The organism is Haloechinothrix aidingensis (assembly GCF_013450155.1).
Lineage (GTDB): Bacteria > Actinomycetota > Actinomycetes > Mycobacteriales > Pseudonocardiaceae > Haloechinothrix > Haloechinothrix aidingensis.
In genome coordinates this window covers 685,431-741,761 of record NZ_JACCKD010000002.1, presented here as the reverse complement: position 1 = coordinate 741,761, position 56,331 = coordinate 685,431, and the positions used below count along the sequence as shown (strand labels likewise).

Here is a 56,331-nt window from a genome sequence, read left to right as displayed (position 1 = left end):
GAGCGAGACATCCAGCCTGTTCCTGGAGGAGCCGGAGGAGATCGCCGCCTACCGGCGCGTCCTCCGCGCGCTCGCGGACACCGCGCTGGGTGAGGAACAATCGAGGGAGGTGATTGCCACACTGGCAACCGAACTCTATCCGGATGGGGAGAGCCATCATGACGGTCCACGAGCCAGGCAGGCGCGGCTGGCGCACGAGCAGCTACAGCGCGGGTAACGGCGGTTGCGTGGAGGTCGCCGGGCAGGCCACGGATGTGCTGGTTCGCGACTCCAAGAACCCGCGCGGCGGCACCCTGTCGATGCGCACAGCGGCCTGGCGGGCGTTCCTCCGCACACTGCGATGAGATCACCATTCGGGCATAGTCCGTGACGTAGCGCACAGCTGTGCCGTATGAATGGTGATGTGCTGAGGAAACCGCTCGAGACACTCATTGCCCTGCTCGCGGCCGCTGGCGTGGTCGGTGTCGTCGCGCTCGGGGTGTGGTTGGTCCGGGACGGTGTGCAACAGCAGGCGGCCGAGCGGGAGGCGCCTCCGGCGACCGCCGAGCATCCGCCGCCACCGGAACCGGAACCGGAGCCCGAGCCGGAACGCGCTCCCGCGCCGGAGCTGTTCCCGCCCGCGCTGGTGACGAAGATCGACGCGGGCAGCAGCGCTGTCCGGTACCGGGGCCTGGCCTCGGCCGGCGCGATGTACGTCGAGCCGGTCGAGGGCGGGCTGACGCGCATGCTCGCGGTGCACTGGGGGCAGCGCCCCGACGCCCTCGGCCCGGTGCGCAGTGCCCGGGAGACCGACATCGAGCTGCTCGGCCAGTTCGAGGAGCCGGTGCTGGCGTACTCGGGCTCGGCGTCGCAGCTGCGCCCGTCGCTGTACGGGGCCGGGTTCCGCTTGGCGACGCCGGGCAACGCGCCAGGGGGCTTCTACCGGGACAGCTCCCGGCCGAGCCCGCACAACCTGTACGCCCGGCCCAACCGGTTGCCCGGCACCCCTGCCGTCGACGAGCCGTTCGCGACCGGCCCCGCCCCGGACGGTGGCGAGCCGACAGGGAGCTACCGGGTGAGCTACCGGAGCGCGTCGTACGAGTTCGCCTGGTCCGGCGACCGGCAACGGTGGCTCGTCGCGCGCGGCGGGAACCCGATCACCACAGCCGAGTCCGGGCGGCTCGACGCGGGCACCGTCGTGGTGCTGCGCGTGCCGATCGCGGAGGGCCTGGGAATCACCGACTCGACGGGCGCGCTGTCGCCGGTCGCGCGAACGGTCGGCTCGGGCGAGGCCCTGGTGCTGCGCGACGGCCGCAGGTTCGATGCCGAGTGGTCCCGCGCGGCGAGGGACGAGGGTATGGAGCTGACCACAGCGGGCGGCGAGGAGATCCCGTACGCGGAGGACGGCAAACTCTGGGTCCTGCTCGTCCCCCGCTAACCCCGTGTCGGGCCGGTGGGCACCCCGTGTCGGGCCGGTGGGCACCCCGTGTCGGGCCCTGACGCGCGCGGCCCGCCGGCCGGGCGGCGCCGTCGCTATGAGAAGCTACCGCTGTGGGCTGGATCATTCGTCGCTTCGCACCGATCATCGTGCTCGTCTCGTCCGTGCTGCTGCTCGCCGGATGCGGCAACGGCCCGACCAAGGCCTCGTCGGCAGCGATCGTCGGGGACGAGACGATCTCCCTCGAACAGGTGCAGCAGGACGTGAACTGGCTGCTGCACAACATGCCGGAGGCACGCCAGGCCGAGGAACAGGACGGCCTCGGGCAGTTCTCCCGCCACGTGCTGCGGGCCCATATCCATCACGAGCTGCTCGACGTGGCCGCCGAACGTGAAGGGCTCTCCGCCGAGCGGGAAGACGTCGACGAGATCCTCGAATCCTGGGGCGGGGTCGACGAGGCTCCCGCTGCGGTCGGGATCCCTCCGGAGTACATCGAGCGGTTCGCCACCGACATCGTGCTGCTGCAGGAGCTCGGCGAGCGCTATATCGACCGCGTGTCGGTCGATATCGTCGGTGCCGAGGTCACCGGGGATACCCCCGAGGAACCCATGCGCGAGCAGGCGATGGCACTCGGCCGGGAGATCGCGGACGACCCGGGACGGGCGAACGAGATCATCGAGGCGGAAGGGCAACCCGTCATCGACGAGACCTTCAGTCCCGGTGACCTGATCGAGCAAGGGGCGATGGAGCTCGCCACGAGCGCCCTGTTCAGTGCGGAGTCCGGCACGGTCGCCGTGATCCAGCCGAACAGCCAGCAGCCGGTGTGGCTGGTCGCCCTGGTCACCGGGCGCGACGTCGGCGGAGGCGAGGGCGATGCGGACGGCGCCCAGACCCCGCAGGCCGATCCGCAGATGCTCTACAGCCTCGGGCTGCGCATGCTCTCGCCGATCGCCGAGGAACTCGGTGTCGAGGTCAACCCGCGCTACGGGGTCTGGGACCCCGCTGGCGTGGACATCGCCGAGAGTGAGGACCACACGGTCGGTGAGCTGATCCCGGCACGTGACGTCGAGCCATGAACCGTCGAGCAGGCGCCGGTGTCTCCACGGTGAGCGGCCCCGGGGTCGCTCCCGGAACGGCGGTGGTGCTGTGTGCCCCCGCGCTCGGCGAGTCGTTGCCCGCGGGTGCCGTACCGGCGTTGCGCGCCGCGGCTGCCGTGTACGCCGCCCCGGACCTTCCGGAGGGCATCGCGCGCGCCGCGGACGCGCGGCCCGCGCCGGTGGCGGCGCGGCTGTGCGACCGGGCGCGGGCCGAGCCCGTGGTCCTGTTGACGACCGACGCCGCCGACCCGGCCGCGCGGGCGCTCGCCGACGAGGCGGCCGACGTGATCGGCACGGATGTGCCGCCGCTGCTCGAGGCCGTGCACGTGATGGACCGCCTTCGCTCGCCGGGCGGGTGCCCGTGGGACGGCGTCCAGACGCACGAGTCGCTGCGGCAGTACCTCGTTGAGGAGACCTACGAGCTGCTGGAGGCCATCGAGACGGGTGATCGGGAGTCGCTGCGCGAGGAGCTCGGCGATGTCCTGCTGCAGGTGTTGTTCCACGCGCGGCTGGCTGCCGAGCACGAGGTGGATCCGTTCGACATCGATGCTGTCGCCGCCGGGCTGGTGACCAAGCTCGTCGGCAGGCACCCGCATGTGTTCGCCGAGGGCGCCGGGGCCGATTCCGGGCACACGGCGGAGCGGCAGCAGGTGCGCTGGGAGGAGCTCAAGCGGACCGAGAAGGGCAGGGGCTCCGCTGTCGACGGGGTGGCGGTCGGCCAGCCCGCGGTCGCGCTGGCGGCCAAGCTGGCGCAGCGCAGCGCACGGGCCGGTGTTCCGGAGGAGCTGCTGCCGGTGCGGGAGGGTGCCGGTGCCGCGCTGTTCCGTATCGCCGCGCAGGCCAAGCGTGCCGGTGAGGACCCCGAGGATGCGCTGCGCGCGGTGGCCAAACAGTACCTCGCCGATCTGCGCGCCGCGGAGTCGTCCGCGCGGGAGGCGGGCATCGATCCGGCGACGCTGGACGAGGCGGGCTGGCGTCGCTTCTGGCCCACCGTGCCGGGTTGAGCGCGCCGGTAGGTGCGGTGGTCAGTCCCGCAGTACGGCCAGCCGGGCGCTGACCTCACCCAGCGTTTCCTGGTAGTGCGGGAGCGGGTTCATGGCCGATGCCAGCTTCAGGTGCCCGAGCGCCTCGGCGAGCTTGCCGAGCCGCTGCATCGTCTTGCCCAGCGCGAAACGCGCGTAGTCGTCCGAAGGGTCGTGCTCGACGAGGCGGGCGAATGCCTGCTCGGCCTTGTGCAGCTGGGCGGACCGGAAGTAGGCGAGGCCCGCCACCAGCTGCACGCTCGGTTTGTCCGGTTCCGCGGCGAGTACCGGGGCGAGCTCGGCGAGAGCTTCCTGGGGTCGGCGCTGCTCGAGCAAGCTCTCCGCGCGGCGGAACGCGGCGGCGTGGGACTGCCCGTCACCGGTCACGCACGCCTCCGGCGGTTGCTTCCCGTGCGCATCGCCCGGCCCGTCGTGCTGAACCATAGCGCCCTCGACGGTACCCGCGTGTACCGCTTCACACGACGGGTTTGCATCATGGTTGACTCTGGCGGTGTTGGTCCCGGACGGATCACCCGTTGTTCGGGGGTGTATGTCCCGGACGGATCACCCGTCGTCCGGAGGTGCTGGTCCGCGTCGGGTCACCAGGGACGAGGCGGTAGTGTCCCGGTCGGATCACGCGAACTCGGGTTCGCCCGACGTTCCTGCCGTCGGACCACGGCGAACGCGGGCACTGTGCCTGCCTCCGGCGAGGTGCGGCGCAGTGACCGGAACAACCGGCAACGAATCACCGGCGAGATGTGTGGACTGAAGCTATGAGCGAAGCGAGTAACGACGAAGCCGGCTGGAAGGCACCCGGGGATGTGTCCTTCCGCGGGCTGGCGCCGTACCTGTACTACGCCGACGCCGGGGAGGCGCTGGAGTGGCTGACCCGCGTGTTCGGCTTCTCCGAGCGGGTACGCTACGTCGACTCCGCGGGGTTCGTGTTCCAGGCGACGATCGCGGCGGGCGACGTGGAGATCGAGCTGGCCGGGGTCGGAGCCGACTACTGGGAGGCCAAGGGTGTCAGCGGGCCGGTCGGCCAGCTCAACATCGTCTACGTCGACGATGTCGACGCCCAGCACGAGCGGGTGCAGCAGGCGCTGGGAGACATCGAGGTCTCGCGGCCGCAGGATCAGCCGTACGGGGCACGCATCTTCACCATTCAGGACATCGGTGGCAACAGCTGGACCTTCTGGCAGCACACCTCGGATACCGTGGAGCTACCGTCGGGGTGGCAGGAGATCAGGTCGGACTGAACCGGCGCCGGTGCTCCTGCGGTGGCCGCGTGCCTCGCACGGGTGACGTCATACACCCGATAGGCTAAAGGGGCCGAGGGCGCGCGGCCCTGCGGGCGCGAGTACGAACGACATGGTTCCGGACGGTATTGAGGAGTTTGGCGTGGCGGTCATCGAGCAGGTAGGCGCACGGGAGATCCTGGACTCGCGTGGGAACCCCACCGTGGAGGTGGAGGTCGCGCTGGACGACGGATCCCTGTCCCGGGCAGCGGTGCCGTCCGGTGCTTCCACCGGGGAGTACGAGGCGGTCGAACTGCGCGACGGGGACGCCGCACGCTACGGCGGCAAGGGCGTCGAGCGTGCCGTGGCCGGGGTGATCGGTGAGATCAACGATGAGCTGGCCGGCGTCGAGGCCGTGGACCAGCGCGTCGTCGACCAGAAGCTCGTCGACCTGGACGGGACGCCGGACAAGTCGCGGCTCGGAGCCAACGCCATCCTTGGTGCCTCGCTTGCTGTGGCGCGAGCGGCGGCATCCTCCGCCGAGCTGGAGCTGTTCCGCTACCTCGGCGGGCCCAACGCGCACGTGCTGCCGGTGCCGATGATGAACATCCTCAACGGCGGTGCGCACGCCGACACCGGCGTGGACATCCAGGAGTTCATGATCGCCCCGATCGGGGCCGACTCCTTCCGTGACGCGCTGCGCTGGGGTGCCGAGGTGTACCAGGCGCTGAAGTCGGTTCTCAAGGGTCGCGGCCTGAGCACGGGTCTCGGCGACGAGGGCGGGTTCGCCCCGAGCCTGTCGAGCAACCGCGAGGCTCTCGACCTGATCATGCAGGCCATCGAGAAGGCGGGCTACGCGCCGGGCCGGGACGTGGCGCTGGCGCTGGACGTCGCGGCCACCGAGTTCTTCTCCGACGGCCGGTACACGTTCGAGGGCACCGCCCGCTCCGCGGCAGAGCTCACCACGTACTACGCCGAGCTGCTCGAGGCCTACCCGCTGGTGTCGATCGAGGACCCGCTGTCCGAGGACGACTGGGACGGCTGGACCGAGCTGACGGGCAAGCTCGGTGGCAGGGTCCAGCTCGTGGGCGACGACCTGTTCGTCACCAACCCGGAGCGGCTCGAGGAAGGCATCAACCGTGGGGCAGGCAACGCGCTGCTGGTGAAGGTCAACCAGATCGGGACACTGTCGGAGACCATGGACGCGGTCACGCTGGCGGGCTCGTACGGGTACAAGAGCATGATCAGCCACCGCTCCGGGGAGACGGAGGACACCACGATCGCCGATCTCTCGGTGGCCACGGGTGCCGGGCAGATCAAGACGGGCGCGCCCGCGCGCAGCGAGCGGGTCGCCAAGTACAACCAGCTGCTGCGCATCGAGGAGAACCTCGGCGACGCCGCCCGGTACGCGGGTGACATCGCCTTCCCCCGGTTCGGCCACGAGGGGTGACCGGCGGTGCCCGGCGAGAGTAGGCCGCGCCGGACCGGCAGGACGCGCCGCCCGGTGCGCGTCCGCCGGGGCGGGGCCGCCCGGGTCGCCGGGGCGATGCGCTCTATCGGGCTGTCCACCACGCGGCGCGCCGCTGTGGTGGCGATCGTGCTGTGCACCCTGGCGTTCACGCTCGCCGTGCCGCTGCGCACCTACCTCGCCCAGCAGGCGGAGGTCTCCCAGGAGGAGGAGCGTCAGCGCCGGCTGGAGGCCGAGATCGAGCGGCTGGAGGAGCGCAAGGCCGAGCTGGAGGATCCCGTTCAGGTGGAGGCCGAGGCGCGGGCGCGGCTGCGGTACGTGATGCCGGGCGAGACCCCGTACATCGTCCAGCTGCCCGAGGACTCCGCCGACGTCGGCGACGGGGACGGTGGCGAGGACGGTGCCTCGGGCGGGGCCTGGTACGAGCGCGTGTGGGCAGGCGTCACGGAGTGAGGTACGACCGTCACGCGGGTGGTCGACCGGTCGCGCCCCGCAGCGGGCCGATAGGCTGATCGCTGTGCATGGACGGGACAGCGCCGGACTCGAGCCGGTGACCGAGGACGACCGGGCGGTGGTCGCCGAGCAGCTGGGCAGGCCGCCGCGCGCGTTGCGGGCCGTCGCGGCGCGCTGCCCGAGCGGCCATCCGGCCGTGGTGCAGACCAACCCGAGGCTGGAGAACGGCACGCCGTTTCCCACGCTGTACTACCTGACGTGCCCCCGGCTGGGCTCCCTGGTCGGCTCGCTCGAGGCATCGGGGGTGATGCGCGAGATGACCGAGCGCCTCGCGCACGACACCGACCTGGCCGAGCGGTACCGGCGTGCGCACGAGTCGTACCTCGCCGCGCGCGACGCGATCGAGCCCCTCGGCCACGAGGTGACGGCGGGCGGCATGCCGGACAGGGTGAAGTGCCTGCACGTCCATCTGGCGCATACGTTGGCGGTCGGGTCCGGGGTCAACCCGATCGGGGACGAGACGCTCGACCTGCTCGGCGGAAGCTGGCCGCAGGGGGAGTGCGCGGGGTAGCGCCACGCGGGCGGATACGCTGAACGGCATGACGAGGGTTGCCGCGATCGACTGTGGGACGAACTCCATCCGCTTCCTGGCCGCCGAGCTGATGCCCAACCACGACAACACGGTGACGCTGCGGGACCTGCATCGTGAGATGCGGGTCGTGCGGCTGGGGCAGGACGTGGACGCCACCGGAAGGCTCGCGCCGGACGCGCTGGAGCGCACGCGGGCGGCGCTGGCGGACTACACCCACGCCGCCCGGCGCAAGGGCGCCGAGCGCGTGCGGATGGTGGCGACCTCGGCGACGAGGGACGCCAGCAACACCGCCGAGTTCTTCGACATGACCGAGCGGATCCTCGGGGTGCGGGCCGAGGTCATCACCGGCGAGGCCGAGGCTCAGCTGTCCTTCGCGGGAGCGGTGGCCGAACTCGACCCGGACGACGGGCCGTTCCTGGTCGTCGACGTCGGGGGTGGCTCCACCGAGCTGGTGCTCGGGGACTGGGACGGCAGGACGGCGCACGTGCGGGCGTCGTGCTCGGTGGACATCGGGTGCGTGCGCATCACCGAGCGGGCGCTGCCGTCGGACCCGCCGACCGCCGAGGAGGTCGCCGAGGCGCGGAAGCTGACCGCGGAGGTGCTCGCGGAGGCCTTCGACGCGGTCGACGTGTCCGCCGCGCGTACCTGGATCGGCGTCGCGGGGACCGTGACCACGATGTCCGCGATCGCGCAGGAGCTGCCCGAGTACGACTCCGAACGCACGCACCTCTCGGTGCTCGGTCCCGCGGAGATCGAGCGCACGACGAGCTGGCTGCTGTCCGCCGACCACGAGGAGCGCGCAGCCAACCCGGTGATCCATCCGGGCCGGGTGGACGTCATGGGCGGCGGTGCACTGATCGTGCAGGTACTCGCCGAGCAGCTCGCCGCCCGCGGTGGGCCGGACACCCTCGTCGTCAGCGAGCACGACATCCTCGACGGCATCGCCCTGTCCCTCGCCGACTAACCCAGCAGGGGTGGAGCCCAATGTCACGTTCGGCTCCTTCTATGGAACCGAGGTCACCTTGGGCTCCTTCCGGCGCGTGCCGGGGATCGGCTCAATACGGTCATGCGGTGACAGTCGGGACCAATCGGGACTGCTCGGTCAGCGGATGAAGCTTCGCTGGAAGAAGTCGTCGTCGTCCTCGTCGTCCTGCTCCGCATCGCGCGACCGGTCGCCGGCGTCGGCAGCGCCGGCATCCGCCTGCTCGGTGAGGTCCCCGTCGGTGTTCAGCAGTGCCTCTCGCTCGGCAGGATCCATGTTCTCCAGCGTGGACAGACACTCGTGGAAGAACTCGGAGTAAGCGGTACTGTGCAGGAACTCGCTCGGTCGCCTGCGGCCGTCGACGACTTCCTCGGCGATCTCCCGGACCTCCGGCCTTCCGGAGCGGGTCAGCTCGCCGAACGCGTCGTTGACGCGCTGACGTAGTGCATCGATCTTCATCGCGTCGAACCCACCGTTACTGCCTCTCGTACTTCTCGAGGACCATGGGAAGGCCGTCCTCGGTCAGGATCTCGAGATTGTCCGCCCGGTCCTCGCCCGTGGGGCCGCTGAGCCGATCCAGCGGCACGAACTCGATCTCGATGAATTTTGTGTTCTGCGCCGCGGCGAGGGCTTCCGTCTCCGTCGTCACCCCGATGACTTCGTCGATGGCCTCGCCCAGGTCGTCGACGAGCTTCTTCACACCCTTGGTGATGGCACTGAACATGCCGATGCCGGTGGCGGCATCGGCGACGATGCCCATGGAGGGTTCCAGCGCGTGGTACGCGTCGATCGCGATCTGCGCGGCTTCCTCGTAGTGGCCCGCGAGCTCGCGCAACGGCTCAGCGGTACCTTGCTGCAGCTGGTTGGCGATGTCGTAGATCGCGACGTTGCATGCGGCGTACGCGTTGCCTGTCCATGATTCCTCGAGCTGGTCGACGTGCCGCCGCAGGTTGGTCGCGACACCGTCGATGCAGTCGGCGAGGTTCTCCAGCGCCATGCTGTACTCGGTGAACTTGTCCCAGTCGCCCGCGAGCTTGACACCGAGCCAGTCGAACGGGTCGGAGAACCCGCACATCGTGATGATCGAGCGGATCACGTAGGTGACGCTGAAGTACTCCAGCACGCTGCCGGGCTCGGGGCGGGAGTACACGCTGTCGCTGCCGGCTTCCACGTCCTTCAGGCTCTCCGCGGGCTCGGTCTCGCGGACATAGCCCGTCGCGGTCGTTCCCGTGTCCGGACTGTAGTCGTTGGCTTCCCGGCGATCGTCCATCATGCTGGACTCGGCACCGAACTCGTCCTCAAGCGCACGGAGTCGAGAACGGACGGATTCCTCCTCGCTCCGGTACACGAAGAAGACCTCGCCCATGAACCCGGACAGCGTGGAGGTCAGGTACTCGCGGATGTGGTCGAGCTGGCTCTCGACCGCGCCCGAAGCCGCGCTGTGGCCGGACCGGAACGAGTTGATGATGCCGGTACCCGCGATCCCGAAGTCCGCGTGCTGCGCGATGTAGCTCTTCCCCTCGGCCACGTCCTCGCCGAGCTCGTCCAGCGTGGTGCGGAATCCGATCGCCGAGTCGATGTCGAACTCGAACGACAACGCCCGTACCTCCTTGCCCGGTCAGCGCTGCTCGCACACCGCGCGTGGCGCGGCATGCCGTGGTGATCCACGCCAACGGTAGCCAGCACCGGCCGCCGCCCGCAGGCGTTCGCGCAGAAACCTCGTATCGAGTTCCTACTCGATGCCTTCCGGGGTGGCGCCCCCGACCGGCACACCGGGTGCGGTGATCCGCTCGATCTCGGCGAGGTCCGCGTCGCTGAGCCGCACATCCACCCCGGCGATACTGGCCTCGATCGTGCCTGGCCTGCGCGCGCCCACGATGGCCACGTGCACGCCAGGCTGGGCGAGGGTCCACGCGATCGCCAGCTGGCTGACCGAGGCGTTCTTCGACGCGGCGAAGGAAGCCAGCTCGTCGACCACCTCCAGATTGCGGCGCAGGCTCTCGCCCCGGAACGCGCTCGCGTGCGAACGCCAGTCCCCAGGGGCGAACGTGCTCTGCCTGCTGAGCGTCCCGGTGAGCAGCCCGCTGCCGAGCACGCTGTAGGCGAGCACCCCGATGTCGTGCTCGCGCGCGTACGCGAGCGAGTCCTGCTCGACCGAGCGCCGCAGCAGGTGGTACGGCGGCTGCAAGGTCTCGACGGGACGTACCGCGTCGAACTCGGCGAGCTGGGCCGCGGTGTAGTTCGACACGCCGACGTGGCGGATCTTGCCCTCGTCGACCAGCTCCTGCAGGGCGTTCGCGGTCTCCTCGGCCGGGGTGGCCGAGTCGGGCCAGTGGACCTGGTACAGGTCGATGTAGTCGACGTCCAGATGGCGCAGGCTCTCCTCGACACCGTGCCGCAGCCACGACCTGCTGGCGTCGCGTGGCCGGTCGGTACCGGGATTGATGCCGCCCTTCGTCGCGATCACGATGCTGTCCCGGTCCCGTTTGAGCTCGCTGCCGAGGGCCCGGGACAGCAGCTGCTCGGCCGTGCCGAACCCGTAGGCCTGCGCGGTGTCGAAGAAGTTGACGCCGAGATCGTGAGCGCGGCGGATCGCGGCGATCGCCGACTCCGAGTCGAAGTCTCCCCAGTCCCCGCCGACCTGCCAGGTGCCGAAGGCGATACGGGACACGTCCAGACCACTTCTGCCCAACCTCGTCATCTGCATACCCCCAGCACAGCACTCCTGTGTGGCGCACGCACCCCGGAGGGGGATCGAGTTCGTCACAGCGGCGGTATGTGCGCCGCCTACCTGTTCGAGCTGCCCCGCACGAACTCCTTCAAGTCCTCGGACTGCCGCAGCCGGGACGGCTCGTGCACGTACATCATGTGGCCCGCCGGGTAGTAGGCACGCGAGATGTTGTCCAGCAGCTCGTCCGGCACAGCGAGGTGGGCCAGCGCGTGCTCGGCCGCGTAGTACGGCGTGGCCCCGTCGTAGTAGCCGAACGCCACGTGCAGCTTCAGGTGTGGATTCGCACGCATCGCCGCCGACAGCTTGTCCGACACGGTGACATGGGAGTTCTCGAACTCGGAGTAGGACCAGGAGGAGTTCACCCCGAAGCTCAGGATCTCGTACGGCAGGTCGTTCTCGTAGTTCAGCTCGGCGCGTACGTAGTGGTTCAGCGCAGCGGCGTAGGGGCCGTAGATCGCCGAGAACGACGGGTCGCTGGACATCCGCTCCAGCCCGTAGTCCGCCTCGGAGCCGGTGAACCGCGAGTCCAGCCTGCCGACGACGAGCCTGCGATGGCGCAACAGCTCGGTGAAGAAGCGGAGGTGCTCGACACGCAGGTTCACGCGCTCGGTGTAGTCCGCGGACAGCCCGGTCAGCCGGGCGAGCCGGGCCGCGATGTCGGCGCGCTGGTCGGTGGTCAGTCGCGAGCCCCGCGCCAGCGCCCACAGGTAGTCGCCGGAGGCGAACTCCTCGGCCTCGGCGAGCAGCTCGGTGAGCTCGCGATCCGGGTGGAGGCCGTGGTAGTGGGCGATCGCGGCGTAGGTGGGCACGTAGAGCGCGTAGGCGAGGTCGTTGCCCTCGGTGAAGAACTGGGTGCCGAAGTCGACGACCGAGGACAGCAGCATCAACCCGTTGAGATACATGCCGTACTTGGTCTGCAGGTGCTCGGCCAACCCGGCGGCGCGCACGGTCCCGTACGACTCGCCTGCGAGGAACTTCGGGGACAGCCAGCGCCCGTTGCGGGTCACCCAGAGGCGGATGATCTCGCCGACGGAGGTGATGTCGGCGGTGAAGCCGTGGTACTCCTTCGGCTTCTTGCCCTGCGCGGCGCGCGAGTACCCGGTGGATACCGGGTCGATGAACACGAGATCACTGTGCTCGAGAAGCGACTCGGCGTTGTCGGTCAGCCCGTAGGGCGGCGGTTCCGGCGCGCCGACGTCGCCGGAGACCGCACGGCGCGGCCCGAGAACGCCCAGGTGCAGCCAGACGCTGGACGAGCCGGGGCCGCCGTTGAAGGCGAACGTGACCGGACGGTGCTCCGGATCGGCGCCGTCCAGTGTGTAGGCGGTGAGGAACACCTCGGCCTTGGGGATGTGCCCGTCGAAGGTCTCGTCGGTGACCTGTTCCTCGCGGAGCACCATGCGCCCGGTCTGCGCGGTGTAGTGCAGGGTGCTTTCCCGAGTCGTCAAGGTGTGCTGCGTGGTGACCAGGTCGTCGGTGGGAGCCGGAGGGGTGCCGTTGCGGTCGTCCCGTGCCGCGCCGTCGCCGGGGGTCTTCCCGGCTTCGTCCGAGGATGTCGATGTCATGCGGCCGACCATAGCGGTTGGGGGACGAGCCGAAGGACTCCTCGGGTACCACATATGCACCGAAGAGGTCCCTCGGCTCGCCCCAGCCGTGGTGTCGGCGGTGCGCCACAATGGCAGGCGTGTCCCACCGTCGCGCGCAGGAGCCCGCCGAGGCGACCACCGTCGCCGGGCTCGACGAGGCCGTCACCGGCTGCCGTGCGTGTGACCGGCTGGTGGCCTGGCGGGAGCAGGTAGCGCGGGACAAGCGTGCCGCCTTCGTCGACCAGGAGTACTGGGGCCGACCGGTGCCCGGGTTCGGTCCCGCCGACGCGGCGCTGGTCATCGTCGGGTTGGCGCCCGCGGCCCACGGGGCCAACCGGACGGGCCGGATGTTCACCGGCGATCGTTCGGGCGACGTGCTCTACGCGGCGCTGCACGAGGTGGGCCTCGCCTCGCAGGCACTGTCGACGCATCCGGGCGACGGGCTCGTGCTGTACGGCACCCGGATCACCGCCCCGGTGCACTGCGCCCCGCCGGACAACAAGCCGACCCCCGCCGAGCGGGACACCTGCCAGCCGTGGCTGGAACGCGAGCTGGCGTTGCTCGCGCCGAACCTGCGTGCGGTCGTGGCCCTGGGCGGCTTCGGGTGGCAGTCGGTGATGCGGGTACTCGCCGCTACCGGTTGGCAGGTGCCGAAACCGCGACCGCGCTTCGGACACGGTGCGCACGCGGTCGTCACGCCCCGTGATGGCCATGCTCACCCCCGTGCGGGTGAGGTGCGGGTGTTCGGCAGCTTCCACGTGTCGCAACAGAACACCTTCACCGGCAGGCTCACCCCCGCGATGTTGCGTGATGTGCTCAGCGATGCGGCACGTGCCGCGAGCTTGCGGTGAGGTGGCGTTCTAGCTCACAGAGGGGTGGGCTGGGGTCGTGTCACAGTGCGCGAAGTGTAACGATGAATTCATGAGCGCACGAAAGTCGGAGCCGACCCGCATCCTGATCCTTGGCGGCGGGTACGTCGGCCTGTACACCGCTTTGGGTCTACAGCGCAAGCTTCGCGCCAATGAGGCTTCCGTCACCATCGTCGACCCCCAGCCGCACATGACGTACCAACCGTTCCTGCCGGAGGCGGCTGCTGGTGCGATCGAGCCTCGGCACGTGGTCGTTCCACTGCGGCGCTCGTTGAAGCGTTGCCATGTGCTCACGGCCCGTGTCAACTCCATCGAGCACGAGAACAAGTCGGTGACCGTGGAAGGCGCGGACGGGCATGTCCAGGAACTGTCCTACGACGTGCTCGTGATCGCGCTCGGCTCCGTGGCCCGGCTGCTTCCGGTTCCGGGGCTGGCCGAGCAGGGCATCGCGTTCAAGACCATCGGTGAGGCGATCTACCTGCGCAACCATGTGCTCTCCCGGATGGACCAGGCCTCCAGCACGCTGGATCCCCAGCTGCGCAAGCGGTTGCTGACCTTCACCGTGATCGGTGGCGGGTTCGCCGGGATCGAGGCGCTTGCCGAGCTGGAGGACATGTCCAAGTTCGCCTGCCGCTACTACTCCAACATCAGCCCGGACGACATCCGCTGGGTTCTCGTCGAGGGCGCCGGGCGGATCCTGCCGGAGGTGCGGGAGAGCCTCGGTGTCTACACGGTCGAGCAGCTGGAGAAGCGCGGGATCGAGGTGTACCTGTCGACGCTGGTGAAGTCCATGGAAGAGGGCCACGTCGTGCTGGACGACGGCACCGAGTTCGACAGTGACACGATCATCTGGACCGCCGGTGTCAAGGCCAACCCCGTGATCGCCTCCTCCGACCTGCCGCTGCACAAGTCCGGTCGTGTGCAGGCCACCGCGGCGCTGCAGGTCGCGGGCACGCCGGGGGTCTGGGCGGCAGGTGACTGCGCCGCGGTGCCTGACCTGTCCAAGACGGAGGAGGACCCCACCGCCATCTGCCCGCCGAACGCCCAGCACGCCGTGCGCCAGGCGCACCAGCTGACCAAGAACGTCCTTCGTACGCTCCGGGGCAACCAGCCGAAGGATTACTCGCACTCCAACGCGGGCTCGGTCGCCAGCCTCGGGCTGCACAAGGGTGTCGCCGACGTCTACAACATCAAGGCCAAGGGCTTCAAGGCGTGGAGCATGCACCGCATCTATCACGTGAGCCGGATGCCGACGTTCAACAAGAAGGCCCGCATCACCGTGGACTGGCTGCTCGGTGGCCTGTTCCGCCGCGAGGTGGTCTCGATGGGCCAGATCAACGACCCGAAGGCCGACTTCGCGCGGGTGTCCCAGCAGAGCTGAGGCCCCCGTTCCCGCCGGCGGGACACTGATCCCGCCGGCGCGGGCCCCGGCGTATCGCTCCTGCCGGAGGCGAATAAGCTCGTGAGTGCCCCCGTGGCCCAATTGGCAGAGGCGGTCGACTTAAAATCGATTCAGTGCCGGTTCGAGTCCGGTCGGGGGCACCGCACGTAGCGTGATATCACTCACAGCGGGGGTCTCCTGGCGCCACCCGTCGCCAGTCGAGGTCACCTCACCTGGTGCCCGTGGCCGTGACGGCGCGGACCCGCCGCCGCGTGACCGCTGGTGAACTCGGTGCCCGCCGCGTAGGCTTGGGCGCTCCGAGCACGGTAGACGCAATCCTCGGTAGCATCCGGCGAACTCGAACGGGTTACCGTTTCGCCGGTCTGGTGGGTGTCGGCAGCCGTGGGTTGCGCTGCGATCCTCGACAAGTTGGGGCTGGTGATGAGGTGTCCGCGCCTGGCTCGGCCGTGCAGCGATCGCCTGGTGGCTCCCTGCCCGCGGAGGTGAACGCGTACGTCGGCAGGGACGTCGAGCTACGCGAGCTCACGACCTTGATGGCGAGCTCTTCCCTGGTGACACTGACCGGTCCGGGCGGGGTCGGCAAGTCCCGCCTGGCGCTGCGGGCGGCGGCAACGGTGCGGACGACCTTTCCCGATGGTGTGTTTTTCGTCGGGCTCGCCGAGCTCCGGGAGCCGGACCTGCTCGTCAACACGGTCGCCGACCGGCTCGGTCTCGGAGACCGTTCGACGTTGCCCGCGCTCGACCTCGTGGTGGACGCTCTCCGCACCAAGCGCCTGCTGCTGGTGCTGGACAACTGCGAGCACCTGGTGGACGCGTGCGCGCACCTGGTCGGCAACGTGATCGGAGCGTGCCCAGGCGTGGTCGTGCTGGCGACCAGCCGCCAGTCCCTCGGTGCTCCCGGCGAGCGAGTCCTCCCGGTTCCACCGTTGCATGTCCCCGAACCGGACGAGCCGGTGGCGCGGCTGGAACGGTCCGAAGCGGTGACGCTGTTCGTGGACCGGGCGCGCGCCGTGGTGCCGTCGTTCGCGCTCACCGAGGACAACGCGGAGGACGTGGCGAGGTTGTGTCGCCGCCTCGACGGGCTCCCGCTGGCGATCGAGCTCGCCGCCGTACGGGTGCGGGCGCTGTCGGTACGCAGGCTCGCGGACAGGCTGAACGAGCAGCTCATGTCGTTGACCAGCGGGAACCGCAGCGGACCTGGTCGCCATGAGACATTGCGCGCGCTGATGGACTGGAGCTACGAACTCTGCACCGAGTCGGAACGGCTGGTGTGGGCGCGCGCGTCGGTGTTCTCCGCCAGCTTCGACCTGGATGCGGCGGAAGTCGTGTGCGCGGGTGAGGGCGTCGACACCGGTTCGGTCGTGAATGTGATCGACGGCCTGCTGGACAAATCCGTGCTGCTCCGCGAGGAGCAGCACGGCGAGGTCCGGTACCGCATGCTCGAGACGATGCGGCAGTACGGGGAGGATCGGCTCCGTGCCGCGGGCGAGCTGGAGACCGTGCGGCGCCGCCACCGTGCCTTCTACGTCGAGCTGACCTCGGCGTTCGAACGCGAATGGATCGGCCCGGACCAGGCGGCGTGGCTCGGGCGGCTCCGGCGCGAGCACGCCGACCTCCGTGTCGCCCTGGACTTCTGCGCGAGCGATCCTGACGAGGCCGCCGTCGGGATGCGCATGATCTTCGCCTGCAAGGAGTACTGGCTGGGCAGGGGGCTCAACACGGAAGGCAGAGTCCAGCTCAGCAGGCTGCTCGACGTCGCACCCGCCGACAGTCCCGGCCGGGCAAGGGCGCTGTCGTACTACGGGTTCCTCGCCCTGGTGCAGGGTGATGTCCAGGCGTTCGAGAGTGCGGCGCGGCAGGCGTCCGAGCTCGCCGACGCGACCGACGACGACAACGCCCGCGCCTACGTGCACAACGTGCGTGCCTACGCCGCATTGATCGGTAACGACATGCCGAAAGCCAGGGAGCTGTTCCGCCGTTCGGCCGGCATGTTCCGTACCCAGGGGGAGCTGGGCGCCGAACTGTGGGCCACCTTCAACTACGGCCTCGCGCTGAGCCTGGACGAGGATCTGGACGGTGGCCGCCGGGTGCTCCGTGACTGCGTCGCGGCTTTCACCGCTCGTGGCGAGTGTTTCTGGCGATCGTGGGCACTGTGGTCGCGGGCGGCCGCGGAGTATCTGTGCGGGGACATCCAGCAGGCCGTCGGGGCCTGCCTTGAGGTGCTGCGGTTGCAGCAGCGCATCGACGACCGTGTCGTCATCGCGTTCTCGCTGACGGTCATGGCAGGCTGCGCGGCGCACAGCGGGCAGCCCAGCAGGGCCGCCAGGTTGTTCGGCGCGGCCATGGCGGTATGGCAATCGCTCGGCGCCTCTCCCAACCACTACGCCGCGTTCGTCGAGCCGCTGCACACCGACACCGAACTGGTGACGGGCGAGCTCGGCCAGGAGGAGGCGATCAGGGAGTTCGCGGACGGGTACGCGCTGCCGGTGGACGAGGCGGTGGCCTACGCGCTCGGCGAGGATCCGGTCGCACCCCGGCAGCCCGACGAACCGCTGACGCGGCGGGAGGCGCAGATCGCCGAACTGGTCGCGCAGGGCCTGACGAACCGGGGGATCGCGGATCGGCTGGTGATCGCGCAACGCACCGCCGAGACGCACATCAACCACATACTCACCAAGCTCGGGTTCAGCAACCGGGCCCAGATCGCGGCGTGGATCACCAGGAACCGGCGCTGATCGGCGATCGCACGTCGCCCGTCACCGGGCGGGGCCGAAGGCCGGGAACAAGAATCTCGCTGCCGCTGTTAACACCCGTGCCCTCCGCGACGACGTGGAGTGTGGCAAGTCCATGCGAAGAAAGCGAGGTGACGATCATGCGTGTCCTGATCAGTAAGTTCTCGAGGTTTGTCAGTGATCTCAACCGGGCGCATGATGTCGCCCGTGGATTCGCTCCGTACCAGGGAGAGCGCCGGGCGAAGTAAGCCCTGCGGTCCGGACGGGGCGCGGGACCTCGGGTCCCGCGCCCCGTTTCGCGTGCGGCCCCCGTTCCTCGCGACCGCGGTCGATCGCCTCCGACTGTCCGAAGCGGCCAGTGCGGTTAGAGTCGCGGTATGAACCCTACGGCGACCGAGCTGGCCGCCCGCGTGCGCGCGGGCGAGAGCGACCCTGTCCGGATACTCGAGGACACGCTTGCGCGGATCGGCAGCGCGGACGGCGAGCTCGGCTCGTTCCGCGCCGTGCGTGCGGAGTCGGCGATGTCCGAGGCCGCGGCGGTGCGGGACAGCGCCGGCCGAGGTGACCTTCCGCTGGCCGGAGTTCCGGTGGCGGTCAAGGACGTCGTGGCCGTCGACGGACGGTCCGCGCTGTGGGGTTCGGATGCCGCGCCGTCCGGTGTCGCGACGGAGGAGCATGTCATCGTGGCCCGGTTGCGCGCGGCAGGCGCGGTGATCGTCGGCGTGACACGGGTGCCGGAGCTGTGCATCTGGCCGATGAGCGATGATCCCGGCGGCGTGGCGCGCAATCCGTGGAACGCCACCTACACCGCTGGCGGCTCGTCGGGTGGTAGCGCGGCGGCCGTCGGAGCGGGATTGGTGCCGCTCGCCCATGGAACGGACGGTCTCGGGTCTGTGCGCCTGCCCGCGGCGGTGTGCGGCCTGGTGGGTATCAAGCCGGGCGCGGGGGTCATCGCCGAGGAGGAAGCATCCTCCTGGTTCGGTATGTCCACGCACGGTTCGTTGGCCACCACGGTGGCCGATGCGGCGGTGATGCTGTCGGTGCTCGCCGACCGCCCGGACCTCGCTGAGGTGCACGAGCCCGTCTCGCCACTGCGCATCGCGACGTCGACCAGACCACCGCTCGGCATGCCGGTCGCGCGCGCGTTGCGGGCCCCGGTGGCCACCGCGGCACGGCTGCTCGCCGACGACGGCCATGTCCTCTCCCGGACCGGCCCCCGCTACGGCCTGAACACTCCTGGCGGGTTGCTGGCCCGCTGGTTCGCGGGTCCCGTGCGGACGGCGACGGGTTGGGATCACGCTGCGCTGCAGCGGCGGACGCGGCGCCACCTTGCCACCGGGCGTGCGATCCTCCGTGCCGGCCTTGTCCGGGAGCGCACGGCACAGCGATGGCGGGATCGTGCACTGGAGTTCTTCGAGCACCACGACGTGCTGATCACCCCCACCTATGCCGCGCCACCCCCACGGGCCCGGCAGTGGCATCGAGCCTCGTGGCTGCGTAACGCGCTGCCCGCGCTGCGCTTCGCGCCGTTCACCGGGCCGTGGAATCTGGCGGGCTTCCCCGCGATGACGGTACCCATGGCGACCACCAGGCGAGGCGTGCCGCTCGGCGTTCAGCTCGTCGCCCGGCCGGGTGACGAGACGCGGTTGATCGGGCTGGCCGCGGCGCTGGAACGGATGAACGGGTGGCAGCGCACGACGATCGGCGTCACCTGAACCGACCCCGTGCGAGTGCCCCGAGGTCCGGGGGCTCGCTACTGAGCGGATGCCCCCTCGTCGCCGCTTCGCGCGCTCACGGTGGTCTGCCGGGGCGGGGTCTGCTGCTTCGGCGTGCGCTTGGGCAGCGCGTCGTCCGTGCCGCCATCGGCGTCCTGCCCGGCGGCGGGCTGCTCGTGCCCGTCGGGTGCGCTCGCCGACTCGGCCCGCGCGGAACCGCCCTCGGTTGCGGAGACGCCGAGGGCCTCGTCGTCGTCCTCGGCACGCGGTACAGGTAGCTGCTCCTCGTCGAGCGGTTCGATCGCGGCCTCGCTGTCGGCCAGGATCTGGTCGGCTCCGGCGAGCTTGTCGCTGGCATGGTTGCGGAGCGCGGCCAGCCGCTCGAGGACCGAGTTGGCCTCGGCGATCCTGCGGTCCGCCTCGGCCTGGGCGTCCGCGATCCGCTTCCTGGCTTCCTCGGCGGCGTCGGACAGCCTGCGCTCGGCCTGGTTCTTGCTCGCCGTCTGCTGGTCGGCGATGTACTTCTCCAGCGCGCTGCGCTGCGCCGCCATCGACGCGTCGAACTCCTGCTCGATGGACCGGCGCTTGCGCTCCTCCTCGGCGTCGAGCTGCTCCCTGCGGCGCACCGCGTCCGTGGTGAGCTTCTGGACCTCCACGCGGGTTTCCTCGAGCGCGGCGCGGTGCTGGGCGTGCAGCTGCTGCGCCTGCGAGTCCAGCTCCTTGAGCAGCGAGCGGTAGCGCTCTCGCAGGTCGATCGATGCCTGCGCGGTCTCCTTCCACCGCTCCTCGGCCGCGGTCTGGGCGCGCGTGGTGATCTCCTCGGCCTGGAGGTATGCCAGATGCCCGACCCGCTGCATACGCTCGTCGAGATCCTCCAGGTTCTCCGGAGGCACCAGCAACTCCTCGACCCGCGCCTGGAGCTGGCCGTTCTCGGAGCGCAACGAGTCCAGCTGCTCGGTCAGCGAGCTCACCTGTGCTCGCGCGGAGTCGCGGTCCTCGATGAGGCGTTCCAGGGTGGTCTCCAGGTTCGCGATGTACTCGCGGACCTGGCTGCGGTCGAACCCGTTCCACACATGGTCGAATTCGCGCTGTAGAGGCGTCACGGCGTCGTCTCGCTTCGGGCTGGGCGAAGTCATGCTTCGACGTTACCTGCGTACGGAGTGTTGTGGTCGGAGGTGTGGGGTATCGGCCCCCTGTGCGGCACAACGTCCCGCACAGCTACCGCCCGTTGCGCGCGCCGGAGACTCACTCACCAGTGGAAGCCCCTGGTGAGCTTCACCAGAGCCGCGGCGGCACGGCCGAGTTGCTGCTCGCCTCGGCCGATCTTGAGCTTACCCTCACCCCCTGCGGCGACGGAATCCGGGAAGACCCGGAATGCCTGATATGCGAGAGCGTCGGCGAGCCCGGGGGCCAGCGTGTAGGCCGTGCTGATGAGCTGGCCACTGGGGCTGCCGATGTGCTTCGGGCGATCCTTGAGGGCGTCGACGACCATCGAAGCGGCCTGCTCCGGCGACTTGGTGGGGAAGGCGTCGTAGATCTTGGTCGGCCGGATCATCGGCGTACGCACCAGCGGCATGTGCACGGTGGTGAACGTGACCCCGTCGCCGTGCATCTCCACAGCCGCGATCTTGCTGAAGTAGTCCAGCGCGGCCTTCGACGCGACATAGGCCGAGAAGCGCGGCGCGATGCCCTGCACACCGATCGACGAGATGTTGACGATGTGGCCGAACTTGCGCTCGGTCATGTGCGGGAGCAGTGCGAGGATCATCCGGACCGCGCCGAAGTAGTTGATCGCGATCGCACGCTCGTAGTCGTGCATCCGGTCGTAGGACAGCCGGATGGCCCGCCGGATCGACCGCCCCGCGTTGTTCACGAGCATGTCGACCCTGCCGTGGTCGGCCAGCATCGCGTCCACCGTCTTGCCGACCGAGTCGCCGTCCGTGAGGTCGCACGGGTAGATGGAGGCCTGCCCGCCTGCCTGGACGATCTCGCTGCGCACCTCCTCGAGCTCGTGCTGCCTGCGGGCGACAAGCAGCGGGTACCCGCCCTCGGCAGCCACCCGGAGTGCGGTGGCGCGGCCGATCCCCGAGGAGGCTCCGGTGATCACCACCCTGCGGCCGTCGAGCTCGCCACGGGGGCCGTGCTTGCGCGCGCGGTACGGATCGAGGTGCTCGGCCCAGTACGACCACAGCAGGCTCGCGTACTCGGACAGGCGTGGCACCTCGATGCCGTCGGGGGCGAGCTGCTTGCGCGTCTCGGCGGAGGCGAACACCGACGGGAACGCCATGTTGTCCAGCAGGACGGGCGGCAGCCCGACCCGTTCGAGAACGGCGTCCCTCGCGATCGTCACTCCGGGGATGTAGTCGGAGACCTTCGCCAGCTGGATGATCCCCTTGCTCACGGTGTCACCGAGCTCGGCGGTGATCGTCGGTGCGCCCGCCGCCCGCGCGAAGGCGTTGTAGATCGAGGTCACCGGCTGGGGCTCCGGGTTGACCAGGTGGAAGGTGCGCTGGTTCAGCCCGTCCCTGCGGGCGAGCGCGTGCAGGGCTTTGGCGACGTAGTCGACGGGGACGATGTTGGTGTCGCCGATGTCCGGAGCGATGGCCGGAAGGCTGGGCAGCGCGCTGAGTCGTGCGATTGCGGGGAACAGGTAGTACGGGCCGTCGATCTTGTCCATCTCGCCGGTTCGCGAGTTACCGACGACGACCGCGGGCCGGTACACCCGCCACGGCACCGTCGACTGGGTGCGCACCAGGCGCTCGGACTCGAACTTCGTCCGGTGGTACGGCGTGGGCAGGTGCTGGCCCACGTCGAACATCTCCTCGGTGAACGTCCCCTTGTAGTCCCCGGCAACGGCGACCGAGGACACGTGGTGCAAGCAGCCGGCTTCGATGTCGGTGCACAGGTCGATGACGTTGGCCGTACCGTCGACGTTGGACCGTACGTTGCTTTCCTCGTCGGCCGTGAGGTCGTAGAGCGCGGCGAGGTGCACGACGTTGTCGACGTTGCCGCGCAGCTCGGTCCGCGTCTGCTCGGTCATGCCGAGCAGCTCCGTCGACACGTCACCGGTGACCGGCGTGAGCTTCTCGTGGTTCGGCCAGCGTGCGCTGAACCTGTTCAGCTTGGCTTCCGAGCCCGCGCGCACGGTGACCCACACCCGTTCGGTGTCGGAATCGGCGAGGAGAAGTTCGAGGTAGTGCCGCCCGATCAGGCCGGTCGCGCCCGTCACCAGGTACGTGGTCATGAGACGTCCTCCTCTACCAGCGTCGCCGGCTGCCGCGTGGCCTCGCTACCGTCCGCGGGGTAGCGAGGTGATGACATTCTGCTTCATCGGTAACAACGAGACCAGCGCAACCGCCGGTACGGTGGCCTGGGTTACGTGGTCCGGTAGCACCGCGTCCGGCGAATCGTCGCGAGAGTTGAACGGGATGGGCGTGTGGTAGCTCCCGTATGGGTAGGGTGAACGGTATACGACTGAGGGAACCGGCCACGTCAAGCGGCCGTTGTACCTGTAGTAGGTGCTAGATCACGACATGTGCGAGCAGATCCAGGAGGATCCAGGTGCGTACCAGTAGTAACCCCGCGTTCCGCAACCTGCCGGGCGGCGGCGCGGCCAGCGGGCCATACGGATTCGGTCAGACGCAGGGTGGAGTGCCTGGCCAGGGCGCGCCGCGTACGGCTGCAGGCGAGGGCGAACGGCCCATCACCGTCGACGACGTCGTCATGAAGACCGGTGCGTGCCTCGGGACCGTACTCGGCGTGGGCACGGTGACAGCCATCTGGGCGCAGACCCAGGTGGCTGCGGGCACGATGGGTGGTGTCGGCGGGGCGACCCTCGGCGGCCTGCTGGTCGCGATCGTGCTCGGCGCGATCATCATCTTCAAGCAGACCCCGAATCCGGCGCTCGTCCTGGGATTCTCCGCGGCGATGGGCGTGTGCCTCGGAGCCATCACGGGCCTGTACACGGCCATGTTCGGTAACCAGATCGCGCTCAACGCGATCGTCGGTACCGCAGGGGTCTTCGCCGTGATGCTCGTCGTCTACCGGACAGGGGCCGTCAAGGTCACGCCCAAGTTCACTAAGTGGATCACCGGGGCCATCGGTGGTGTCTTCGTCCTGATGCTCGCCAACCTGGTGCTCGGCTTCTTCGGTATCAACATGGGGCTGCGCGACGGCGGCCCGCTGGCGATCATCTTCAGCCTCGTGGTGATCGGTATCGCGGCCTTCAGCTTCCTGCTCGACTTCGACATGGCGGACAACATGATCCGCGAGGCCGTGCCGGCCAAGTGGGCGTGGTATGTGGCCTTCGGGCTGACCGTGACGCTGGCGTGGCTCTACCTCGAGATCCTGCGCCTGCTGTCCTACTTCCAGGAGTAGGTGCGAGCTCGCTTCCCCTGGGGCACCTGCCTGAACACAGGCGCGACGACCCTCCGCGTGACGACGAAAGGGGCGTCCGGTCGACCGACCGGACGCCCCTTTCGCGTGGGCCGGGGTCAGCTGAGCCGTTCGAGGACCATCGCCATGCCCTGACCACCCCCGACGCACATCGTCTCCAGCCCGAACTGCTTGTCGTGGTGCTGCAGCGAGTTGACCAGTGTCGAGGTGATCCGCGCCCCGGTCATGCCGAAGGGGTGGCCGACGGCGATCGCGCCACCGTTGACGTTGAGCCGTTCGATGTCGATTCCGAGGTCGCGGTACGACGGGATCACCTGCGCGGCGAACGCCTCGTTGATCTCCACAAGGTCGATGTCGTCGATGGACATGCCCGCGCGCGAGAGCGCCTGCCGCGAGGCTCCGACCGGGCCGTACCCCATGATCTCCGGGGACAGTGCCGTCACCCCGGTCGAGACCACCCGCGCCAGCGGGGTGATGCCCAGCTCGGCGGCCTTCGTGTCGGACATGACCACGACCGCTGCCGCGCCGTCGTTGAGCGGGCAGGCGTTCGCGGCAGTCACGCGGCCGTCCGGGCGGAACACCGGCTTCAGCCCCGATACGCCCTCCACGGTGACACCCGCCCGCGGCCCGTCATCTGCCTCGACGACGCTGCCGTCCGGAAGGGTGACCGGGGTGATGTCCTTTGCCCAGAACCCGTCGGCGATGGCCTTCTCCGCGAGGTTCTGGGAACGCACGCCGAACTCGTCCATCTCCTCCCGCGAGATGCCCTTCACCCGGGCGAGGTTCTCCGCCGTCTGGCCCATGGCGATGTAGATATCGGGAAGCCGGCCGTCGTCCCGGGGGTCCTGCCACGAGTCGGCGCCGTGCTCGGCGACGTGCGCCGTCCGCGCTTGCGCCTCGGCGAACAGCGGGTTCTGCGTGTCGGGAAGGGAGTCCGAGCTGCCCTTGGCGAACCGGGACACCGCTTCGACGCCCGCGGAGATGAACACGTCGCCTTCACCCGCCCTGATTGCGTGCATCGCCATCCGGGTGGTCTGCAAGCTCGACGAGCAGTACCGGGTGATGGTCGTTCCCGGCAGGTGGTCGTATCCGAGCTCGGTGGCGACGACCCGGCCCATGTTGAAGCCGGACTCGCCGCCGGGCAGCCCGCAACCGAGCATCAGGTCGTCGATGGCCGCGGGATCGAGCTGCGGCACCTTGTCCAGCGCGGCTCGCACCATCTGGGTGGTCAGGTCGTCCGGTCGCATGTCCACCAACGAGCCCTTGCCGGCTCGGCCGATGGGTGAGCGGGCGGTCGACACGATCACGGCTTCGGGCATGGGAAGGCTCCTTCGTACCGGGGCTTGTTCATCTGTCGGGCTGTACACGGCGCGGTGCTCACCGGGCGGCACCCGGTACCTGCTTCGCACACGCTTGCGCGGTCGGACCAGCGCTCGAGGTATACCAGCGGGTGAGCCCGTCCGTCGACATGTGCGTAGCCGGGTGAACGGCACCGTGGGTGTCTGGAACGTTGTCGACTACGCGACCGACACTATGCCGTGTCGAACCTTCCCGGCCAGTCCGACGTTCGCGGGCCCGTCCGGCAGCGGGGCCGGTGCGCGACGCCTGCCGGCTGCCCCGCGCACCGTCCCGGACCACTTCTCGCCGCGGGGTGGCGCCGCAACGTTCGCCCGCCGGTGAGGCCCGACCGGAACGAACGGGCAGCGGCGGTTGACCTGCGCCTGCGATCAACGTGCCGAAGCGGCTCACGGAGCTGCCGGTGCGAGATGCGCGGGATAGGGTGGAGCCCAGCGGGGAACGACCGCGACTGGGATACGAGCGCGCAACATGCGCAAGATTGGGAATAGCGCGATGGAATACGCCGAGCACGTCATGGATCTGGTTGGCAACACCCCACTGGTCAAGTTGAACGCACTGTCGTCAACGCTCGCCGATGGCAACGGGCCCACCGTGCTCGCCAAGGTGGAGTACTTCAATCCCGGGGGTAGCGTCAAAGACCGTATCGCGGTACGCATGATCGACGCCGCGGAGCGGTCCGGTGAGCTCAAGCCCGGCGGCACGATCGTCGAGCCGACCTCCGGCAACACCGGGGTAGGTCTGGCTATGGTGGCTCAACGCAGGGGTTACCGCTGCGTGTTCGTCTGTCCGGACAAGGTCAGCCAGGACAAGCAGGACGTACTCAAGGCATACGGCGCCGAGGTCGTGGTGTGCCCGACCGCGGTCCCGCCGGACCACGCCGACTCCTACTACCAGGTGTCCGACCGGCTGGTCAACGAGATCGACGGCGCGTGGAAGCCCAACCAGTACGCCAACCACGCCAACCCGGCCAGCCACTACGAGACGACCGGGCCGGAGCTGTGGCAGCAGACCGATGGCGAGATCACGCATTTCGTCGCCGGTGTGGGTACCGGCGGCACCATCTCCGGAACGGGCCGGTACCTCAAGGAGGTCTCCGACGGGGCGGTTCGTGTCGTCGGGGCGGACCCGGAAGGGTCGGTCTACTCCGGCGGAACCGGGCGCCCCTATCTGGTGGAAGGGGTAGGAGAGGACTTCTGGCCGGAGACCTACGACGCCTCGGTCGCCGACGAGATCATCGCGATCTCGGACGCGGACTCGTTCCAGATGACCCGGAGGCTGGCCGCGGAGGAAGGGCTGCTCGTCGGTGGTTCGTGCGGTATGGCGGTCGCCGCATCGCTCGCGCTGGCCGAACGGTTGGCAGCGGCCGGGCAGAACGACGCCGTGATCGTGGCGTTGCTCCCGGACGGCGGGCGTAGCTACCTGACCAAGGTCTTCAACGACGGCTGGATGTCGTCCTACGGCTTCCTCCCGGCGGACGAGACCGACGCCACGGTCACGGACGTGCTGCGACGCAAGGACGGGTCGCTACCCGAGCTCGTGCACACGCACCCGAACGAGACCGTTGCGGAGGCCGTCACGATCCTGCGGGAATTCGGGGTGAGCCAGATGCCTGTGGTCAACGCCGAACCGCCGATCATGGCCGCAGAGGTGGTCGGTGCCGTCAACGAGCGTGAGCTGCTCGATTCGCTGTTCGCCGGCAAGGCGGCCCTGGCTGACCGGCTCGACAAGCACATGTCGGCCCCGCTGCCGGCGATCGGCGGTAGCTCCTCGATCAGTAACGCGATGACGGTGCTCGCCTCGGCCGATGCCGCGCTTGTGCTGATCGGTGGTAAGCCGGCCGGGGTGGTCACCAGGCAGGACATACTCGGCTTCATGGCCAGTGGCTGACGGCTGCACGCGTGCCGGGGCCGGGTGGGGTTTGTCCGGCGCATCGCCGGGTTGTCCGATAGCGTGTGTGACCGATGAGCGCTGTTCACTCCTCGAGCGGCACGGTCGCCGCGGTCTCGGCGAGCGGAGCGCACCGCGCGGTCCAGGCTGAGGCAGCGAGCTCGGTCGTGCCCACGTACGCTCCATCGCGGATGGCCCGTTCGCCGGACGAGACAGTGTTGAAGAGATCGTGTTTCCGCCAAGGGGGTTGAAAACCTAGATGAACGCTCCCCAACCACCGGATCAGTCGCCGGAGGGGAACGAGCAGCCGCAAGGCCAGCCCAACGAGTTCCCACCGAGTGATCCGCAGGCACAACCGGACACCCCGTTCGGCAGCGCACCGGAACCCACTCAGGTCGTCCAGCCCGGGTCGGCCCCGCAGGCGGGCTACCCGGGCGGCGGTGATCAGTTTGACGGCCCCGAACAGACACAGATGGTGCAGCCGCCCCAGCCACCGCAGGACAGCCCCGGGTCGGCCTCCACTCAGCTGGTGCCGCCGGACATGCAACCACCGCCCGCGATCCCGTACACCCCGCCGCCGAGCGCTGCGGACAACCCCGCTGCCATGGGCCAGCAGCAGGGTGGTTTCGGGCAGCAGCCCGGTGGGTTCGATCCGTATCAGGGCCAGCAGCAGGGTGGTTTCGGGCAGCAGCCCGGTGGGTTCGATCCGTATCAGGGCCAGCAGCAGGGAGGTTTCGGGCAGCAGCCCGGTGGCCAGTACGCCCCGCCATTCGGAGGGCAGCCCCAGCAGAGCTTCGGCTTTCCGGGCCAGCCGGGCGGCTTCGGCGGAGCACCCCCGCAGCCCGGCTACGGCCGCTCGGGCGGTGCCGGTATGTCGATCGGCGGCCTCATCGCGGGAGGTGCGGTCGCGGTACTCGGCGTGGTCATCCTGATCTTGACCTTCGTCGAGATGGCCGACATGGGCGACTACTCCAGCGCTCACGAACGGCTCGACCTCAGCGAGTTCGGCCTGGCCTCCCCGGGGCTGCTGTGGTTCTACCTCGTCATGATGATGATCGGTGCGCTTGCCGCGATCGTGGGTGGTGTACTCATCGCGCTGGCAGGCAAGCTCGGCGCGGCGATGAAACGGATCGCCCCGATCGCCACGACCGCAGGCGGGGCACTGGTACTGCTGTTCGTCATTCTGCTGTGGATCGGCCTGACCCCGTCCAGCGATGTGGACGTCGAAGGGGGCGTCCCCGGAACGATCGTCACGTCGCTCGCCCTGAGCGTGCTCGTGCTCGCGGTCGGGGTTCTCGGCATGATCCCGGCCACCGCGCACCTGTTCGGGCTCGGCAACGGCGGTCCGGGAGGTCCTCCCGGAGGCGCCGGCTTCGCCCATCCCGGGCAGCAGCCCGGTGGGTTCGGTCAGTACCCGGGCCCGTACGGTCAGCCGCAGCAGCAGGGTCCGTATGGCCAGTTCCCGCCGCAGGGTCCGCCCAGTGGTGGGTTCGGTCAGCCGCAGCAGCAGGGTCCGTATGGCCAGTTCCCGCCGCAGGGTCCGCCCAGTGGTGGGTTCGGTCAGCCGCAGCAGCAGGGTCCGTATGGCCAGTTCCCGCCGCAGGGTCCACCGAGTGGTGGGTTCGGTCAGCCGCAGCAGCAGGATCCGTACGGCCAGCAGGGGCAGGGTCCGCCACCCGGTTGCGGGCCGCCACAGCAGTAGGCAGGCGGTACACCCGAACCCTTCAGGGGTTGTCCCTGCCCCTCGGGCCCGCTCCGGCTCGAAGGGCAGGGACACGTGTATGTGCGAACAGAGGTCCACCGGGGAACCTGCCGCTAGGGTGTACGTGTCCGGTCAATGGGGGTCGAGGCCGCGCGGAGGGCGTGCCGGGGAATGTCCGGGCTTCCGCCCGGCATCCGGCGCCGCACCGATGAGCGCGGTTCGTGAGAAGGAGCGAGGATGAGCTACCCGCAGTACCCGGCGCAGGGTGGGTACCCGGCGATGCCTGCCTATCCGGGCTACACCGACGCGGAACCGCCCGCGAGCGGCGGCACCGCGATCACCGCAGGGGTACTGGCGTGTCTCGGTGGGGTGTTCGCCGCCTGGGGCGCTGTGCAGGCTTTCATGCTCAGCGCGATGTCCGTCGAGATGTTCGACGCGGAACTCACGGCTGGCGAGCGGGCACGGGTGGAGTCCGCGATCCCGGGCTGGACGCAGGCCGCCGGCTTCATCGGCGGGTCGGTTCAGCTCGTGATCGTCGGGTTGCTGATCGGCGGTGCCGTGCTGCTGTTCATGAAGAAGGCCGCGGGCCGCTGGATGGTCGCTTCCGGGTGCGTGCTCGTCATCCTGTCCTCGATCGTCTCCTTCATCCTCACGTGGGTCGTGCTCGACTCGATGGTCGAGGAGTTCGCAGGCCAGGGCTCGTCGACAGGGGCGCCTGCCCAGGAGGCCGAGTCCGTGCTCGGCGCCGCCATGGTCGTCGGTGGGGTTGCCATGTTCTTCGTGCTGTTGCCGGCGATCGTCACGCTGATCCTGGCGCTGGTCCGCCCGACCCGGCGATGGTGCGAGCAGGGTACGAAGCCGGTGACCGCGAACATGCCACCGTACGGTGCTCCGCCGCCCTATCCCGGGTACCCGCCCCAGCAGCCGATGACGCCGGATCCCTACTCCCAGCGGCCGGAATGACGCGGTCCAGGCCGGGCAGCGGAACCGGGCCGGCCGTGAGACGCGGTACCTCGTCCGTGCGGCTGGTGACGTCGTAGGCTGGCGGCATGGTTCACGACGACTCCCACTACGGCTTCGAGACGCGTGCGATCCACGCGGGCCAGCACCCCGACCCACGTACCGGCGCCGTGATCGCGCCGATCTACCAGACCTCCACCTATGCGCAGGACGGTGTCGGTGGTACCCGTGAGGGTGACTACGAGTACTCCCGGACCGCCAACCCCACCCGCAGCGCCTCCGAGGAGGCGATCGCGGCGCTCGAACGGGCCCGGCACGGTCTGGCGTTCGCGTCCGGGATGGCCGCCTCTGACGCGGTGATCCGCGCCGCGCTCCGGCCAGGAGATCATCTGGTGCTGGGCAACGATGCCTATGGTGGCACGTTCCGGCTCATCGACAAGGTTCTGACCGGCTGGGGCGTGCGGTACAGCGTCGCCGACCTCACCTCGGCCGACGAGGTGCGCGCCGCGCTGCGACCGGAGACCAAGCTCGTCTGGTGCGAGTCTCCGAGCAACCCGTTGCTGGGGATCCCGGATCTGGCCGCGCTGGCCGAGCTCGCGCACGACGGTGGGGCTCGCCTGGTCGTGGACAACACCTTCGCCACCCCGTACCTGCAGCAACCCCTGGATCTCGGTGCCGACGTCGTCGTGCACTCCACCACGAAGTACCTGGGCGGCCACTCCGACGTGGTCGGCGGGTCCGTGGTCACCAACTCCGATGAGCTGCGTGAGCAGCTGTTCTTCCTGCGCAACTGCTCGGGTGCCGTTCCGGGGCCGTTCGACAGCTGGTTGACGATGCGCGGCATGAAGACGCTGGCGGTGCGGATGGAGCGGCACTGCGACAACGCCGAGCGGATCGCCGCGGAACTGGTGGATCATCCGCGGGTCTCGCAGGTCTACTACCCGGGCCTGCCGGAGCACCCCGGACACGAACGCGCGGCCAAGCAGATGCTGCGGTTCGGCGGGATGGTGTCGTTCACGCTCGACGGGGGCGAGCCACACGCGCTGGAGACGGCCGCCCGGACCCAGCTCTTCACGCTCGCCGAGTCGTTGGGCGGCATCGAGTCGCTGATCGAGCATCCGGGCCAGATGACGCACGCGAGCGTCGCCGGGTCGTTGCTCCAGGTGCCGTCGAACCTGCTGCGGCTGTCGGTCGGTATCGAGAACGGTGATGACCTGGTGGCCGACCTGCGCGCGGCACTGGAGTAGGGGCGGAACCGGCGGCCACACGGAGGCCGCGGCGTTGGCCGCGTGGCCGGCTGCCGGGCTCGCGAGCAGGCGTTCCCGAGCGTGCCGGGGTCAGTCGCCCAGCTCCGCGCCCGGCACGGCGCCTGCCTCCTGCTGGGGACGCGGCGCCTCGGGGACCTGCGCGGGGTCGACGCAACCACGGATCAGCTCGACGTGGCTGTCCGAGCGGACGTACATCCCGGGGTCGTCGCAGGTGGCGTGCTGCACGGTGAAGAAGGCGGCACCGGTGAGAGCGACCGCCGAACCGACGGCGCCGAACAGGGCGGTCGCCTCGCGAAGTCTCCCGTGCCCCAGTGCCATGTCGCAGCTCCTGAACGTACGTGTTACGTGCGCCACCCAGCGTACCTGGGCGTGCTGGGCGATGTGACTGGCGTGTCCCGTAGCGCGGTCCGGGTGGCATGATCAGGCGTTATGAGCCTAGTCACGATCGACCATATCGACACCGCGCGCGACACCCTCGCGGACGTGGTGCGATACACCCCCATGGAGCACGCGATGGACCTCGCGCGCCTGCATGGCGGGGATGTGCACCTGAAGTGCGAGAACCTGCAACGAACCGGTTCGTTCAAGATCCGCGGTGCCTACACGCGGATTCACAACCTCAGTCTGGAGCAGCGCGCGCACGGCGTCGTCGCGGCCAGTGCCGGTAACCACGCCCAGGGTGTGGCGCTGGCGGCATCGCTGCTCGGCATTCGTTCGACGGTGTTCATGCCGGAGCGTGCCCCGCTGCCGAAGCTTGCCGCGACCCGCGACTACGGCGCCGACGTGCACCTGCACGGTGGCCAACTCGAGGAGACGTTACAGCGGGCCACCGAGTTCTCCGAGCGGACAGGGGCGGTGTTCATCCATCCCTTCGACCATCCCGACATCATCGCCGGGCAGGGCACGGTCGGGCTGGAGGTATTGGAGCAGGTGCCGGACGTGGCGACCGTGCTGGTCGCGACCGGCGGGGGCGGCCTCGTCTCCGGGATCGGCGCGGCACTGCGCGAACGCAAACCGGACGCCAGGGTCGTCGCCGTGCAGGCTGCGAACGCGGCGGCGTTCCCACCGTCGTTGCGGGCGGGTCAGCCGGTCTCGCTGGCCAGCACGAACACGGTCGCCGACGGGATCGCGGTGGGGACGCCTGGCCCCGTGGGCCTGTCCCACGTGGATTCGCTGGTGGACGAGGTCGTCACCGTCAGCGAGGAGTCGCTCTCGCGCGCCGTCCTGCTGTGCCTGGAGCGCCGCAAGCTCGTCGTCGAACCCGCGGGTGCGGCGGCGGTGGCGGCCCTGCTCGAACACGAGCATCGTTTCCAACCGCCGATCGTAGCCGTGCTTTCCGGGGGAAACGTCGACCCACTGCTGCTGCTGCGCATCATCCGGCACGGCATGATCGCCGGTGGCCGGTACCTCTCGTTGCGCCTGCGGGTACGCGACAGGCCGGGTTCGCTTGGTGTGCTGCTGACGCGCGTGGGTGAGCTCGGGGCCAACGTGCTCGACGTGGAACATTCGCGTACCGCGGGAGCGCTCGAGCTCGAGGAGGTCGAGGTGTCGCTCAACCTGGAGACCAGGGGCCCCGAACACTGCGCCGAGGTGGCGGCCGAGCTGCAGCGCGCCGGCTACACCATCATGTCCTGAGTAGCGGGGCGGCGGGGCACGCACCACGCTGTGCCTGTTCCCGCCGCCCCGCCCGGCTGCCGGACGGCTGTGCCGGGTGCGATGGCTCAGAGGTTGCCGCGACGCTGCTGCTCCCGCTCGATGGCCTCGAACAGCGCCTTGAAGTTGCCCTTGCCGAAACCGAGCGAACCGTGCCGCTCGATCAGCTCGAAGAACACGGTGGGGCGGTCCCCGATGGGCTTGGTGAACAGCTGGAGCAGGTAGCCGTCCTCGTCCCTGTCGACGAGGATGCCGTGCTCCTGCAGCGTCTCGATCGGTACGCGCACCTCGCCGATGCGGGCGCGGAGCTCGGGGTCGTCGTAGTAGGAGTCCGGGACGTTGAGGAACTCGACCCCCGCCTTGCGCATGTGCCGGACGGTGCTGATGATGTCGTTGGTCGCCAGCGCGATGTGCTGGCAGCCGGGACCCCCGTAGTAGTCGAGGTACTCGTCGATCTGGGAACGCTTCTTCGCCACAGCCGGCTCGTTGAGCGGGAACTTCACCCGGTGGTTGCCGTTGGCGACCACCTTGCTCATCAGCGCGGAGTACTCGGTGGCGATGTCGTCACCGACGAACTCGGCCATGTTCACGAAGCCCATGACCCGGCGGTAGAAGTCCACCCAGTGGTCCATGTTGCCCAGCTCGACGTTGCCGACGCAGTGATCGACCGCCTGGAAGAGCCTGCGCGGGGCCCCCTCGGCGCGCTCCATCGTGCTGTGCCGCTCGACGTAACCCGGCAGGTACGGCCCGGCGTAGCGGGACCGGTCGACGAGCGTGTGCCGGGTCTCGCCGTAGGTGGCGATGGCGCCGGTACGGACGGTGCCGTGCTCGTCCTGTTCGTCGTGTGGCTCGTCGAGCACCGTCGCTCCCATGGCGCGTGCGTGCTCGACGCACCTGTCGACGTCGGCGACCTCCAGCGCCAGGTCGACCACCCCGTCGCCGTGCCTGCGATGGTGGTCGAGCAGCGGGGATGACGGCTGCACGCCGCCCTTGACGACGAACCGGGCCGAGCCCGAGGTCAGCACGAAGGCCTTGTGATCGGAGTTGCCGGTCTCCGGGCCGGAGTAGGCGACCAGCGTCATCCCGAACGCCGCCTGGTAGAACCACGCGGCCTGGGTGGCGTTGCCCACGACGAACACCACGGCATCCATCGCGCGCACCGGGAACGGGTCGGTGGTCTCGTCGTGGTCGACCAGGCCGACGAGCTGGCGCAACTGGTCATAGCTGACGTCGTCCATCTGCTCGCCGGATCCAACCGTGTGTGTCATCTCGAACTCCTCGTGGACGCGCGGTGTGGTGGTTCCACAGCGGGAGGGCGGTACGCGTGGTGTGTCGTACTCGAGTCCACCGCGGTCGTCGCCGGGATCGCCGGTCACCCCGCAGGCCGGCCGCGCGTACCACCCTCCCCGTGTGGGATACACCCCAGCATCCACCTATGAGGCAAGATGTGCAAAAGACTCATTTTGAACTAGGCAAAATGTGCAATCATAGTCCGATAGCGTCGATCATATTGAGCAACGTGTATAGGGAGATGTCGTGGACGGGTCATCGCTGGACGCGCTGGACGCGCGGCTCCTGCTGCTGCTGGCCGACGAGCCCCGGCTCGGCGTGCTCGAGTGCGCGCGCCGCCTGGGGGTAGCGCGCGGCACCGTGCAGGCACGGCTGGACCGGCTCAGCGCGCAGCACGTGGTGCGCGGGTTTCCTCCGGATATCGAGCCGGGCTCGCTCGGCTACGCGCTCACCGCGTTCGCCGTTCTCGAGATCGCCCAGGGGCAACGCGAGTACGTCTCGGACGCGCTCGCGGCGATCGACGAGGTGTGCGAGGTGCATGCCACGACCGGGCAGGGCGACCTGTTCGTGCGGATGGTCGCGCGATCCAACGACGACCTGCAACGGGTGATCGACACGGTTGTCGACGTCGCAGGGGTACGGCGGACATCGACCTCCATCGCGCTGTCCACCCCGGTACCGCCGAGGATCCGGCCGCTGCTCGAACGCATCGCCCGGCGTTGAGTCCCGCGCGGGCCCGGACAGGCACACGCGTGCCGGCGTCGCGAGCGTTGCCTGCTCCGCCCGCGACGCCGGCAGCGGGTAGTGCTCAGCCGGCCCGGCTCAGCGCGTGTACGGGACCGCCTTGATCAACGTGACCTTCTCCGTGCTGCCGTTCGGCAGCTCGTACTCCCGCTCTTCGCCTTCCGTGGCGCCGAGTAAGGCCTTGCCCAGTGGGGACTCGGGCGAGTACACCTCGTAGTCGTCCTGGCCACCCTCTTCGCGCGTGGCGAGCAGGAACTGCTCTTCCTCGTCCTCGCCTGCGTAACGGATGGTGAGGACCATGCCCGGTTCCGCGCGACCGTCGCTCTTCGGGGCTTCTCCGACCTTGGCGTTGCGGAGCAGCTCCTGGAGGTACCTGATGCGCGCCTCCTGCTGACCCTGCTCCTCGCGCGCGGCGTGGTAACCGCCGTTCTCCCTGAGGTCGCCCTCTTCGCGACTCTCGTTGATTTTCGCGGCGATGACCGGGCGATTATCGATCAGCTCATCGAGTTCGCGCTTGAGCCTGTCGTAGGCATCCTGCGTCAACCAGGTCACCTTGGCGTCGCTCACGGTCACCATCTCCTCGGTACGTCTACCAACGCGGGTGTCGCGCCGGCTGTGCCGCTGCCTCCCAACGACACATATAACGAAAGACACGGCCCGTCGTGGACCGTGCCGATAGACGAGAATATCACGATGAGCCCGATGACGCCCGTGAGTAACGGTCCCCCGCATACGTGAATCCCAGCTCAGGTGGGTTCCGCGCAGCGCAGTTCCAGGACGCGGCGCCAGGACGCAAGCCAGGACGCAAGCCAGGACGCGGGTCGAGCCGCCGTGCCGTGTCGGCGTCCCGCCGTGTCGCGGTGCGCAGGGCCGGGTCCGGGCTCAGCCGGTGGTTCCGCCGTCGGAGGGGGCCAGGTACTCCGGGACGTCGTACGAGCACGCGAACGTGTCCGCCGTGACCGGCGGTCGGGCACTCCGGACGACGGCGCTGAGTACGGTATCCCCGTCCGACGGGGCGACGTAGACCTCCTTGCGCCCGCTCTCCGAGCCTGCCGAGTCCCGAACGCGCACGATGCAGACCGCTGGACGTTCGGGTTCGTCCCTTCTCACCCGGATCGTGATCTCCATGGCGTCGTCGGACCGCACGTCGAATCCGATCCGTTCGGCCGAGATCGGGGCGGACCCGAGGTTGGTGTACCCCACGAACGCGACCGCGCTGGCGACCACGACCGCCGTTCCGGTGAACAGCCATCGCCGCCACCGGCGGCTACCGGCCGACCGGGTCGGCCCGTAGCGGCCCTCGGGCAGCCCCTCGGGCGGGGTCGAACCGGCATGGCCCACAACCAACCCTCCTGAACGCTATTGTCATGGATTCGAGGACAATAGGTTCAGTATCCGCGTATGCGGTGCGCCGGGCACACAGGGTTGGTCGCGGGAACTCGGACGAAGGGGTCGCGGAGCATGGACGAGAGCACCGGGGAGCGTCAGGCTGGCGGGCTGCGCATGATGGCGGTGCACGCTCATCCGGACGACGAATCGAGCAAGGGCGCTGCGACCATGGCTCGATACGTGGCCGATGGGCACGAGGTACGGGTCGTGACCTGCACCGGAGGTGAGGCCGGCAGTGTGCTGAACAAGGCGATGGACCGGCCCGAGGTCAACGCCAACCTCACCGAGGTGCGCCGAGAGGAGATGGCCACCGCGGCGAAGGTCCTCGGGGTCAGCCACAGCTGGCTCGGTTTCCTCGACTCGGGCCTGCCGGAGGGCGAGCCGCTGCCGCCGTTGCCGGAGGGGTGTTTCGCGCTGGTCCCCCTCGAGGAGTCGACGGAGGCGCTGGTCCGCGAGATTCGCGAGTTCCGGCCGCACGTGCTGGTGACCTATGACGAGAACGGCGGCTACCCGCATCCGGACCACATCCGGTGCCACGAGATCTCGGTCGCGGCGTTCGACGCGGCAGGCGACCCGAGCCGGTTCCCGGATGCCGGTGAGCCATGGCAGCCGCTCAAGCTCTACTACTCGCACGGCTTCTCCCGCGCCAAGATCAGCACGTTCCACGAGGCCCTGCTCGCGCGCGGGCTGGAGTCGCCGTACGGGGAGTGGCTCGGCAAGTGGGACCCGGACAAGGCCGACGTGATGGAGCGGGTAACCACGCGGGTGCACTGCGCCGACTACTTCCACGTGCGGGACGAGGCGCTGAAGGCGCACGCCACGCAGATCGACCCGAACAGCCGGTGGTTCGCCGTGCCCCTCGACATGCAGCGCGAGGTATGGCCCACTGAGGAGTACGAGCTGGTCCGCAGCCTGGTGGACAGCACGCTGCCCGAGGACGACCTGTTCGCGGGGATAGAGGAATGAGCCGGGAACATGCCCACGACAGTGACTAGCCTGACGGTGCCTGCGGCACACGCCGCCGCGATCGTGCTCGCTCAGCAACCCGGTCAGGGTGACAACGGCGGGCAGGGTGAGGACTTCGGCAAGTCGTCACCGCTCGGCCTGCTCGTGCTGCTGCTGTTCTTCATCGCCGTCGCGCTGCTCGTGCGCTCGATGACCAGGCATCTCGGCCGCGTCCCCACGAGCTTCGACGGTGACGGCACCGACGCTGCCGGGGACGGCGAGGGCGCCGCGCGGGACGGCGGATCGGCCGACGCCGCTGGTGTCGACGGTGCCGGTGGCGCCGCGCCGGACTCTGCCGGGCCTCGGGTCGAGCACGGTGATCGTGCCGGGCCCGACGGTGCGCCCGGGCCGGCATCGGGGCGGTAACGTCCGACGGCCTGCGCGGGGTCTGTCACGCTGGAGGCATGACCAATCGCCTCAACGCGGCAACGAGCCCGTACCTGCTGCAACACGCGGACAACCCCGTCGAATGGTGGCCGTGGTGCCAGGAGGCGCTCGACGAGGCCCAACGCAGGGACGTGCCGATCCTGCTGTCCATCGGGTACTCGGCGTGCCACTGGTGCCACGTGATGGCACACGAGTCGTTCGAGGACCCCGCCACGGCCGCGATCATGAACGAGAACTTCGTCAACATCAAGGTGGACCGCGAGGAACGCCCGGACATCGACGCGATCTACATGACCGCGACCCAGGCGATGACCGGCCAGGGCGGGTGGCCGATGACCTGCTTCCTCACCCCGGAAGGCGAGCCGTTCCACTGCGGGACCTACTACCCGGCGCAGCCGAAGATGGGCATGCCGTCGTTCACCCAGTTGATGCAGGCCGTGGTGGAGGCCTGGCGGGATCGTCAGGCCGAGCTGCGGGAGGCGGGTGGCAAGGTGGTCGAGCACCTAGCCGAGCAGACCAAGCCACTGACCGAGCAGTCCGTGACGGCCGAGACGGTGGATGCCGCGGTGCGAACGTTGCACGAGCAGTTCGACGAGTCCGCCGGCGGGTTCGGCTCGGCCCCGAAGTTCCCGCCGTCGATGGTGCTCGAGTTCCTGTTGCGGCACCACGAGCGCACCGGCTCGGAGACGGCCATGCGGATGGTCACCTCCTGTGCCGAGGCCATGGCGCGTGGCGGCATCTACGACCAGCTGGGCGGCGGTTTCGCGCGCTACTCGGTGGACGCGAACTGGATCGTCCCGCACTTCGAGAAGATGCTCTACGACAACGCGCTGCTGCTGCGGGCGTACGCGCACCTGGCGCGGCGGACCGGCTCCGAGCTGGCCACCCGGGTGGCCGAGGAGACGGCGTGGTTCTTGCTGCGGGAGATGCGTACCGAGCAGGGCGCGTTCGCGGCTTCCTTCGACGCCGACACCGACGGGTCCGAAGGCCTGACCTACGTGTGGACGCCCGCGCAACTGGTCGAGGTGCTGGGCGAGGACGACGGCCGGTGGGCCGCTGAGCTGTTCGGGGTGACCGAGGAAGGCACGTTCGAGGAGGGCGCCTCGACGCTGCGGTTGCTCGCCGACCCGGACGACGTCGCCCGGTGGCGGCGCGTGCGCTCCGCCCTGCACTCCGCCCGGTCCGAGCGTCCCCAGCCCGACCGGGACGACAAGGTGCTCACCGAGTGGAACGGCCTGGCGATCACCGCGCTCGCCGAGGCGGGAACGGCGCTCGGCAGGCAGGAGTTCGTGGACGCGGCGTCGGACGCGGCGCGGTTCCTGCTCGACCGGCACGCCGACGGCGCCAGGCTGGTGCGTACCTCACGGGACGGCGTGCCTGGGGACGCGGACGGAGTGCTCGGCGACTACTCGTGCCTTGCCGAGGGCCTGCTCGCGCTCCACCAGGCGACCGGCGAGGCCCGCTGGCTGGCCGGGGCGACCAGCCTGCTGGATACCGCGCTGGAGCGGTTCGCAGCCCAGGACAGCCCGGGGACCTTCTACGACACGGCCGACGACGCGGAGTCGCTGGTGCACAGGCCATCCGACCCCGGCGACAACGCGAGCCCGTCCGGGGCTTCGGCGCTCGCGTCCGCGTTGCTGACAGCCTCGGCGCTCGCCGGCGCCGAGCATGCCGGCCGGTACCGGGACGCGTGTGAGTCGGCGCTGCGCAGGGCGGGTGTGCTCATCGAACGTGCCCCGCGGTTCGCGGGCACCTGGCTGTCGGTGGCCGAGGCAGCCCAGTCCGGTCCGGTGCAGGTGGCCGTGGTGGGTTCCGATGCCACGCAGCGGGAGCCGTTGCACGCGGTCGCGGCGAGCCGCGCGCCGGGCGGCTCCGTGGTGCTGGCGGGTGTGCCGGATGCCGAGGGCGCGCCGCTGCTCGCCGACCGCCCGACCGTGGACGGCGCCCCCGCCGCCTACGTCTGCGAGGGCTACGTCTGCCAGCGACCGGTGACCACCCCGGACGAGCTCGCCGCCGCCCTCACCTGACATCACCGGGGTGGGAGCCGAATGTCACGTTCGGCTCCTTCTATGGAACCAAGGCCACCTTGGGCTCCCTCCTGCGTGCGCGGGTGGTGAGAGCCGAAGGTGACATCCGGCTCCTTAGAAGAACCGAATGTCACCTTCGGCTCCCACCGGCCCGGCCAAGGCGGAGCGGGTGCGCCGAGGCAGGCCCCGGCGCACCCGCGCGTTACCGGGGCCGCGAGCCGTAGTCGCCGAACGGGTCGTCCCGCTCGCGGACAGCCTGGCGGAAGCCCGCTTCGGTGGCGCGGTCCACGAACGCCTGCCCCTCCGGGGTGTGCCGGGCGACGCCGTCGAGGAACGTACCGAGCGTGCGGGAGGACGTGAACCCCATGTTCTCGGCCGTCTGGTTGCACAGCAGCTTGAGCATCTCCAGCTGGTTACCCGGCAGCCGGGCCATCCGCTCGGCCAGCCCGAACGCGTGCTCGTCGAGCCGTGCGTCCGGCACGCACTCGGCGATCAGACCGATCTCGGCGGCGGTCGGCGCGGGGATCTCGTCCCCGGTGAGCAGGTAGCGTTTGGCCTTCTCGAACCCCATGCGGTACACCCACATGGCCGTGGTCGGCGTACCCCACACCCGTGCAGGAGGGTAGCCGAAGACCGCCGACTCGGACGCCACGATGATGTCCGAGCACAGCACCATGTCGGTGCCGCCCGCGATGCACCATCCGTGCACTGCCGAGACGGTCGGTTTGGCCGCGTACCAGAGCTTGAGGTAGACGTCGACGAACCGGGACATCATCCGGAAATCCCGTGCCGAATCCCAGTTCTGCTCGGCGCTTTCCGCCGAGGCCTGGTAGGTGGTCGACCAGTCGAGCCCGTAACCGGCGCAGAAGGCCGGACCGTCCGCGCGCAGCAACATGACCCGCACCTGCGGGTCGCGGTCGGCGTCGTCGATGGCCTCGGCCAGCTCGTCGCGCAGCTGCGGGGTGATGGTGTTGTACTGCTCGGGCCTGGCGAGCACGATCGAGCGGACGCCGCCCTCTGTCTCGGTGCGCAGAGCCTGGTTCATGCCGTGACCTGTGCGCGCCCGATGATCGAGCCGGTGTCGACCCCGGCGGGCAGGGTACCGAAAGCCACACCCCAGTCCCCGCCGAAACGGCTGGCGCAGAACGCGTCGGCGACGGCGGCCTCGCCGTGCCGTACCAGTAGCGAGCCCTGCAACACCATGGCCATCGTCTCCACCAGCCTGCGCGCCCGGAACTGGATGTCGTCGTGATTGGACAGATCCTTGCTGAGCGCTCGGATGGCTTCGTCGAGCCGCGCGTCCGCCCCCGCGGCCTTGTTGACCTCGGTGAAGAACGCGTCCACCGACTCGGGTTGCTTGGCCATGGCGCGCAGCGTGTCCAGCGCGGCGACGTTGCCGGATCCCTCCCAGATGGACACCAGCGGCGCCTCCCTGTACAGCCGGGGCATCCCGGATTCCTCGACGTAGCCGTTCCCGCCGAGGCATTCCAGTGCCTCGGCAGCGTGCGCCGGACCACGCTTGCAGGTCCAGTACTTGCTGGCGGCGAGGCCGAGCCTGCGGAAGGCGGCTTCCTGCTCGTCGCCCGCGGCTGCCCGGTCGGCGGCACCGGCGAGCCGCATCGCGGCGAGTGCGGCAGCCTCGGACTCCACCGTCAGGTCCGCCAGCACGTTGCGCATCAGCGGCGCGTCGATCAGCGAGTCCCCGAACGCGGCGCGGTGCGTCGCGTGGTGCACGGCCTGCACGACGCCGGCGCGCATGCCAGCGGCGGCGCCGATCGTGCAGTCCAGCCGGGTCATGTTGACCATCTCGATGATGGTGGGGACGCCGCGCCCCTCCGCGCCGACGAGCCAACCGATCGCGCCGTCGTACTCGATCTCCGCCGAGGCGTTGGACCGGTTTCCCAGCTTGTCCTTGAGCCGCTGAAGGTGCATCCGGTTGCGGCTGCCGTCCGGAAGCACACGGGGGATCAGGAAGCAGGACAGGCCGGTGCGGGTCTGGGCGAGCGCGAGGAAGACGTCCGACATCGGAGCCGAGGTGAACCACTTGTGCCCGGTGATGGTGTAGCTGCCGTCGGCGTTGGCCGTCGCGCTCGTGGAGTTGCTGCGCACGTCCGAGCCGCCCTGCTTCTCCGTCATGGACATGCCCGCGATGACGCCCCGTTTCGTCGCGGGTACCCGCAGCCCGTAGTCGTACTCCGGCGAGGCGAGCAGTGGTTCGTACACCTCGGCGAGCTCGGGCGCGTGCCGTAGCGCGGGCACCGCGGCGTAGGTCATCGAGATCGGGCACAGGTGCCCCGGCTCCACCTGCATCCACAGGTACGTCTTGGCGGCGCGTGCCACGTGCGCGCCCTGCCGCTGGTCCTGCCACGGAGCGGCGTGCAGCCCGTGGCGTACCGCGACGTCCATCAGGGTGTGCCAGTGGGGGTGGAACTCGACCTCGTCGATGCGATGGCCGTACCGGTCGTGGGTGCGTAGCGCGGGCGGGTTCTCGTTGACCAGCCGTCCCCAGTCCTGTGCCTGCTCGCTGCCTGCGAGGGTGCCGAGCTCGTGCAGCTCGCCGGAAGCCCACCCGGCACCTTCGCGTTCCACGGCCGCCAGCAACGTGGCGTCGGCGGCGACGTCGTGACCGGTCAGTGGGGGAACCTGGTTGGTGACCTCATGCGTGTGTGGCATCGCTGTCTCCGGTGACGGGGTTTGTGGTGGGGGTTCTCGGCGGCGGAGCGCCGCCTCCGAGAGCTTGGGCGGCGAAGGTGCACAGTGCGGGGATGACGTCGGCGTCCGCGCTCTCCGCGGTGAGCGGGCCGATCATGACTTCTGCGATGGCCCCGACGAGCGCTGCGGCGGAGATGCTCGCGTCCTGGGGCGGCAGCACTCCGGCTGTGACGCCCTCCGTGATGCGTTCGGCGACGACGTCCCGGAAGGCCTGGCGGAACACCAAGCGCTGCTGCTCGACCGGAGCGTCCACGGGTTCGGCGAGCAGGGCGTAGGCCAGGCGCGGTGTCTTCAGCGCGCGGCTCGCGAAGGTCTCGATCACTGCGGTGACCCGCTCGGTCACGCCGGAGGCGCTGGTCGAGGCCTGCTCGACGGCGGCGACCTCGCGCTCGACGACGCGGCGGAACAGCTCGGCGACGAGTTCGGCCTTGCTCGGGAAGTGCCGGTACACGCTGCCGGTCGCCACGCCCGCTTCGGCGGCGACGGCGGCGACGGAACAGCCCGCGTAGCCGCGTTCGGCCAGCAACCGGACAGCGGCTTCGAGCAGGAGCTCGCGTTGCGCGTCGAGCCTGGCCTGCACGCGCGGGGTGCGTCGGTACGGCATGGTAAGAGTGAACCATTGATTCACTGCTTCACGCAAGACCGGGCGTAGGCGGTGTCGATCGCGGCTGGGGCGAGTCCCTCAGCGACACAACCGCGACCCTCCCCGACATCTGGATCTACCACTCGCTCGAGGAGATCTGCGATACCGCGCGCATGGTGGTCGGGCCGGACGAGCCGCCCGATGACCTCTCGCACGAAGACATGGCAGCGCACCACTGGGCGGTACTGGCGAGTATCCTCCGCTGGCACGGTATTGCGGCCGACGCGGCCGAGCTACGACACCTTCCACGCGAGGTCGTGCCCAGCGCACGGCTGTTTACCCGCATCGGCCGCACGACACAGGACACACCACCCGGTGGCGAGCCGTACAACGGCTGATCGTGCTGTACCGGCAGGCCGTTCCTCACCGCGCCGTCGAGCCACGGTCCGGCTCGCAGCTGGGCGTACATGGCGAGCCAGATCGCGACGTCATGAGCCCTGCCCACGCGCGACCTCGGTACGAAGCGCGGGTCACCTGGATGAGCTGCCAAGACATGGCTCGCTGGTTCTCGCGTGTTCTCGTCTGTGCCGGACGCTCGACGGCCTGTAGACGGCCCGAGTAGTGCGTACGTAGCCGTTGGCGTTGTCAGCTCAGGAATCATCCGCTCGTACCTTGGAAGTAGCCCTGACCTGCAGCTAACCCGAGTCAGGATGAGTCTCGGTTGACCGTGCTTGACCGCGCTTGGTGGCCCACTTGTGGCCCGTATCTGTCCAGACCTGGGAGTCCTGCCAGAGGCGCTACATGGAACTCGGCCGCAAACCCCGGTTGCCGTGCCGGGCGCGCGCTAGATAGCGTCTATCTCGTGATCACCGGGACGGCGCTGCGCCACGCACGGATTGGTGACCCGGCACAGGGTTGAGCCCGCGCGAGGTGCCAAGGTGGCGCCTGCCGGGTTGGCCGCGTGGACCTCCGAGGCATGGGTCCAACTGAACTTCCATCCATGTCAAGGCAATCCACAGCGAGGACACTCATGCCAGTCACTTTCAACCACACCATCATCGCGGCCAAGGACAGCGATGAGTCGGCGCGTTTCTTCCGCGACATCTTCGAGGCCGCCGAAGCCCCATCGTGGGGCGTATTCACTAACGTCCAGCTCGACGAGGGCGTGCTGCTGCAGTTCGCCGTGCCGCCGGTCGACGAGATCCAGATGCAGCACTACGCGTTCCTTGTCGACGACGAGCTGTTCGATCGGGCATATGCCCGCATGCGGGACCGCGGGATCGAGCACGCAGCCGACCCGTTCTGGAAACGCCCGGGCGAGATTAACAACGAGCACGGTGGGCGCGGCGTCTACTTTATGGACCCCGCCGGGCACGCCCTCGAAATGATCACCCGCCCGTACTTGTAGGCACCGCCCATCGTTCCTCCCTGTCCCCTTGGTCCTTGCCGCGCCAGGCGCCGTGTCGGCCGGGGCAAGGGTTTATCGCGCAGCGACGCCGGTGTACGCTTCGGTGCTGCTCGACGCCGGGGAATCGGTGAAGGCGTTGTCAGTACCTGGGTCACCCGGATCCTGGGTTTACGTTGCGCGTGTATACCCACCTGATGCCGTCGAGCCACGAGCGGACTCGCAAGGCCGTTGATGGCTTCTTCGACGTCGCGCTCCGGGACGATGGGGTACAGGGTCAGCAGGCGGCCTGACGGCCTATGGACGGCCTGGCGATGTCACGTACAGGCGTAACTCGCGGCTAGGCGTACATGGCCAGCCAGATGGCGATGTAGTGGCAGATCGCGGCCATGGCGGTGCACGCGTGAAACGCCTCGTGGAAACCGAAGGTCTCGGGCCACAGGCGGGGCCGCTTGGCTGCGTAGACGACGCCGCCCACGGTGTAGAGCGCCCCGCCCGCCAGCAACAGCACCAGCGCCGCGACCCCGGCGTGCACGAGTAGCTCGGGCAGCACGAACACGGCGACCCAGCCGAGCGCGATGTAGATGGGTACACCGAGGGCGGACGGGGCTGCCGGCCACAGCAGTTTCAGCAGCACACCGGCGAGCGCGCCGCTCCACACCACGGCGAGCACGATGTATCCGGTCGGTTGGGCCATCGCGAGCAGCGTGAACGGGGTGTAGGTGCCCGCGATGAACAGGAAGATCATGGAATGGTCGAGGCGCTTCATCCACAGGTGAACGCGGCGGCTCTGCCACGTACGGCGGTGGTACAGGGCGCTGACCCCGAAGACCCCGAGCACCGTAGCGGTGTAGACCGTGGTCGCCAGAGCCGCCCGCCCGGAGACCGTCGAGGCGGCCAGTGCCACCAGGGTCGTACCGGCCGCGAGCGCGACCAGGAAGGACCAGAGGTGAATCCACCCGCGCATCCGCGGCCGCTCGGCCGTACCGGTGGACGGATGCTGTGCTGAAGAACCGGAGGGCGAGGAGTTCATCGCGGCACTCACACCGCCAGGTTACGCCACCGTAGGTTCAGCTCCAGCGGACGTGGCCAACGACACGAGGCCGGGCGCAGCGGTGTCGAGATGACGTGACAGTACGACAGTGCGTAGGCTGCTGGGGCGTGAGCGTCCGGTCGTTTCTTTCCAACCTGGTTTACGGTGCCTACAGCCGCAGGCTGATCCAGCAGGTCGGGGGGCGCACCCCACGGCATATCGCGGTGATCCTGGACGGGAACCGCAGGTGGGCACGTGAAGCCGGATTCACCGACGTCAGCGACGGGCACCGGGTGGGAGCGCTCAAGATCGCGCACTTCCTGCAGTGGTGCCAGGAAGCCGACGTCGAGGTCGTCACCCTGTTCCTGCTTTCGATGGACAACCTCAAGCGGGACAACGAGGAAGTCCGTGCGCTGCTGCAGATCGTCGCGGGTGTCATCGACGAGCTGGCCGGGCCCGAGCAGCCATGGCGACTGCGCATCGTGGGCGCCACGGACATGCTTCCCTCGGATATCGCTGCGCAGGTGAGCGCGGCGGCGATGCGCACGACGGCACGCTCGGGTATGGAGGTCAACGTGGCCGTCGGGTACGGCGGGCGCCAGGAGATCGCCTACGCCGTGCGCAGGCTGCTCGAACAGCACGCCAGTGAGGGGACGACGATCGAGGAGCTGGCCAGGACGCTCGACGTGGACCATATTTCGGAACATCTCTATACATCGGGTCAACCGGACCCGGATCTCATTATTCGGACATCCGGGGAGCAACGCCTGTCGGGGTTTCTGCTCTGGCAATCGGCAAATTCGGAATTTTGGTTCACCGAGGCGTACTGGCCGGCATTTCGCCGGGTCGATTTCCTCCGGGCGTTACGTGATTTCGCGTGGCGCGAACGACGGTACGGGTCGTGACTCGGCGATACGAACTCGAATTTTTCCCTGCCCGTTCTCGCGTTCCGGTGGTCCCGGCGACGCCCGCTCCGCGCTCGCCGCACGGTCTCGCACGTGGCGACTCGTGCGGGGTGGGTCGGGAATGCCGTGTCTGGTATGGACCGGTCATGCATGACGTGGGGCCCCGGAGGATCCTCCGGGGCCCCACGTGGGATGCGCCTCGCCGTCAGTCGCCGAACGAGCCCGCTACGAGCGCGGGGGTGAGGGCGACGCCCGTGTAGGCGCTCGACAACAGGGATGCCGCGCCGTACCCGGTAGCGCCACCACCGTTGTTGAACTGGTGGAAAGCCTCTTCATAGGTGATGTCCCCATCGCCGGCCACTGGGGCGTCGGCGTCCACGTCCGCTGGCGATGCCGCCGCCGTGCCACCGAGCATCATGAATCCCGCTGCTGTCGCGGCTACGAAACCAGCCTTCTTCATCACTGTTTTTCTCCTCCATCGAGAGTGTTTTCCCGGATCTCCCCGTTGCCTATCGGCGCGATCCGCAACAAAAAAGTTACCGGTGCGTCGGGTGATTCGCGAACCGAATTCCACCATTGTGTGACGGGTGGCGAGAGGGTGTCACCTGAACGGGAAGTAATACGCGATTCCGCAGCGATTTTCCATCGTCCCGGTGGTACCGATTGTTGGTGTTATCGCAGTGTCAATAAGTCGGTCAGGTGACGACCTCGAGGTTATTTGGCCGTACGGCGCAGAGGTTGACTACATTTTGTGATAATCGCTGATCAGCGCTCCGGCGGGTGACGGCGTCTTGGCGGTTACGTGACGAATTGGAAAATCACCTGTGTCGCCTCCTGCGCGAACGCCCATCGAACGGGTAACTTCCGGAGTGATGCCCCGTAACAAGGCTCGGGGTATTGCGGGAGGCCCTGGTCGTGGCTGTGGTTGGCCGAGCGACGAAAGGAGGGCACGAAGCGCACGCGGAGGTCGGCACGCGGCTTCCGTGGTACCACCGCACCTTGCCTTGTGCGTACACGGGCGGGATGCGACCAGCCAGGGCAGTGCCCGGCCGATCCGAGTATGGGTGTGGTGCCGCGCCCCGTTGAGGGAGATTGCCGTGACTGCGCAGCGTTCGTCCCGAAGGTCAGTATCCAGCCCCACGGACGCCTCTCCGGACCGCCAGACAGCCGACAAGGAGCCCGACCACGCACGTTCCGCACCGAGCGGTCAGCCGCATACCTACGTGCTGGACACCTCGGTGCTGATCTCCGACCCCTGGGCGATGACCCGGTTCGCCGAGAACAACGTCGTCCTGCCGCTGGTGGTGATCAGCGAGTTGGAGGCCAAGCGTCACCACCCGGAGCTGGGCTGGTTCGCACGGGAGGCTCTCCGGCTGCTCGACGACCTGCGGCGGCGGCACGGCCGGCTGGACGAGCCCGTCGAGATCGGCGAGCAAGGCGGGACGTTGCGGGTGGAGCTCAACCACTCCGACCCCACCGTGTTGCCCGCGGGTTTCCGCACCGACAGCAATGATCACCGGATCCTGGCGTGCGCGTTGAACATGGGCTCCGAGGGCGGCTCGGAGGGCAGCGACGTCACCCTGATCACCAAGGACATCCCGATGCGGGTGAAAGCCGGGTCGGTCGGTCTCGTCGCCGACGAGTACCGCGCGCAGGACGTCGTGCCGTCCGGCTGGACGGGCATGGCGGACGCGGACGTCCCGCAGGAGGCGCTCGACGCGTTGTTCGCGAGCAAGTCGGTCGACCTCGCCGACTACGGCCGTTCCGACCTCGCGGAGCTGCCATGCCACACCGGGGTGCGGTTGCTCGCGGGAACCTCCAGCGCGTTGGGCAGGGTCACCGAGGACAAGTCCGTCCGGCTGGTGCGCGGTGACAGGGAGGCCTTCGGTGTGCACGGGCGTTCGGCCGAGCAACGCATCGCGCTCGATCTCCTGCTCGACCCGGAAGTCGGTATCGTCTCGCTCGGCGGGCGTGCCGGCACCGGTAAGTCCGCCCTGGCCATGTGCGCGGGACTCGAGGCGGTCATGGAGCGCGGGCTGCACCGCAGGGTGGTCGTGTTCCGTCCGGTGTACGCCGTGGGTGGCCAGGACATCGGCTACCTGCCCGGCTCGGAGAACGAGAAGATGCAGCCGTGGGCGCAGGCCGTCTTCGACACGCTGGGTGCGCTGGTCAGCCAGAACGTGCTCGACGAGGTCTTCGACCGCGGCATGCTCGAGGTGCTGCCGTTGACGCACATCCGCGGTCGTTCGCTGCACGACTCGTTCGTCATCGTCGACGAGGCCCAGTCCTTGGAGCGCAACGTGCTGCTCACGGTGCTGTCCCGGCTGGGAGCCGCGTCCAGGGTGGTGCTCACGCACGACGTCGCGCAGCGCGACAACCTGCGCGTCGGGCGCTACGACGGGGTGGCGGCGGTGATCGAGAAGCTCAAGGGGCACCCGCTGTTCGCGCACATCACGCTGAACCGCTCCGAACGCTCACCGATAGCTGCCCTGGTTACCGAGCTGCTGGAGGATCACAGCTAGTGGCAGGTAGGGAGCCGAAGGTGACAGCGGCTCCGTAGAAGGAGTCCGCTGTCACCTTCGGCTCCTCCCAGCGTTACCAGCCGTGCGGGGTGGGGCGGCCTTCGGCGAAACCGGCCGCGGACTGCACGCCGACCACGGCGCGTTCGGTGAACTCGGTGAGGTCACGCGCGCCCGAGTAGGTACATGCCGAGCGTAGCCCGGAGCAGATCGTGTCGAGCAGGTCCTCGACACCGGGCGCCTTCGGGTCCAGTGCCATCCGCGACGAGGAGATGCCCTCCTCGAACAGCGCCTTGCGCGCCCTGTCGAACGGGCTCTCCCCGCTGGTGCGCGCGCCGACGGCACGCTTGGACGCCATCCCGAAGGACTCCTTGTAGGGCCGCCCGTGCTCGTCGAAGCGGAGGTCGCCAGGCGACTCGTAGGTACCGGCGAACCACGACCCGACCATCACCGACGAGGCTCCGGCTGCCAGTGCCAGCGCCACATCCCTGGGGTGGCGCACGCCGCCGTCGGCCCAGACGTGCCCGCCGAGCTCGCGTGCGGCTGCGGCGCACTCGGCGACCGCGGAGAACTGCGGGCGTCCCACGGCAGTCATCATGCGCGTCGTGCACATCGCCCCCGGGCCGACACCGACCTTGACCACGTCGGCGCCCGCGTTGATCAGGTCCCTCGTCCCCTCGGCCGTGACCACGTTGCCCGCGACAACCGGCACCTCCGGCCGCACCGACCGTGCCGCCTGCAGTGCCTTGAGCATCTTCTCCTGATGCCCGTGCGCGGTGTCGACCACGAGCACGTCGATGTCCGCGTCCAGCAGGGCGCGCGTCTTCGCGGCGACGTCGCCGTTGACGCCGACCGCGGCGGCGACCCTGAGCCTGCCGTGCGCGTCGACGGCGGGGGTGTACAGCTCCGCGCGCAGCGCGGCGACCGGAGTGAGCACGCCGGCGAGCCTGCCGGAGGCATCCAGACCCAGCGCGAGCGAGCTGCCGTGCGTGTGCAGTTCGTCGAACACCTTGCGCGGCGGCGTGTCCACGGGAAGGGCGACCGGGGCGTCCTCGACGACCTCGCCGAGGCGTGTGAACCGGTCGACGTCGCTACAGGTCTCCTCGCGCACGATTCCGACCGGACGCCCGGACCCGTCGACGATCACGGCCGCGCCGTGCGCGCGCTTGCCGATCAGGTTGATGGCGTCGATCACCGCGTCGGACGGGGTAAGCACCAGGGGCGTGTCCCAGACGGTGTCCCTGCCTTTGACCCAGGACACGATCTGGGCCACGGCCTCCGGGTCGACGTCCTGGGGAAGCACGGTCAGTCCGCCCCTGCGAGCCACCGTCTCGGCCATGCGCTTGCCCGCGACCGCCGTCATGTTCGACACGACGATCGGGACCGTGGTCCCGGCCGCATCGGTCCCGGCGAGGTCGACGTCGAATCGCGACTCGACGTCCGTCCGCGTCGGGACCAGGTACACATCGTCGTAGGTCAGGTCGTAACTCGGCTTGTCTCCGTGTAAGAACCGCACACCCTCACGTTACGTGATACCTCAGGTTGTGCTGAATGACGCTTTCAGTCCACGAGAGGGACTGAAAGCGTCATTCAACCACCCGTATGGAGTGAGAGCGTCATTCAGCGCACCCGGGCCATGCCCAGCAGGTCGAGGGCGGTTTCCAGCTGTTGCTCGGTGATGTTGCCGTCCGCGACGTGCCCGCGCTCCACCACGACCTCGCGGATCGGCTTGCTCTCGGCCAGCGCCTGCTTCGCGATCGACGCGGCCTCCTCGTAGCCGAGGTAGGCGTTGAGCGGGGTGACGATGGACGGCGACCCCTCGGCGTAGGCACGGGCGTGCTCGGCGTTGACCCGCACCGTGGCCACGACCTTGTCGGCGAGCAGCCGCGACACCGCGGCCAGCAGGCGGGCGGACTCCAGTACGTTGCGCGCGATCACCGGCAGGTTCACGTTGAGCTGGAAGTTGCCCTGCGAACCGGCGAACGCCACAGCCGCGTCGTTGCCGACGACCTGCGCGACGACCTGGAGCGTGGCCTCCGGGATGACCGGGTTCACCTTGCCGGGCATGATCGACGAGCCGGGCTGCAGGTCCGGCAGCGCCATCTCGGCCAGCCCGGTACGCGGACCCGAGCCCAACCAGCGCAGATCGTTGGCGATCTTGTTGAGCGAGACGGCCACGGTGCGCAGGTGCCCGGACAGCTCGACGACACCGTCCTGGCTCGCCTGGGCCTCGAAGTGGTCCCGCGCCTCGACGAGAGGCAGCCCGGTGACCCTGCTCACTTCCTCGGACACCGCGGAGCCGAACCCGTCCGGCGCGTTGAGCCCCGATCCGACCGCCGTGCCGCCGATCGGCAGCTCGCCGAGGCGCGGGATCGCCGAGTGCAGCCGCTCCACGCCGAACCGGATCTGGCTCGCCCAGGCACCGGCCTCCTGCCCGAACGTGATCGGCACGGCGTCCATCAGGTGCGTGCGGCCCGCCTTGACCAGGTGGGACCACTCGCGTGCGCGCTCCTCGACCGTGCCTGCCAGGTGCTCCAGCGCCGGGATCACCTCGGTCAACACCGCCTCGGTGGCGGCGATCCGGATCGTGGTGGGAAAGGTGTCGTTGGACGACTGGGAGGCGTTCACGTGGTCGTTGGGGTGTACGTCGCGGCCGAGCGTGCGGGTCGCGAGGGTCGCGATGACCTCGTTGGCGTTCATGTTCGACGAGGTACCCGAGCCCGTCTGGAACACGTCGACGGGGAAGTGCTCGTCGTGCTCGCCCGCGGCGACCTCGTCGGCGGCCGCGGCGATGGCAGCGGCCATGTCCTCGTCGAGCACGCCCAGCTTGCCGTTCACCCGCGCGGTCGCGGCCTTGAGCAGGCCGAGCGCGCGAATCTGGGCCCGTTCCAGCCCGCGCCCGGAGACCGGGAAGTTCTCCACGGCGCGTTGCGTCTGCGCCCGGTACAGCGCGGCGACCGGGACCCGGACCTCGCCCATGGTGTCGTGCTCGATGCGGTAGTCGACGTCAGCCATGCTCCGAGTCTGGCTCACGGGGTATCGGGGCGAAACCGGGTATCCCCTGTCGTGTCCGCGATCCAGTCGGCGTAGGCGACCACGTCGGTGTAGATCGACGGGCCCTGTGCGCAGGAGTCGCCGTCGTAGCCGGGCCTGCTCGTCACCCCGGCCAACCGCCACTCGTCACCGGTCTCGATGAGCTGCGGGCCGCCGGAGTCGCCGTAGCAGGCGCCCGAGTCGCCTCCCGGGTTGTCGGTGCACAGCTCCGACTCGGGCTCGATGTCGGCGCACTCGGCGGCCTCGATCACCTCGGTGTCGAGCTGCTGCAGGGTCTCGGGTTGCTCGGTGCAGTCCGGCTCGGGGCAGCTGCGGCCCCAGCCGAGCAACCGGCTGGGCGTGCCCGGCTCGGCCGGCTCGCTCAGCTCGATCGGGGTGGCCGAGGTCGGCTCGCTCAACCGCACGAGTCCGATGTCCGAGCCTGCGGCGTCCCAGTCGAAGTCCGGGTGGGGGTGGAACTCGGCTCCGGTCGTCGAGAACCCGCCGGACGACCGGAGCGTGCTGCCGATACGCAGTTCCACGTCCTCCGGGGAACGGTCCTGGACGCAGTGTGCAGCGGTGACGACCCATTCCTCGGTGAGTACCGCACCCGCGCAGTACGTCTGCTCACCGCTGGTGAACGCCACGATGAAGGGGTAGACCTGGTCGGCGTCGGACCCGCCGACGATGTGCGGGGAGGGGCCCGCCGCGCCGCCGTCGGCCGCGCCGTGCGCGGGCGAGAGCAACGTGGCCAGCAGCGCCGTGAGCGCGGTCACGACGAGTCCGACGGCGTGCGGCGAGCGCCGCGATCCCTGGGCAGCCATGACCTACGGCAGCGGGGGTGCGACTCGGTCCCCGCCGTCGGTGTGGCCGTCGAAGTCCACCGACGTGTAGGAGCGCAGCTTGTTGAGGCGGTGGTAACCGTCGATGACCCGGACGGTGCCCGACTTCGAGCGCATGACGATCGACTGGCTGGTCGCCCCGCCTGCGCGGTAGTGGACGCCGCGCAGCAGGTCGCCATCGGTGACGCCGGTCGCGCAGAAGAACACGTTCTCGCCGCGCACGAGGTCGTCCGCGCCGATTATCCGATCGGGGTCGTAGCCGTTCGCCAGCGCGCGCTCCCGCTCGGCGTCGTCCTTGGGCCAGAGCTTGCCCTGCAGCGCGCCGCCGAGGCACTTCATCGCGGCGGCCGCGATGATCCCTTCCGGTGTGCCGCCGATTCCCAGCAGCATGTCCACACCGGTGGAGGGACGTGCCGCGGCGATGGCTCCGGCGACATCGCCGTCGGTGATGAACCGGATGCGCGCGCCTGCCTCGCGTACCTCGCTGACCAGCTGCTCGTGCCGGGACCGGTCCAGGATGCACACCGTCACGTCGCTGACGTCACTGTGCTTGGCCTTGGCGACGCGGCGGATGTTCTCGGCCACCGGCGCGGCGAGGTCGACCACATCGGCGGCTTCCGGGCCGACGGCGAGCTTTTCCATGTAGAACACCGCGGACGGGTCGAACATGGCGTGCCGCTCCGCGACGGCGAGTACGGCGAGCGCGTTCGGCATACCCTTGCTCATCAGGGTGGTGCCGTCGATGGGGTCGACGGCCACGTCGCAGGCGGGACCGTCGCTGTTGCCGACGTGCTCGCCGTTGTAGAGCATCGGAGCTTCGTCCTTCTCGCCCTCGCCGATCACGACGACACCGTCCATGGAGACCGTGCTGATGAGTTGCCGCATGGCGTCGACGGCCGCGGCGTCCCCGCCGTTCTTGTCGCCCTTGCCGACCCACCGGCCTGCCGCCATGGCCGCGGCTTCGGTCACCCGGACGAGCTCCATCGCGAGGTTGCGGTCCGGACGTTCCTTGCGGCTGGATGGCGTGCTCGACGTACCGGAGCTGCTCATCGCTTCCTCCCATGCTTGGCCTGGAGGGCTGTTCACACGCCGGCGGACGGCGTGCCCGTGAGCACGCGGTCGGCGACCACGGGCCACCCGCGACGAGTCGCGACCTGACCACCGCGAACAGCCCGACTGGTGAACGAGCCCACTGCACGATGGATTGTTCCAGACCGGGCCATACCGCCACGGTGGGCCGTTGACCCTGGGCGATCGATGGGGGTGTGACGGTGCGACCATGAAGGGGTGAGTGAGCGGACAGATGGTCACCGGGCGGGCGGGTCTGGTGAGGCCGGCGAGGACGGTGTCCCGGTCGACGAGTCCACCCGCAAGCGGCTCGGGCACGGTGCCAGGGACATGGTGTGGTCGCTGGCCGTGCTGCTGGCCATCGTCGGGGTGCTCACCTGGATCCTGGGTTCCTGCCAGCTCAGCCCGGGAGGCCCCAGCGTCGACCCGGACGCCGTCCCGGATGTGGATGCCGACCGGGAGCTGGCCAGGATGGCCCGGCGCGTGGACTTCCCGCTGCGCACGCCGGAGCTGGACGAGGCATGGCAAGCCACGTCGGCGAACATGTCGACCGCGTCCGGGCAGGGCGGCGACCGGATCGTGCGCGTGGGGTGGGTCACCCCTGAGGGCGAGTACGCGCGGTTGGCGCAGTCGTCGGCGGCCGCGTCGTTCGTCGTGACCGACGAGGCCGAGGGGGTCTCGCAGGAGGTCGAGCCCGAGGGCAGCGTCGATATCGGTAGCCGCGAGTGGGCCGTCTACCCCGCGCGTGAGCAGGAGGAGGCCTGGGTGACCTCGATCGACGGCGTGCGGGTCATGGTGACGGGGAGCGCGGGGGAGCAGGAACTGCGCACGCTGGCCGAGGCCGCGCAGGTGGCCGACCCGTCATGACTCCGCGGGGCCGCCGGCCCCCTCGGTGTCCGCGCCGTCGGTGTCCGCGGTCTCCGTGCCACCTTCGGTGTCCTCGACCGAGGCCAGTGCTGCGTCGATGCGCTGGCGCGCCCCGTCGAGATGGCGTTCGCACACCTGCGCGAGCGCCTCGCCCTTCTCCCACAGCGCCAGCGACTGTTCCAGCGACAGGCCGCCTGCCTCGAGCCCCTGGACGACCTCGATGAGCTGGTCGCGCGCCTGCTCGTAACCGAGCCCGCCGAGCCCGCCCGCGTCCTCGGTGCTGCCGGGTTCGGGATGTGCCGTCTCGTCGTCACTCATCGTGCGCCTCTTCCGCTGTCGGACCGTGCGACCGTGCCGCTGCCGCGGTGACATCGTCCACCGTCGCGTGCACCACACCGTCACCGACCCTGATACGTAGGTCGCTGCCGTGCTCGACCTCGTCGACCGAACGGAGCACGGCCAGCTCGCCGGTCGCCGTGCGGTACTGCACCACCGAGTAGCCGCGTTCCAGGGTGGCCGAGGGGCCGAGCGCGGCCAGCCGTGCCCTCGCCGATGCCAGGGTGGACTGCTCGGTGGCCAGGATCCCGAGGGCGGCGCGGCGGGCGCGTTCGACGCGCGCGGTGACCTCTTCCCGCCTGCGTTCGATCGGTGCGTACGGGTCGGCGAGTACGGGGCGGCTGCGGATCTGTTCGAGCGTACGGCGCTGGGAGTCCACCCAGCCGCGCAACGCGCGGCGCGCCCGGTCACGGAGCTCGTGGACCCTGGCGGTCTCCTCGGCGACATCCGGCACGATGCGCTTGCTCGCGTCCGTCGGGGTTGAGCAACGCAGGTCGGCGACGTAGTCCAGGAGCGGGGCATCGGGCTCGTGCCCGATGGCACTGACCACAGGGGTGCCCGCCGAGGCCACCGCGCGGCAGAGAGCCTCGTCGGAGAACGGCAGCAGGTCCTCCACACTGCCCCCGCCCCGCGCGAGCACGATGACCTGGACATCGGGGTCGGCGTCCAGCTTCGACAGGGCCGTCAGCATCTGGGGAACGGCCTGCGCCCCCTGCACAGCGGTGTTGATCACCGTGAACCGGACGGCAGGCCAGCGGGACTGCGCGTTGGACAGCACGTCGCGCTCGGCAGCCGACGCACGCCCGGTGATCAGGCCGACGCCGCGCGGCAGGAACGGAAGGGCACGCTTGCGCTCGGCGGCGAACAGCCCTTCGGCCTGCAGCAGCTTGCGGAGCCGTTCGATGCGGGCGAGCAGCTCCCCGATACCGACCGAACGGATCTCCTTGGCGCGCAGGCTCAGCGTGCCGCGCCCGAGGTAGAAGTCGGGCTTGGCGTGCACGACCACGCTGGCGCCCTCCTGCAGCGGCGGGTCCATGCTGCGCAACATGTTCATCCCGCAGGTGACCGACATGGACACGTCGGCCGAGGGGTCGCGCAGGGTCAGGAAGGCCGTCCGCGTCCCCGGACGCGCGGAGATCTGCGTGATCTGCCCCTCGACCCACACCGGCCCCAGCCGGTGGATCCACTCCGCGATCTTGCGCGCCACGGTACGGACCGGCCACGGGTTCTCCGCCGTCGGGCGGTCGGGTGTCGCGCTCTCCGCCGATGCCGTCACGAGCGCTGGTCAGGCTGGTCGCCCTGCTCGGTCTGCCTGCGCAGGTTCGCGATGCGTCTGGACAGCATCCCGACGAAGGACGGCCGGTTGGAGTGCTGCCGCTCGTACGCGAGCAGCTCCGCGACCTGCTCCTCGCTCATACTGCGCAGGCGCGCTCTGACCTGGGGAAGTGTCAGGTCGGGGTAGCCGGGAAGCCACGCAGGCCCCGCTTCAGCGGAGTCCCCGTCCGCCTCGCTGCCCTCGTCGAGCTCCTCGTCTTGCCTGCTCTCGGCGAGGGCACGCTCCTCCTCGGCCCACGGGTCCTCGATCGGTTCGCCGGTGAAGGCGGAGTCGTCTTCCGCGGTGCCAGGCGGCACACGCGGGTACTGCCCGTTGGTGTCGGCAC

53 protein-coding genes and 1 tRNA gene (2 of these 54 running past the window's edge) are annotated in these 56,331 nt (G+C 69.4%); 30 read left to right on the top strand and 24 right to left on the bottom strand.

The window, feature by feature from the left end:
- The 5 genes from H0B56_RS07880 to H0B56_RS07860 form a co-directional block, all read left to right on the top strand.
- Window positions 1-217: the final stretch of a helix-turn-helix domain-containing protein gene (locus H0B56_RS07880; protein ID WP_180892243.1), read on the top strand. 704 nt of this gene lie to the left of the window's left edge; only the last 217 of its 921 coding nucleotides appear in the window; the start codon falls outside the window, past its left edge; the stop codon is at window positions 215-217.
- Entirely contained in the window at window positions 159-344 is a 186-nt protein-coding gene (locus H0B56_RS07875; RefSeq protein ID WP_180892242.1) for a DUF397 domain-containing protein, read from the top strand. The genes H0B56_RS07880 and H0B56_RS07875 overlap by 59 nt, the downstream gene beginning before the upstream one ends.
- Before the next feature lie 59 nt (window positions 345-403).
- Entirely contained in the window at window positions 404-1,417 is a 1,014-nt protein-coding gene (locus tag H0B56_RS07870) for a DUF3048 domain-containing protein (protein WP_180892241.1), read from the top strand.
- Between the two features lie 113 nt (window positions 1,418-1,530).
- A complete protein-coding gene (locus H0B56_RS07865; protein ID WP_180892240.1) occupies window positions 1,531-2,493 on the top strand; it encodes a SurA N-terminal domain-containing protein in 963 nt (320 codons plus the stop codon).
- Window positions 2,490-3,518, top strand: coding sequence for a nucleoside triphosphate pyrophosphohydrolase (locus tag H0B56_RS07860; protein ID WP_180892239.1), 1,029 nt, complete (start codon window positions 2,490-2,492; stop codon window positions 3,516-3,518). Before H0B56_RS07865 ends, H0B56_RS07860 begins: the two co-directional genes overlap by 4 nt.
- A gap of 21 nt (window positions 3,519-3,539) precedes the next feature.
- On the opposite strand, the gene H0B56_RS07855 is transcribed toward H0B56_RS07860, so the two are convergent.
- Window positions 3,540-3,980: a tetratricopeptide repeat protein gene (locus tag H0B56_RS07855; RefSeq protein WP_180892238.1), complete on the bottom strand. Its 441-nt coding sequence runs from the start codon at window positions 3,978-3,980 to the stop codon at window positions 3,540-3,542.
- Between the two features lie 329 nt (window positions 3,981-4,309).
- On the opposite strand from H0B56_RS07855, the gene H0B56_RS07850 reads away from it, so the two are divergent.
- The 5 genes from H0B56_RS07850 to H0B56_RS07830 all read left to right on the top strand — a co-directional run bounded on the left by H0B56_RS07850 (window position 4,310) and on the right by H0B56_RS07830 (window position 8,248).
- A complete protein-coding gene (locus tag H0B56_RS07850) occupies window positions 4,310-4,792 on the top strand; it encodes a VOC family protein (RefSeq protein ID WP_180892237.1) in 483 nt (160 codons plus the stop codon).
- A 142-nt stretch (window positions 4,793-4,934) separates the two neighbouring features.
- Window positions 4,935-6,221, top strand: a complete 1,287-nt coding sequence (gene eno, locus H0B56_RS07845) for a phosphopyruvate hydratase (protein ID WP_180892236.1) — start codon at window positions 4,935-4,937, stop codon at window positions 6,219-6,221.
- Between the two features lie 6 nt (window positions 6,222-6,227).
- A complete protein-coding gene (locus H0B56_RS07840) occupies window positions 6,228-6,692 on the top strand; it encodes an FtsB family cell division protein (protein WP_425484506.1) in 465 nt (154 codons plus the stop codon).
- 64 nt (window positions 6,693-6,756) lie between these two features.
- Window positions 6,757-7,263, top strand: coding sequence for a DUF501 domain-containing protein (locus H0B56_RS07835; protein ID WP_180892235.1), 507 nt, complete (start codon window positions 6,757-6,759; stop codon window positions 7,261-7,263).
- Between the two features lie 28 nt (window positions 7,264-7,291).
- A complete protein-coding gene (locus tag H0B56_RS07830; RefSeq protein WP_180892234.1) occupies window positions 7,292-8,248 on the top strand; it encodes a Ppx/GppA phosphatase family protein in 957 nt (318 codons plus the stop codon).
- A 138-nt stretch (window positions 8,249-8,386) separates the two neighbouring features.
- On the opposite strand, the gene H0B56_RS07825 is transcribed toward H0B56_RS07830, so the two are convergent.
- From H0B56_RS07825 to H0B56_RS07810, 4 genes are all read right to left on the bottom strand, one after another.
- Window positions 8,387-8,725 (bottom strand): hypothetical protein, encoded by a 339-nt coding sequence (locus H0B56_RS07825; RefSeq protein ID WP_180892233.1) that lies wholly within the window; start codon window positions 8,723-8,725, stop codon window positions 8,387-8,389.
- Between the two features lie 16 nt (window positions 8,726-8,741).
- Window positions 8,742-9,863, bottom strand: a complete 1,122-nt coding sequence (locus H0B56_RS07820; RefSeq protein WP_180892232.1) for a hypothetical protein — start codon at window positions 9,861-9,863, stop codon at window positions 8,742-8,744.
- Window positions 9,864-9,998: 135 nt separating this feature from the next.
- Entirely contained in the window at window positions 9,999-10,967 is a 969-nt protein-coding gene (locus tag H0B56_RS07815; protein ID WP_425484505.1) for an aldo/keto reductase, read from the bottom strand.
- A gap of 86 nt (window positions 10,968-11,053) precedes the next feature.
- The gene (locus H0B56_RS07810) at window positions 11,054-12,562 is read right to left on the bottom strand and encodes a S10 family peptidase (RefSeq protein WP_180892230.1); all 1,509 of its coding nucleotides are present in this window, start codon (window positions 12,560-12,562) and stop codon (window positions 11,054-11,056) included.
- Window positions 12,563-12,681: 119 nt separating this feature from the next.
- Between H0B56_RS07810 and H0B56_RS07805 the strand changes: the two genes are divergently transcribed.
- From H0B56_RS07805 to H0B56_RS07785, 5 genes are all read left to right on the top strand, one after another.
- Complete coding sequence (locus tag H0B56_RS07805) at window positions 12,682-13,434, top strand: uracil-DNA glycosylase (RefSeq protein ID WP_343063797.1); 753 nt, start codon at window positions 12,682-12,684, stop codon at window positions 13,432-13,434.
- 70 nt (window positions 13,435-13,504) lie between these two features.
- Complete coding sequence (locus H0B56_RS07800; protein ID WP_180892228.1) at window positions 13,505-14,833, top strand: NAD(P)/FAD-dependent oxidoreductase; 1,329 nt, start codon at window positions 13,505-13,507, stop codon at window positions 14,831-14,833.
- A gap of 87 nt (window positions 14,834-14,920) precedes the next feature.
- A tRNA-Leu gene (locus H0B56_RS07795) sits at window positions 14,921-14,994 on the top strand.
- Between the two features lie 285 nt (window positions 14,995-15,279).
- A complete protein-coding gene (locus H0B56_RS07790) occupies window positions 15,280-17,589 on the top strand; it encodes an ATP-binding protein (RefSeq protein ID WP_343063796.1) in 2,310 nt (769 codons plus the stop codon).
- A 374-nt stretch (window positions 17,590-17,963) separates the two neighbouring features.
- The gene (locus tag H0B56_RS07785) at window positions 17,964-19,301 is read left to right on the top strand and encodes an amidase (protein WP_180892227.1); all 1,338 of its coding nucleotides are present in this window, start codon (window positions 17,964-17,966) and stop codon (window positions 19,299-19,301) included.
- A 38-nt stretch (window positions 19,302-19,339) separates the two neighbouring features.
- Here the strand turns inward: H0B56_RS07785 and H0B56_RS07780 are convergent, their stop codons facing one another.
- Both H0B56_RS07780 and H0B56_RS07775 read right to left on the bottom strand, forming a co-directional pair.
- A complete protein-coding gene (locus tag H0B56_RS07780) occupies window positions 19,340-20,437 on the bottom strand; it encodes a DivIVA domain-containing protein (protein ID WP_180892226.1) in 1,098 nt (365 codons plus the stop codon).
- Between the two features lie 113 nt (window positions 20,438-20,550).
- The gene (locus H0B56_RS07775) at window positions 20,551-22,545 is read right to left on the bottom strand and encodes an SDR family oxidoreductase (RefSeq protein ID WP_180892225.1); all 1,995 of its coding nucleotides are present in this window, start codon (window positions 22,543-22,545) and stop codon (window positions 20,551-20,553) included.
- A 317-nt stretch (window positions 22,546-22,862) separates the two neighbouring features.
- Between H0B56_RS07775 and H0B56_RS07770 the strand changes: the two genes are divergently transcribed.
- Window positions 22,863-23,678 (top strand): Bax inhibitor-1/YccA family membrane protein, encoded by an 816-nt coding sequence (locus H0B56_RS07770; protein WP_180892224.1) that lies wholly within the window; start codon window positions 22,863-22,865, stop codon window positions 23,676-23,678.
- A gap of 116 nt (window positions 23,679-23,794) precedes the next feature.
- On the opposite strand, the gene H0B56_RS07765 is transcribed toward H0B56_RS07770, so the two are convergent.
- Entirely contained in the window at window positions 23,795-25,015 is a 1,221-nt protein-coding gene (locus H0B56_RS07765; protein ID WP_180892223.1) for an acetyl-CoA C-acetyltransferase, read from the bottom strand.
- A gap of 532 nt (window positions 25,016-25,547) precedes the next feature.
- Between H0B56_RS07765 and H0B56_RS07760 the strand changes: the two genes are divergently transcribed.
- From H0B56_RS07760 to H0B56_RS07745, 4 genes are all read left to right on the top strand, one after another.
- Window positions 25,548-26,942, top strand: a complete 1,395-nt coding sequence (locus tag H0B56_RS07760; protein WP_180892409.1) for a cystathionine beta-synthase — start codon at window positions 25,548-25,550, stop codon at window positions 26,940-26,942.
- Window positions 26,943-27,201: 259 nt separating this feature from the next.
- Window positions 27,202-28,644: a hypothetical protein gene (locus H0B56_RS07755; protein WP_180892222.1), complete on the top strand. Its 1,443-nt coding sequence runs from the start codon at window positions 27,202-27,204 to the stop codon at window positions 28,642-28,644.
- A gap of 237 nt (window positions 28,645-28,881) precedes the next feature.
- Window positions 28,882-29,607: a hypothetical protein gene (locus H0B56_RS07750; protein WP_180892221.1), complete on the top strand. Its 726-nt coding sequence runs from the start codon at window positions 28,882-28,884 to the stop codon at window positions 29,605-29,607.
- A gap of 86 nt (window positions 29,608-29,693) precedes the next feature.
- Window positions 29,694-30,851, top strand: a complete 1,158-nt coding sequence (locus tag H0B56_RS07745) for a cystathionine gamma-synthase (RefSeq protein ID WP_180892220.1) — start codon at window positions 29,694-29,696, stop codon at window positions 30,849-30,851.
- Window positions 30,852-30,941: 90 nt separating this feature from the next.
- Here the strand turns inward: H0B56_RS07745 and H0B56_RS07740 are convergent, their stop codons facing one another.
- Window positions 30,942-31,190: a hypothetical protein gene (locus H0B56_RS07740; protein WP_180892219.1), complete on the bottom strand. Its 249-nt coding sequence runs from the start codon at window positions 31,188-31,190 to the stop codon at window positions 30,942-30,944.
- A gap of 111 nt (window positions 31,191-31,301) precedes the next feature.
- Here H0B56_RS07740 and ilvA point away from each other — a divergent pair, with 111 nt between their 5' ends.
- Window positions 31,302-32,507, top strand: coding sequence for a threonine ammonia-lyase (gene ilvA, locus H0B56_RS07735; protein WP_180892218.1), 1,206 nt, complete (start codon window positions 31,302-31,304; stop codon window positions 32,505-32,507).
- 86 nt (window positions 32,508-32,593) lie between these two features.
- Here the strand turns inward: ilvA and hppD are convergent, their stop codons facing one another.
- Window positions 32,594-33,793 (bottom strand): 4-hydroxyphenylpyruvate dioxygenase, encoded by a 1,200-nt coding sequence (gene hppD / locus H0B56_RS07730; protein ID WP_180892217.1) that lies wholly within the window; start codon window positions 33,791-33,793, stop codon window positions 32,594-32,596.
- 268 nt (window positions 33,794-34,061) lie between these two features.
- Between hppD and H0B56_RS07725 the strand changes: the two genes are divergently transcribed.
- Window positions 34,062-34,538, top strand: a complete 477-nt coding sequence (locus H0B56_RS07725) for an Lrp/AsnC ligand binding domain-containing protein (RefSeq protein WP_180892216.1) — start codon at window positions 34,062-34,064, stop codon at window positions 34,536-34,538.
- A gap of 99 nt (window positions 34,539-34,637) precedes the next feature.
- Here the strand turns inward: H0B56_RS07725 and greA are convergent, their stop codons facing one another.
- Together greA and H0B56_RS07715 are read right to left on the bottom strand one after the other, a co-directional pair.
- A complete protein-coding gene (greA, locus tag H0B56_RS07720; RefSeq protein ID WP_180892215.1) occupies window positions 34,638-35,135 on the bottom strand; it encodes a transcription elongation factor GreA in 498 nt (165 codons plus the stop codon).
- 306 nt (window positions 35,136-35,441) lie between these two features.
- Window positions 35,442-35,900 carry a DUF4307 domain-containing protein gene (locus tag H0B56_RS07715; protein ID WP_180892214.1) on the bottom strand — a complete coding sequence of 153 codons (459 nt, stop codon included), beginning with the start codon at window positions 35,898-35,900 and terminating at the stop codon, window positions 35,442-35,444.
- A gap of 120 nt (window positions 35,901-36,020) precedes the next feature.
- Between H0B56_RS07715 and mca the strand changes: the two genes are divergently transcribed.
- The 3 genes from mca to H0B56_RS07700 are packed head-to-tail and all read left to right on the top strand — an operon-like array spanning window position 36,021 to window position 39,367.
- Complete coding sequence (gene mca / locus H0B56_RS07710; RefSeq protein WP_246360916.1) at window positions 36,021-36,914, top strand: mycothiol conjugate amidase Mca; 894 nt, start codon at window positions 36,021-36,023, stop codon at window positions 36,912-36,914.
- A 9-nt stretch (window positions 36,915-36,923) separates the two neighbouring features.
- Window positions 36,924-37,319, top strand: a complete 396-nt coding sequence (locus H0B56_RS22765; RefSeq protein ID WP_246360915.1) for a hypothetical protein — start codon at window positions 36,924-36,926, stop codon at window positions 37,317-37,319.
- A 38-nt stretch (window positions 37,320-37,357) separates the two neighbouring features.
- Entirely contained in the window at window positions 37,358-39,367 is a 2,010-nt protein-coding gene (locus tag H0B56_RS07700) for a thioredoxin domain-containing protein (RefSeq protein ID WP_180892213.1), read from the top strand.
- Window positions 39,368-39,569: 202 nt separating this feature from the next.
- On the opposite strand, the gene H0B56_RS07695 is transcribed toward H0B56_RS07700, so the two are convergent.
- Genes H0B56_RS07695 through H0B56_RS07685 form a run of 3 tightly spaced genes read right to left on the bottom strand, consistent with a single transcriptional unit; the run spans window position 39,570 to window position 42,683 of the window.
- Window positions 39,570-40,412 (bottom strand): crotonase/enoyl-CoA hydratase family protein, encoded by an 843-nt coding sequence (locus H0B56_RS07695; protein WP_180892212.1) that lies wholly within the window; start codon window positions 40,410-40,412, stop codon window positions 39,570-39,572.
- The gene (locus H0B56_RS07690; protein WP_180892211.1) at window positions 40,409-42,040 is read right to left on the bottom strand and encodes an acyl-CoA dehydrogenase family protein; all 1,632 of its coding nucleotides are present in this window, start codon (window positions 42,038-42,040) and stop codon (window positions 40,409-40,411) included. The genes H0B56_RS07695 and H0B56_RS07690 overlap by 4 nt, the downstream gene beginning before the upstream one ends.
- Entirely contained in the window at window positions 42,024-42,683 is a 660-nt protein-coding gene (locus tag H0B56_RS07685; RefSeq protein WP_180892210.1) for a TetR/AcrR family transcriptional regulator, read from the bottom strand. Before H0B56_RS07685 ends, H0B56_RS07690 begins: the two co-directional genes overlap by 17 nt.
- 152 nt (window positions 42,684-42,835) lie before the next feature.
- Between H0B56_RS07685 and H0B56_RS07680 the strand changes: the two genes are divergently transcribed.
- Together H0B56_RS07680 and H0B56_RS07675 are read left to right on the top strand one after the other, a co-directional pair.
- A complete protein-coding gene (locus H0B56_RS07680) occupies window positions 42,836-43,060 on the top strand; it encodes a hypothetical protein (RefSeq protein WP_180892209.1) in 225 nt (74 codons plus the stop codon).
- A gap of 632 nt (window positions 43,061-43,692) precedes the next feature.
- Window positions 43,693-44,070, top strand: a complete 378-nt coding sequence (locus tag H0B56_RS07675) for a VOC family protein (RefSeq protein ID WP_180892208.1) — start codon at window positions 43,693-43,695, stop codon at window positions 44,068-44,070.
- Between the two features lie 337 nt (window positions 44,071-44,407).
- Here the strand turns inward: H0B56_RS07675 and trhA are convergent, their stop codons facing one another.
- Window positions 44,408-45,100 (bottom strand): PAQR family membrane homeostasis protein TrhA, encoded by a 693-nt coding sequence (gene trhA / locus H0B56_RS07665; RefSeq protein ID WP_180892407.1) that lies wholly within the window; start codon window positions 45,098-45,100, stop codon window positions 44,408-44,410.
- Window positions 45,101-45,228: 128 nt separating this feature from the next.
- On the opposite strand from trhA, the gene H0B56_RS07660 reads away from it, so the two are divergent.
- Window positions 45,229-46,005, top strand: coding sequence for an isoprenyl transferase (locus tag H0B56_RS07660; RefSeq protein WP_180892207.1), 777 nt, complete (start codon window positions 45,229-45,231; stop codon window positions 46,003-46,005).
- Window positions 46,006-46,210: 205 nt separating this feature from the next.
- Here the strand turns inward: H0B56_RS07660 and H0B56_RS07655 are convergent, their stop codons facing one another.
- Window positions 46,211-46,465, bottom strand: coding sequence for a hypothetical protein (locus H0B56_RS07655; RefSeq protein WP_219632389.1), 255 nt, complete (start codon window positions 46,463-46,465; stop codon window positions 46,211-46,213).
- A gap of 763 nt (window positions 46,466-47,228) precedes the next feature.
- On the opposite strand from H0B56_RS07655, the gene phoH2 reads away from it, so the two are divergent.
- A complete protein-coding gene (gene phoH2, locus H0B56_RS07650; RefSeq protein ID WP_180892406.1) occupies window positions 47,229-48,527 on the top strand; it encodes an RNA 5'-3' helicase PhoH2 in 1,299 nt (432 codons plus the stop codon).
- A gap of 73 nt (window positions 48,528-48,600) precedes the next feature.
- Here the strand turns inward: phoH2 and H0B56_RS07645 are convergent, their stop codons facing one another.
- The 4 genes from H0B56_RS07645 to glpX all read right to left on the bottom strand — a co-directional run bounded on the left by H0B56_RS07645 (window position 48,601) and on the right by glpX (window position 53,449).
- Window positions 48,601-50,040, bottom strand: a complete 1,440-nt coding sequence (locus H0B56_RS07645) for a GuaB1 family IMP dehydrogenase-related protein (protein WP_180892205.1) — start codon at window positions 50,038-50,040, stop codon at window positions 48,601-48,603.
- 104 nt (window positions 50,041-50,144) lie between these two features.
- Window positions 50,145-51,539, bottom strand: a complete 1,395-nt coding sequence (locus tag H0B56_RS07640; protein ID WP_180892204.1) for a class II fumarate hydratase — start codon at window positions 51,537-51,539, stop codon at window positions 50,145-50,147.
- Between the two features lie 14 nt (window positions 51,540-51,553).
- Window positions 51,554-52,381, bottom strand: coding sequence for a S1 family peptidase (locus H0B56_RS07635; protein ID WP_180892203.1), 828 nt, complete (start codon window positions 52,379-52,381; stop codon window positions 51,554-51,556).
- Between the two features lie 3 nt (window positions 52,382-52,384).
- The gene (gene glpX, locus H0B56_RS07630) at window positions 52,385-53,449 is read right to left on the bottom strand and encodes a class II fructose-bisphosphatase (protein WP_180892202.1); all 1,065 of its coding nucleotides are present in this window, start codon (window positions 53,447-53,449) and stop codon (window positions 52,385-52,387) included.
- 237 nt (window positions 53,450-53,686) lie between these two features.
- On the opposite strand from glpX, the gene H0B56_RS07625 reads away from it, so the two are divergent.
- The gene (locus tag H0B56_RS07625; protein WP_180892201.1) at window positions 53,687-54,334 is read left to right on the top strand and encodes a DUF4245 family protein; all 648 of its coding nucleotides are present in this window, start codon (window positions 53,687-53,689) and stop codon (window positions 54,332-54,334) included.
- Here H0B56_RS07625 and H0B56_RS07620 read toward each other — a convergent pair.
- The 3 genes in view from H0B56_RS07620 to H0B56_RS07610 are tightly spaced (each overlapping or abutting the next) and all read right to left on the bottom strand, a layout consistent with a single transcriptional unit that may run on beyond the window.
- Window positions 54,329-54,652: an exodeoxyribonuclease VII small subunit gene (locus H0B56_RS07620; protein ID WP_180892200.1), complete on the bottom strand. Its 324-nt coding sequence runs from the start codon at window positions 54,650-54,652 to the stop codon at window positions 54,329-54,331. The two genes, H0B56_RS07625 and H0B56_RS07620, sit on opposite strands and share 6 nt — an antisense overlap.
- Window positions 54,645-55,946 (bottom strand): exodeoxyribonuclease VII large subunit, encoded by a 1,302-nt coding sequence (gene xseA / locus H0B56_RS07615; protein ID WP_180892199.1) that lies wholly within the window; start codon window positions 55,944-55,946, stop codon window positions 54,645-54,647. Before xseA ends, H0B56_RS07620 begins: the two co-directional genes overlap by 8 nt.
- Window positions 55,943-56,331 carry the 3' portion of a lipid droplet-associated protein gene (locus H0B56_RS07610; protein WP_180892198.1) on the bottom strand. The gene runs 340 nt beyond the window's last position, so the window shows 389 of its 729 coding nt (coding positions 341-729); its start codon lies beyond the right edge, outside the window; it ends in the stop codon at window positions 55,943-55,945. Before H0B56_RS07610 ends, xseA begins: the two co-directional genes overlap by 4 nt.

What these genes read in the sequence shown, in the direction of transcription:
- H0B56_RS07875 (WP_180892242.1), top strand. Translation starts at nt 159, where the DNA reads ATGACGGTCCACGAGCCAGGCAGGCGCGGCTGGCGCACGAGCAGCTAC.
- H0B56_RS07860 (WP_180892239.1), top strand. Translation starts at nt 2,490, where the DNA reads ATGAACCGTCGAGCAGGCGCCGGTGTCTCCACGGTGAGCGGCCCCGGG.
- H0B56_RS07855 (WP_180892238.1), bottom strand. Translation starts at nt 3,980, where the DNA reads ATGGTTCAGCACGACGGGCCGGGCGATGCGCACGGGAAGCAACCGCCG.
- H0B56_RS07850 (WP_180892237.1), top strand. Translation starts at nt 4,310, where the DNA reads ATGAGCGAAGCGAGTAACGACGAAGCCGGCTGGAAGGCACCCGGGGAT.
- H0B56_RS07830 (WP_180892234.1), top strand. Translation starts at nt 7,292, where the DNA reads ATGACGAGGGTTGCCGCGATCGACTGTGGGACGAACTCCATCCGCTTC.
- H0B56_RS07825 (WP_180892233.1), bottom strand. Translation starts at nt 8,725, where the DNA reads ATGAAGATCGATGCACTACGTCAGCGCGTCAACGACGCGTTCGGCGAG.
- H0B56_RS07815 (WP_425484505.1), bottom strand. Translation starts at nt 10,967, where the DNA reads ATGACGAGGTTGGGCAGAAGTGGTCTGGACGTGTCCCGTATCGCCTTC.
- H0B56_RS07810 (WP_180892230.1), bottom strand. Translation starts at nt 12,562, where the DNA reads ATGACATCGACATCCTCGGACGAAGCCGGGAAGACCCCCGGCGACGGC.
- H0B56_RS07800 (WP_180892228.1), top strand. Translation starts at nt 13,505, where the DNA reads ATGAGCGCACGAAAGTCGGAGCCGACCCGCATCCTGATCCTTGGCGGC.
- H0B56_RS07785 (WP_180892227.1), top strand. Translation starts at nt 17,964, where the DNA reads ATGAACCCTACGGCGACCGAGCTGGCCGCCCGCGTGCGCGCGGGCGAG.
- H0B56_RS07780 (WP_180892226.1), bottom strand. Translation starts at nt 20,437, where the DNA reads ATGACTTCGCCCAGCCCGAAGCGAGACGACGCCGTGACGCCTCTACAG.
- H0B56_RS07775 (WP_180892225.1), bottom strand. Translation starts at nt 22,545, where the DNA reads ATGACCACGTACCTGGTGACGGGCGCGACCGGCCTGATCGGGCGGCAC.
- H0B56_RS07765 (WP_180892223.1), bottom strand. Translation starts at nt 25,015, where the DNA reads ATGCCCGAAGCCGTGATCGTGTCGACCGCCCGCTCACCCATCGGCCGA.
- H0B56_RS07760 (WP_180892409.1), top strand. Translation starts at nt 25,548, where the DNA reads ATGGAATACGCCGAGCACGTCATGGATCTGGTTGGCAACACCCCACTG.
- H0B56_RS07755 (WP_180892222.1), top strand. Translation starts at nt 27,202, where the DNA reads ATGAACGCTCCCCAACCACCGGATCAGTCGCCGGAGGGGAACGAGCAG.
- H0B56_RS07750 (WP_180892221.1), top strand. Translation starts at nt 28,882, where the DNA reads ATGAGCTACCCGCAGTACCCGGCGCAGGGTGGGTACCCGGCGATGCCT.
- H0B56_RS07745 (WP_180892220.1), top strand. Translation starts at nt 29,694, where the DNA reads ATGGTTCACGACGACTCCCACTACGGCTTCGAGACGCGTGCGATCCAC.
- H0B56_RS07740 (WP_180892219.1), bottom strand. Translation starts at nt 31,190, where the DNA reads ATGGCACTGGGGCACGGGAGACTTCGCGAGGCGACCGCCCTGTTCGGC.
- ilvA (WP_180892218.1), top strand. Translation starts at nt 31,302, where the DNA reads ATGAGCCTAGTCACGATCGACCATATCGACACCGCGCGCGACACCCTC.
- hppD (WP_180892217.1), bottom strand. Translation starts at nt 33,793, where the DNA reads ATGACACACACGGTTGGATCCGGCGAGCAGATGGACGACGTCAGCTAT.
- greA (WP_180892215.1), bottom strand. Translation starts at nt 35,135, where the DNA reads ATGGTGACCGTGAGCGACGCCAAGGTGACCTGGTTGACGCAGGATGCC.
- mca (WP_246360916.1), top strand. Translation starts at nt 36,021, where the DNA reads ATGGACGAGAGCACCGGGGAGCGTCAGGCTGGCGGGCTGCGCATGATG.
- H0B56_RS22765 (WP_246360915.1), top strand. Translation starts at nt 36,924, where the DNA reads ATGCCCACGACAGTGACTAGCCTGACGGTGCCTGCGGCACACGCCGCC.
- H0B56_RS07700 (WP_180892213.1), top strand. Translation starts at nt 37,358, where the DNA reads ATGACCAATCGCCTCAACGCGGCAACGAGCCCGTACCTGCTGCAACAC.
- H0B56_RS07695 (WP_180892212.1), bottom strand. Translation starts at nt 40,412, where the DNA reads ATGAACCAGGCTCTGCGCACCGAGACAGAGGGCGGCGTCCGCTCGATC.
- H0B56_RS07690 (WP_180892211.1), bottom strand. Translation starts at nt 42,040, where the DNA reads ATGCCACACACGCATGAGGTCACCAACCAGGTTCCCCCACTGACCGGT.
- H0B56_RS07685 (WP_180892210.1), bottom strand. Translation starts at nt 42,683, where the DNA reads ATGCCGTACCGACGCACCCCGCGCGTGCAGGCCAGGCTCGACGCGCAA.
- H0B56_RS07680 (WP_180892209.1), top strand. Translation starts at nt 42,836, where the DNA reads ATGGTGGTCGGGCCGGACGAGCCGCCCGATGACCTCTCGCACGAAGAC.
- H0B56_RS07675 (WP_180892208.1), top strand. Translation starts at nt 43,693, where the DNA reads ATGCCAGTCACTTTCAACCACACCATCATCGCGGCCAAGGACAGCGAT.
- trhA (WP_180892407.1), bottom strand. Translation starts at nt 45,100, where the DNA reads ATGAACTCCTCGCCCTCCGGTTCTTCAGCACAGCATCCGTCCACCGGT.
- H0B56_RS07655 (WP_219632389.1), bottom strand. Translation starts at nt 46,465, where the DNA reads ATGAAGAAGGCTGGTTTCGTAGCCGCGACAGCAGCGGGATTCATGATG.
- H0B56_RS07640 (WP_180892204.1), bottom strand. Translation starts at nt 51,539, where the DNA reads ATGGCTGACGTCGACTACCGCATCGAGCACGACACCATGGGCGAGGTC.
- H0B56_RS07635 (WP_180892203.1), bottom strand. Translation starts at nt 52,381, where the DNA reads ATGGCTGCCCAGGGATCGCGGCGCTCGCCGCACGCCGTCGGACTCGTC.
- glpX (WP_180892202.1), bottom strand. Translation starts at nt 53,449, where the DNA reads ATGAGCAGCTCCGGTACGTCGAGCACGCCATCCAGCCGCAAGGAACGT.
- H0B56_RS07620 (WP_180892200.1), bottom strand. Translation starts at nt 54,652, where the DNA reads ATGAGTGACGACGAGACGGCACATCCCGAACCCGGCAGCACCGAGGAC.